Here is a 57,671-nt window from a genome sequence, read left to right as displayed (position 1 = left end):
TTTCGGCAACCTGGGCACGGATCTGGTTGATGCGCGACTCGATGTCGCCTTCAACGCCGGCACCGTCAACGATGATGGTGTTTTCCTTGGACAGGGTCACACGCTTGGCGCTACCCAGGTTTTCCAGGGTGGCGCTTTCCAGGCTCAGGCCGATCTCTTCGGAGATAACGGTACCGCCGGTCAGGACGGCGATGTCCTGCAGCATGGCCTTGCGACGATCGCCGAAGCCTGGCGCCTTGACGGCGGCGACTTTGACGATGCCACGCATGTTGTTCACAACCAGAGTCGCCAGGGCTTCGCCTTCAACGTCTTCAGCCACGATCAGCAGTGGGCGACCGGCTTTGGCAACAGCTTCCAGCACCGGCAGCATTTCGCGGATGTTGGAGATTTTCTTGTCGACCAGCAGGATCAGCGGGCTGTCCAGCTCGGCAACCATGGTGTCAGGCTTGTTGACGAAGTACGGAGACAGGTAGCCGCGGTCGAACTGCATGCCTTCTACAACCGACAGTTCGTTTTCCAGGCCCGAGCCTTCTTCAACGGTGATCACGCCTTCTTTACCGACTTTTTCCATGGCTTCGGCAATGATGTCGCCGATGGAGTTGTCGGAGTTGGCGGAGATGGTACCCACCTGAGCGATGGCCTTGGTGTCGGCGCATGGCTTGGACAGGTTCTTCAGCTCTTTGACGATGGCGATGGTCGCCTTGTCGATACCGCGCTTCAGGTCCATCGGGTTCATGCCGGCAGCAACGGCCTTGAGGCCTTCGTTGACGATCGACTGAGCCAGAACGGTGGCGGTGGTGGTGCCGTCGCCTGCGTCATCGTTGGCACGGGAGGCAACGTCTTTGACCAGCTGCGCGCCCATGTTTTCGAAACGGTCTTCCAGTTCGATTTCTTTGGCGACGGAAACGCCGTCCTTGGTGATGGTCGGAGCGCCGAAGCTCTTCTCGATGATCACGTTACGGCCTTTCGGGCCCAGGGTCGCTTTTACTGCGTCAGCCAGAACGTTGACACCAGTGAGCATTTTCTTGCGGGCGGAGTCGCCGAATTTAACTTCTTTAGCAGCCATGATCGATATTCCTTAAATACTTTGACGTAACGGGAAAATGAGCGGGAAATCAGCCTTCCAGTACAGCGAGAATTTCGTTCTCAGCCATTACCAGCAGGTCTTCGCCGTCGACTTTCACAGTGTTGCTACCGGAGTAAGGGCCGAAAACAACCTTGTCACCCACTTTCACGGCCAGCGCGCGTACTTCACCGTTCTCCAGGGTCTTGCCCGGACCCGCAGCGACGATCACACCGTGGTTGGCTTTTTCAGCAGCCGAACCTGGCAGAACGATGCCGCCAGCGGTTTTCTTTTCTTCTTCGCTGCGACGGATGACGACGCGGTCGTGCAGAGGACGAAGCTTGCTCATTGTCGATCTCTCCTAATTGTGTTTTTCATCGGCCGGTATCAATTCCGGCGGGTTAAATTCCGGCGGTGCCGGTCGCGGTTCGCTGGGCGAAACGCGGAAGTCTGTCTAGTGTCACCACCAGAAACCTTGCGGTGACCGTTACATAAGGGCGCCTGTGCTTATTACAAGGGCCCGCGAATGAAATTTTTTATGTCCAGGGAGCCGGTAAATGCAGCACGGCACCTGAAGGTGCCGTGTGGGTGGGGGTTATTTGCCGTCGCGGTGCTCGAACTCGCCTTCGATCACATCGCCTTCACGGCCCAGAGGCTGGCGCGGGGCCGGGCCACCACGAGGCTGCAGGTCGTCGGCGAACGCACGCTGGCGAATCGCGGCCTCTTCGGCGCGCTGGCGCATTTTGCCGGCCAGCAATTTGCGGGTGACCGGCAGCAGCATCACCAGACCGACTGCGTCGCTGATGAAACCCGGCAGGATCAACAGCCCACCGGCCAGGGCCATCATCAGGCCTTCCAGCATGGTCTGGGCGGGCAACTCGCCGCGGTTCAGGCTTTCCCGGGCACGTAATGCCGTAGCCAGTCCGGCGACGCGCAGCACTAGAACGCCAAGCATCGAGCCTAGAATGATCAACAGCAATGCCGGGAAAAACCCGATCGCACTGCTGACCTGAACGAAGACGAACAGCTCCAACACCGGGAACAGCAGAAAGAGCAATAAAAAAGGGCGCATCAAATGGTTCCTCAACGCAAGAATGCCTTGCCAGTCCACCTTAGATGACGTCGCCGTTTCGTGAATTCAAGCGTCGGACGCCGTTTTTTTCGGCCAGGCAGCGGCATGAGCCAATGAAACCAGGGCTTCGCGCACCTGTGTCGGCGTGTTGCAAGACGTTGCGAACGGCAGCCAGTGCAACGACTGACCAATGCGCAGGTGCATGCCCTCACTGTCGATCCCGGCCAACTGCGCGGGCTCGCCGGCAGGCAAATCGGCAAGTGCCACGTAATGCGCAATCGCCTTGGCATGGTCGCTGTTCATGTGCTCGACCATGCTGCGCTCGGCCGTGCCGGCGAAAGGGTTGGCCAGGGTCAGCTGATCAAGCCAATGGATCGCGCCGAACCCGCCTATATAGCGGTGACGCACCGGCTTGAGCACCCAGAAATCAAAATCGTGCGCCTTGTGGTAGTTGGCCGACTCGGGAAAGTAGCGGTAGTAGCGTTCGGCCGCTGCCTCGACGGCGGTGGCGTCCTGCAGTTTTTCGGCTTCGGCCAGGTAGGTCAGGCGCCCCACTGCCTGCACATCGTCCGCCTCGCGCTCGCCGACCAGCAGAGAACACTTGGGATCTTTTTGCAGGTTATGGGTGTGCTGGGCGATACGGCTGATCAGAATCAATGGCCGGCCCTGCTCGTCCAGGCAGTACGGCACCACCGATCCAAAGGGAAAGCCGGGCATGGCTTTGGACAATGTGGAGAGAGCCCCACGGTATTCCTTGAGCAACAGCTCTCGGGCGTTCCTGGCAACCTGTGCGCTCAACGTATGACTCCTCGGGTATTCAGCCGCCCACTGCGTATGGGAATGGATCTCAACACAAGGTAATCAATAAAGGCCGCGGTTGCCAGGGGCTCGATTACCAGGCCACGCCGAACCCAGCGGTGTAGCGGGTTTTGCTCAGGCTGCTCTGGGAGTCGCCGCTGATCACATCGCGCTCGGCCTTGAGGTTGAGCGATGCCCACTCGGTGACTTTGTAGCGCAGGCCCATTTCCGCATCCAACGAGTACTCGGCCGGTGCATCGATAGGCTTGCCCAGTTCGCCGTTGGTGAAGAACTCAACGGTCTTGCCCACCAGGTAGCGGTTGTAGTTCCACTTCATGGCCAGGGAATAGAAGTTGTCTTTGCCGCCGTCGGCATATTCATAGTCGGTTCGGTTGACCAGCGAGCCGAGGGAGAAAGCGCCCAGTTCATCGTCCCAGAACTGGTAGCCAGGGCCGGTACCCACGGTGCGCTGGCGAGCCAGGTCTTCAACCTTGTCGCGCTTGTAGGTCAGACGCCCTTGCCAGAACCAGTGCTCGGTGAGAAAACGGTCCAGGTCGTATTCCAGCGCCCAGTTGTCGGTGGTGGTCACATCGTCCTGAAATTCGCGGTTGTACTCGCCCTGCCCGGTATGGCGCCATTGACCATGACGCGCGGACGTCTTGAAATCGATATCGTAGTCGTTGGTGTCTTTCTCGGCGCGCTTGTAATCCAGGGCCAGGTCGACGTTGCCCTTCCATACCAGGTCCTCGATCACAGGCTTTGGCTTGATGATCTGCTGAATGCTCGCCAGCTCCACGGTCTTGGGTGCCTCGCCATTGGCCAGCACCACCTTGCCGTCTTCCGCCGCGTGGAGGGACTTGGCCTTCTCGCCGCTGTAGGCATCCTGCTTGACCAGCAGTTCCTGGTCGCTTTCCAGGGTTTTGACCTGCTTCCAGTCCACGGGCACAGCGCCGGCGTAAGCGGTCTGGATCAGCAACTTGCCGCCGTCGAACAGTTTGATTTTGCCGGTCAGGCGATCACCGTTTTTCAACCAGACGGTATCGGCAAGCAGAGGCGTTGAGGCACTGAGAACAGCAAGGCACAGCAGGGTTCTGGACAACATAAGCGGATTCGAGGCTCGGGCGTGGCGAAAAGAGGGCATTATCGTGTTAGATCACGTCTTAGCAAGCACTGACTCAAGGATCGCAGATGAGTTCAATTCTCACCGCCATATTCACAGACGTTTCTTACATTATTACTGACGTTTTAAACGGATAGCGCCACAGTGAATCCCACACTCGAGCCTGAACAAAGCCCTGCCGAGATACGCCGCACAGCGCTGTACCTGACGCTGGCACAAGTGCCCGAAGGCTGCGTGGTGAGCTACGGCGAGCTGGCGCACCTGGCCGGTTTAGGGCGCGCGGCTCGCTGGGTGGGCCGCACCTTGAGCCAGCTCCCCGAAGACACGCGCTTGCCCTGGCATCGTGTGCTGGGTGCCGGCGGTCGGATAAGCCTGCCGGTCGGCAGCGCCTCGGGCGACGAACAACGTGCGCGTTTGCGCAGCGAAGGCGTCAGTATCCTGAACAATCGCGTTGATATTCAGCGCCATGGCTGGCGCCCGGTAGAGCACAGCGGTTAGAGTGCGCGCTTTGTTTCCGTGAATCTGAGGCAGACTCCAGCCCATGCCCCGTAAAACCTGGCGCGCCGCGCTCGCTGCCTATGCCAGCCCCTCGACGTTAGTGCTGTTGTTGCTCGGCTTCGCTGCCGGCATGCCTTACATGTTGGTGTTCTCGACGCTTTCGGTGTGGTTGCGCGAAGCCGGTGTGGCCCGCGAAACCATCGGTTATGCCAGCCTGATCGGGTTGGCGTACGCCTTCAAATGGGTCTGGTCACCGCTGCTCGACCAATGGCGCCTGCCGCTGCTCGGCAAACTCGGGCGGCGTCGTTCCTGGCTGGTGCTGGCCCAGTCGCTGGTGATCCTGGGCTTGATCGGCATGGGCTTCTGCGATCCGCAGAAGCATTTGTCCTGGCTGATCGCCATTGCAGTGATCGTCGCCTTTGCCTCCGCTACCCAGGACATTGCGGTCGACGCCTATCGCCTGGAAATCGCCGACGACAGTCGCCAGGCTGCCTTGGCCGCCAGCTATATGTCCGGTTATCGGATCGCCGCGCTGCTGGCCACCGCTGGCGCACTGTTTTTCGCCGAAGGTTTCGGCTCCACCGGCTTCAACTACAAACACTCGGCGTGGACCGGCACCTATGTGCTGTTCGGCGTGCTGATGATTCCAGCCTTGCTGACCACCCTGCTCATGCGCGAGCCCAATGTGCCACTGCGCACCCAGTTGCAGGCCGGCCGCTACAGCTTCGTGCATCAACTGGTGTCGGTGTTCGTGCTGATCGTACTGCTGGTGTCGGTACCGGCGATGTTCACCCAGTTATACAACACCGATTTCGCCAGTGTGCTCTTCCAGGGCGTGAGCCTGTGGGACCTGCTGATGGAAGACCGCGCGTTCCTGCGGGCCATCCTCTATATCACGCTCACCAGCCTGTGCCTGTCGGCCATGGGCCGGCGTGGCCTGGCGCCGGTGCTGACACCGGTCAACGACTTTATCCTGCGCTATCGCTGGCAGGCGTTGCTGCTGCTGGGCCTGATCGCAACGTATCGCATGTCCGACACGGTCATGGGCGTGATGGCCAATGTGTTCTACATCGACCAAGGCTTTACCAAGGACCAGATTGCCGGGGTCAGCAAAATCTTCGGCCTGATCATGACGCTGCTCGGCGCCGGCATGGGCGGCCTGCTGATTGTGCGCTTCGGCATCCTGCCGATCCTGTTCATCGGTGGCGTAGCGTCGGCCGGCACCAACCTGCTGTTCGTGATGCTCGCCGACATGGGCCCGGACCTGCAGATGCTGATTTTCACCATCTCACTGGATAACTTCAGCTCGGGCCTGGCCACGTCGGCCTTCGTGGCCTACTTGTCGAGCCTGACCAACCTCAAGTTCTCCGCTACCCAATATGCGCTGCTCAGCTCGATCATGCTGTTGTTGCCGCGCCTGATCGGCGGGTATTCGGGGGTGATGGTGGAGAAGTTCGGCTACCACAACTTCTTCCTGATCACCTGCATGCTGGGGGTGCCGACGCTGCTGCTGATCGCGTTGCACTGGTATCAGGAGAATCGGCGGATTCGGTTGAGTCCGCCGGCTGAGGACTGACAATGTGGGAGGGGCGTTGCGACGATTCGACTTGCCTCCTCCCACATACCCCTCTGCATTCTGATGCCTGTACTCCGGCAGCCCGCGCCCGTACAATCCCAAGTCATTTCAAGTTCAAGCAACCGACAACGGCCTACCATGCGTACCAGTCAATATTTGCTCGCCACACAGAAAGAAACGCCTTCCGATGCGGTCGTGATCAGCCACCAACTGATGCTGCGCGCCGGCATGATCCGCAAACTGGCCTCGGGCCTGTACACCTGGTTGCCCATGGGCTTGAAGGTGATGCGCAAGGTCGAAGCCATCGTTCGTGAAGAAATGAACGCCGCCGGCTCCCTGGAAGTGTTGATGCCGAGCACTCAGCCGGCCGAACTGTGGCAGGAATCCGGACGTTGGGAAGAGTACGGCCCTGAGTTGCTGCGCTTCAAGGACCGTCATGGCCGCGATTTCTGCGCCGGCCCGACCCATGAAGAAGTGATCACCGACCTGATGCGCAACGAGCTGAGCAGCTATAAACAGTTGCCGCTGAACCTGTATCAGATCCAGACCAAATTCCGTGATGAAATCCGCCCACGCTTCGGCTTGATGCGCGGGCGTGAATTCATCATGAAGGACGCCTATTCGTTCCACGCTGACCAGGCGTCCCTGCAAGTCACCTACGACCGCATGCACCAGGCCTATTGCAACGTGTTCACGCGCCTGGGCCTGAAATTCCGCCCGGTTGAAGCGGATAACGGTTCCATCGGCGGCGCCGGCTCCCACGAATTCCACGTACTGGCCGAGTCCGGCGAAGACGATATCGTGTTCAGCAACGGCTCCGACTACGCGGCGAACATCGAGAAAGCCGAGGCCGTGCCACGGGAAACCTCGCGCCCTGCCCCGACCGAAGAACTGCGCCTGGTGGACACCCCGGACACCAAGACCATCGCGGCCCTGGTGGAAAAATTCAATCTGCCGATTGAAAAGACCATCAAGACGCTGATCGTGCACGCTGAAGAAGAAGGCAAGCTGATCGCGCTGGTGATCCGTGGCGACCACGAACTCAATGAAATCAAGGCCGCCCAGCAGCCGGGCGTTGCCAACCCACTGGTCATGGCCACCGATGCCGAGCTGCGCGACGCCATTGGCGCCGGCGCCGGTTCCCTCGGCCCGCTGAACCTGCCGCTGCCGATCATCATCGACCGCTCGGTCGAGCTGATGAGCGACTTCGGTATCGGCGCCAACATCGATGACAAGCACTATTTCGGCGTGAACTGGGAGCGTGACCTGCCGGTTCCCACCGTCGCCGACCTGCGCAACGTGGTGGCCGGCGACCCTAGTCCGGACGGCAAGGGCACCCTGGAAATCAAGCGCGGCATCGAAGTCGGGCATATCTTCCAGCTGGGCAACAAATACAGCAAAGCGATGAAGTGCGAAGTGCTGGGCGAGAACGGCAAGCCGATCACCCTGGAAATGGGGTGCTACGGTATTGGCGTGTCCCGCGTGGTGGCGGCTGCCATCGAGCAGAACAACGACGAGAAAGGCATCATCTGGAGTGACGCCCTGGCGCCGTTCCAAGTGGCGCTGGTACCGCTGCGCTATGAAACCGAGCAAGTACGCGAAGCCACCGACAAACTGTATGCCGAACTGACGGCCGCCGGTTTTGAAGTGTTGCTTGATGACCGGGACAAGAAAACCAGCCCTGGCATCAAGTTCGCCGACATGGAACTGATTGGCATCCCTCACCGGATCGTGGTCAGCGACCGCGGCCTGGCCGATGGCAATCTGGAATACAAGAGCCGGACCGAAGCCGAAGCCCAACCGTTGCCGGTGGCTGACGTGCTGTCTTTCCTTCAGGCGCGTATTCGTCGCTGAAAACCAGATCAAGAGAAGTCATGTTCAAGCGAAACACCAGAGCCCTGGGGGGCGCCGCCTTGTGCGGCGCCCTGCTGGTCAGCGGCTGCGCCAATCAGATGTCGCAACGCAGCGAGCACGAGGAGCGGGTCGAGCGCAAATTGCTCGATCACAGCCTGCAGATCGATGTAGGCGAGCCCAAAGTGCTGGAACTGCCGCAACGCCGGGTGCGCATTCACGAACAAAAGACCTTTGAGGTCACCGAGTTCGAAGTCACCCGTCGTTATGACCGCTATACGCCTTACCAACCCTGGCGCGAAGTGTATGAAATGCCACTGGGTGCGGTGGCGTTGGTAGCAGGTGCAGGCGCCAACGTGGCGAACATCTTCGCCCTCGGCAACCTGCCGACGAGCGTGACCCATGATTGGCTGATCTACGGCGTGGACGGGCTCAACCCATTCATGAACGTGCAGTCTCATGGTCGCGCGCAGCAGAATCTGGCCGGTATCGATGAAGTCCAGCGCGACAAGCGCCTGGAGTATTCGAGCCTGCCCTGGAGCGAACGTCCGGTCCAGGTCACTGCCGGCAAACAGACCCATGAGCTGACCACCGACCGCAACGGCGTGCTGCGCCTGAATTTGCTGGACAGCCCCTTTGCCGAGCAGGACCTGAACCACGTCACCACCTTGAAGATCAATGTGGAGGATGGTCAGGACGATGTGCACGTGGATTCGACATTGGCCATCAGCCACACCCTGCGTGGCAAGTTGCTCGAAGCCCACGGTTTGATCTACGACGACCTGGAAGACGACGAAGTCAGCCAGTGGGTGCACCGCGTCAAACGCTTGTCGGAGTTGGGCCTGGAAGAAGAAGCCAGCGAGTTGGAACAAAGCCTGATCGAACTGACCCGCAATGATCCTGAGTTGCAGCAGGAATTTTTGCAGGCGTTGACCAAGGATGCAGGGCGACTCGTAGCGGATCCAGGCGCACGCTGAGAGCGCAAAGGGTTGGAGATCAAATGCGGGAGGAGCCCCTTCCACATTTTGACTGGCGGTTTCTACCAGGCGAACTCTAACTGTTCGTTACCGCCACTCAGGTCCAGCAAGCGCACGCCAATCCCCAGCAAACGCACTGGTTTCCCACCGCGATTGAACGCCTGGGACAGTAGCTGCTGATAACTCTCCAGATCCCGCCCTGCCCCGGCCTGCTCCAAGGTGGTCTGGGTAAAGTCATGAAACTTCACCTTAACGAACGGCTTGCCCGCGCGATAACTGCTGTCGATGCGCGCCATGCGCCCGGCCAGAGTTTCCATCAGCTCAGGCAGCTTGGCCAGGCAACTTGAGAGATCCGGCAGGTCGGTATCGTAGGTATTTTCCACACTGATGGATTGTCGCCGGCTGTCATTCTGCACCGCGCGCTCATCAATCCCACGGGCCAGACTCCATAGTCGCTCGCCAAAACTGCCGAATTCACGCACCAGCGCCAGCTTGTTCCACTCTCGCAGTTGCAGACAGTCCTCGATACCCAGGCGTGCCAGCTTGTCGGCGGTGACCTTGCCCACCCCATGAAGCTTGCTCACACGCAGCTGGGAGACGAAATCTTCAATCTGGTCCGGGGTAATCACAAACAGGCCGTTAGGCTTCTTCCAGTCGCTGGCGATCTTGGCCAGGAACTTGTTCGGCGCCACGCCAGCAGACACGGTGATGTGCAGTTGGTTAGAAACCCGACGGCGGATGTCCTGGGCGATGCGCGTAGCACTGCCGCCAAAATGCGGGCTGTCGGAAACGTCCAGGTAAGCCTCATCCAGTGAAAGCGGTTCGATCAGATCGGTATAGTCGCGAAAGATCGTGTGAATTTCCTTCGACGCTTCTTTATAGGCATCCATGCGCGGCTTGACGATGGTCAGGTCCGGGCACAGCTTCAGGGCATGCCGTGACGACATTGCCGAACGCACACCGTAGGCCCGTGCTTCATAGTTGCACGTGGCGATCACCCCGCGCCGATCCGCCGAGCCGCCCACGGCCAGTGGCTTGCGGGCCAGGCTCGGGTCATCGCGCATCTCGATGGCGGCGTAGAAGCAATCACAGTCGACGTGGATGATTTTGCGCTGCGTCATAAATAGAAGGGGTAATCCAACGGGCGTTCAGTATCGCACTCACCCCCTGTATATAGCACCAGTAGTTTGAATCTTCCGTCTGAGCGGTAGGAATTTTCCTGATGAGATTTAATTTCTCAATCGAAACCAGCCGCGCAATAGAGCTGAAACCCTCGGCCTGCCTGGGCCCGTGCGGTCAAGGAAGCCGTTATCGAGCGCTAACCGATTGAACCCAAAGCGCTTTTCTTGCAATCACAGGTTGACACACTCGCGTTCCTCTGTAGAATGCCGACACACAGACGCGGGATGGAGCAGTCTGGTAGCTCGTCGGGCTCATAACCCGAAGGTCGTCGGTTCAAATCCGGCTCCCGCAACCAAACATCAAAAAAGGCTACTCGAAAGAGTGGCCTTTTTTGTGCCTGCCTGTTTTACATCTGTACGAAAATTGTAAGACAAAAAAATCTTTAGTCGCCGCGCACTTAGCGCTCCTGACCGGTATGCAGCCTCCGATTCACACTTATTTGACCCATCGGGCCATTAACGGTTGACACCTCGCCGCTGGACTGTAGAATGCCGCCCACAGACGCGGGATGGAGCAGTCTGGTAGCTCGTCGGGCTCATAACCCGAAGGTCGTCGGTTCAAATCCGGCTCCCGCAACCAAACATCAAAAAAGGCTGCTCGAAAGAGTGGCCTTTTTTGTATCTGAAGAAAAAGTTCTTCTGAAACAATGAGATGGCATATTTCATGAAACCGCACACGGTTTGTGGAGTCCATCTGATCACGCGCTATGCTTACTCCTCTACGACCAATGGCCGCAGTCGCCGCACCCGGTGATACGCGTTAATATTTGTAATTATTTTGTCCATAGGGATTGGTAACTTGGCTGGATACCTCCATCCTGTCGCGCACAATCCACGAGGTGATTGATGCGCGCCAACTCGTCTGAACCACAAGATTCCGTCACAGCAACCCAACCGATCGCCCCCACCCGTTTGCGCTGGCTCGATCTGTTGAGCAAATACCGACAGCCGATCGGCCTGGCAGTGACGTTGCTGCTGTTCGCCATCGCCCTGATCGCCTGCCGACATCTGTTGCTGGAACTGGATCTCTACGCTCTCCACGACTCGATCCTGGAAGTGCCCAAGCCAGCCTTGCTGGGAGCCTTCGCTGCGGCCGTCGCCGGCTTTGTGATCCTGCTGGGCTATGAGTTTTCCGGCGCCCGCTACGCAGGGGTAAACCTGCCCGCCAAGACCTTGGCCCTCGGCGGCTTTACCGCCTTCGCCATCGGCAATGCCATTGGCCTGTCGATGCTCTCGGGCGGATCGGTGCGCTACCGTCTCTATGCACGCCATGGCATCGGGGCCTCGGAAGTAGCCCGCATGACGGTGTTTGCCAGCCTGGCCTTGGGCACTGCCCTGCCGCCGCTGGCCGCGATCGCGACATTGAGCAACCTGCCGGCCGCCTCCAGCTATCTGCATCTGCCGCAAATACTGCTCGGCGGTATTGCCGGCGCGGTGCTGATACTGTCGGCCGCGCTGTGCATCGGTATCTATCGCCGTCGTTTGCCGGAACAGCCCTATCCGGACAACCTGCTGGTCAAGGTCGGCCGCCGCACCCTGCGCCTGCCGGGTCGTCGCCTGACCTTCCTGCAACTGGTCATTACCGCACTGGATGTTGCCGCCGCCGCCGCCGTCCTTTATATGCTGCTGCCGGAAGCGCCGCCCTTCGGCCCGTTCCTGCTGGTCTACCTGCTGGCCCTGGCCGCAGGTGTGCTCAGCCACGTACCGGGCGGTGTGGGAGTGTTCGAGGCGATCCTGCTCGCAGCCTTCGCCGACAAGCTCGGCGCCGCGCCACTGGCGGCGGCGTTGCTGCTCTATCGCATGATCTACGTGGTGCTGCCACTGCTGATCGCTTGCGTTTTCCTGCTGGTCAATGAGGCCCAGCGCCTGTTCCAGACCCAGCAGAGCCTGCGAGTGGCCTCGGGCCTGGCGGCCCCGGTGCTGGCCGTACTGGTTTTTTTGTCCGGCGTGGTCCTGCTGTTTTCCGGCGCCACGCCGGAGATCGATTCACGCCTGGAAAACATCGGCTTCCTGATTCCCCACCGCCTGATTGACGCCTCCCACTTCGGTGCCAGCCTGATCGGCGTGCTGTGCCTGCTGCTCGCCCAGGGCCTGCGTCGACGCCTGTCGGCCGCCTGGATGCTGACCATGGTGTTGCTGTTGGTGGGCGCCCTGCTTTCGCTGCTTAAAGGCTTCGACTGGGAAGAAGCCAGTCTGATGACCATGACCGCGGTGCTGCTGGCGATCTTCCGACGTTCGTTCTACCGCGCCAGTCGCCTGACCGAACTGCCGTTTTCGCCGCTGTACCTGGTGGCCAGCGTATGCGTGCTGGGCGCCTCGATCTGGCTGCTGTTGTTTGCCTACCAGGACGTCCCCTACAGCCACCAACTCTGGTGGCAGTTCACCCTCGACGCCAACGCCCCGCGTGGCCTGCGCTCCTTGCTCGGCGCCGCCGTGCTGTTGGTGATCGTGTCGCTGACCTGGCTGCTGCGTACTGCGCGCCCCGTGATCCATCTGCCCACGCCGGAAGAACTGGAGCGCGCTACCAGGATCCTGATGGCCTCGTCCCAACCCGACGGTGGCCTGGCGTTGACGGGAGACAAAGCCCTGCTCTTCCACCCCAATGACGAAGCGTTCCTGATGTACGCCCGCCGTGGGCGCAGCCTGGTGGCCCTGTACGACCCGATCGGGCCGACCCAACAACGCGCCGAGATGATCTGGCAGTTCCGCGACCTGTGCGACATCCACCATGCGCGCCCGGTGTTCTACCAGGTGCGGGCGGAGAATCTGCCGTACTACATGGACATCGGCCTGACCGCGATCAAGCTGGGCGAGGAAGCCCGCGTGGACCTCAAGCGCTTTGACCTGGAAGCCAAGGGCAAAGAGATGAAGGATTTGCGCTACACCTGGAACCGTGGCACCCGGGATGGCCTGTCCCTGGAGATCTGCGAGCCGGGCACGGCGCCGATGGATGAATTAAAAGTTATCTCGGACGCCTGGCTTACCGGTAAGAATGTGCGCGAAAAAGGCTTTTCCCTGGGGCGCTTCAGTGATGACTACCTCAAGCACTTTCGCATCGCGATCATTCGCTTCGAAGGGCGCCCGGTGGCCTTCGCCAACCTGCTCGAAACCTACAACCATGACCTGGCCAGTCTGGACCTGATGCGTGCGCACCCGGACGCGCCCAAGCTGACCATGGAGTTCATGATGGTCGGCCTGATTCAACACTATAAGAACCATGGCTACGCCCGCTTCAGCCTCGGCATGGTGCCGTTGTCGGGCCTGCAACCACGACGCGGCGCCCCATTGACCCAACGCCTGGGCTCGATGGTGTTCCGTCGCGGCGAGCAACTGTATAACTTTCAAGGTTTGCGCCGCTTCAAAGACAAATTCCAGCCTGACTGGGAACCTCGCTATATGGCCGTGCCCGCAGGACTCGATCCGCTGGTGGCACTGGCCGATACCGCCGCCCTCATCGCGGGCGGCTTGACTGGATTGGTGAAACGCTGATGATTCGACGCTCCTGGCGGTATGTATTGGCCTTAGTAGTGCTGCTCGCCCTGATCCTGGGTGGCGGCTTTTGGTACTGGAACCGCCCTGCCCCGCAGCCCACTCTGGAGCAATTGCCCCAGGCCGATGGCGCGGCGCTGACCCGTGTGACCCCGGCCGGCGCCGCCAAAGCCCGCGTGATCGTGGCCGTGCTGGCCGACGACGTGCTGGCCGACAGCCAACTGCTGGCCCTGAGCCAGGGCGGCAAGGCGCAGATCGTGCAAGTGGTGCTGCCCAAGGATGACTGCAAACTGCAGGAACAAGCCCTGCAAGAGGCCCTGGCGCAGCTCAAGGGCCCGGCCACCCTGGTCAGCGGCATCGGCCCTGGCGCAGCACTGGCCTGGCGCTGGCTGGCCACACAGAACGACGACAAGGCCAACGCCATCTCGGTCGGCTTTGCGCTTGTGCAGGAAGGGTGCAAGGATCCGTTGCCGAAAACCGCCGCCCACGGCAACTGGCTGGTGGCATGGAATGACAACCCTGACGATGAAAGCGCCAGCTTCGTACGTGATACGCCGCGCGCCACCACCAGCATCAGCGACTACGACATTCATTACCCGCAAGTGCTGAACAACGAACTGCGCAAGCAATTGGTCGGTTCGGACAACGGCGGGCTGGCGATCCCGGTGGTCGAAGTGCCGGCCGGCCAGGCCAAGGACACGGTAACGCTGTTCCTCTCCGGTGATGGCGGCTGGCGCGACCTGGACCGCGACGTAGCCAGCGAGATGGCCAAGATCGGCTACCCGGTGGTCGGCATCGACACCCTGCGCTACTACTGGCAGCACAAGACGCCGGAACAAAGCGCTAAAGACCTCACCGAACTGATGCAGCACTACCGGCAAAAGTGGGGCACCAAGCGCTTCGTGCTGACCGGCTACTCCTTCGGCGCCGACGTCCTGCCGGCCATTTACAATCGCCTGCCGGAGAACGAGCAACAGCGGGTCGATGCAATCATCCTGCTGGCCTTCGCCCGTACCGGCAGCTTTGAAATCGAAGTGGAAGGCTGGCTGGGTAACGCCGGTAAAGAAGCCGCCACCGGACCCGAAATGGCCAAGCTGCCGGCAGACAAGGTGGTGTGCATCTACGGTGCCGAAGAAGTCGACGAGAGCGGCTGCACCGACAAGACCGCCGTGGGTGAAGCCTTGAAGCTGCCGGGCGGGCATCACTTCGACGAAAATTATCCGGCGCTGGCCAAACGGTTGGTGGATATCATCGTCAAGCACCAGGCCAAAACCGAATAAAATCGGCCTTACAGGAATCAAAATGCGGGAGGAGGCTTGCCCCCTCCCACCTTTGTTTGGTCAGCGCGGCTCGATATGCGCGATCATCAGTTGCACGGTTTCATTGCCCCGGAACTCGTTCACATCCAGCTTGTAGGCCAGTTCCACCCAACGCACCGTCGGGTTCGGCCAGACCTCCCGATCCACCCCGAACGCGATGCCGTCGAGCTTCACCGAACCGCACTCACTCTTGAGCACCACTTTCAGGTGGCGCTCCCCCACCACACGTTGCTCCACCAACTGGAACACGCCATGAAATAACGGCTCGGGAAAGTGCTGCCCCCATGGGCCGGCATGTCGCAGAGCGCGGGCCAGTTCCAGGTGGAATTCCTCCACCGCCAGAGTGCCGTCGGACAGCAGGCGGCCCGTGAGGTCTTCTTCGCGCAATTGGCGACGCACTTCGGCATCGAAGGCTTGCGCGAACAGTGGGAAGTTTTCCTCAGGCAATGTCAGCCCCGCCGCCATCGCGTGCCCGCCGTATTTCGCGATCAGCGTGGGATGCTGGCTGGCAACCACGGCCAGGGCGTCGCGGATGTGAAAACCCGGCACAGAGCGCCCTGAGCCTTTGAGCAGGCCGTCCCCGGCGTCGGCAAAGGCGATGGTCGGCCGGAAGTAGCGCTCTTTCATGCGCGACGCCAGGATACCGATTACTCCTTGGTGCCACTGCGGGTCGAACAGGCACAGGCCATAGGGCATGGAGTCCACCGGCAAGTCCTTGAGCTGGGCCAGGGCCTCGCGCTGCATGCCTTGCTCGATGGATTTGCGGTCCTGGTTCATGCCGTCCAGTTGTGCGGCCATCTCGCGCGCCGCGGCAACATCTCGGGTGAGCAGGCATTCGATGCCCAGGCTCATATCATCCAGGCGCCCGGCGGCATTGAGCCGTGGTCCGAGAATAAAGCCGAGGTCGGTGGAGGTGATTCGCACCGCGTCGCGCTTGGCCACCTCCAGGATCGCCTTGATCCCCGGCCGCGCCCGTCCGGCGCGGATGCGCTCCAGCCCTTGATGCACCAGGATGCGGTTGTTGGCGTCCAGGGGCACCACGTCCGCGACGCTGCCCAGGGCAACCAGATCGAGCAGATCACCAATATTGGGCTGCGGTGTGTTCGCGTATCGGCCCAACTCGCGCAGGCGCGCGCGCAGGGCCATCAATACGTAGAAGATCACGCCGACACCGGCCAAGGCTTTACTGGGGAAGGTGCACCCCGGCTGGTTCGGGTTGACGATAGCATCCGCCGCCGGCAACTCTTCCCCCGGCAAGTGGTGATCGGTCACCAATACCTTCAGCCCGGCCGCCTTGGCCGCGGCCACGCCTTCGACGCTGGAGATACCGTTGTCCACGGTGATCAGCAATTGCGGCTCGCGCTGCAGGGCCACGGCGACGATTTCCGGCGTCAGGCCGTAGCCGTATTCGAAGCGATTGGGCACCAGGTAGTCGACATGGGCAGCGCCCAGCAGCCGCAGGCCCAGAGTGCCGACGGCGCTGGCCGTGGCGCCATCGGCGTCGAAGTCGCCCACGATCAGGATGCGCTGGCGCTGCTCCAGCGCCGTCACCAGCAGATCCACCGCCGCGTCGATGCCCTTGAGCTGCTGATAGGGAATCAACCGCGCCAAACTCTTGTCCAGCTCGGCCTCGGACTGCACCCCGCGCGCGGCGTAGAGGCGGGTCAACAGCGGGGGCAGTTCACCGAGAAACGGCAGGACGGCGGGCAATGGGCGGGGATCGATACGCATGGGGTGACGGGCGCTTCTCTTCTAATACAACGGTTAAACAGCAAGGCTGAAATCAACTGAACTCAATCGCGTTCGCCGACCAGCCATTGCAGTTGCACTTCATGCTGGCCGCGGTCGTCGGTGACGAAGATCGTACCTTCGCTGATCATCACGTCCCACTTGATCACGCGGGGCATGTCCTTGGCCAGGGTCTCGAGGACCTCATGCGGTACGGCTGCGATGTGCACATTCTTCAGGTTGTTGGCCACCGGCACCACCTTGCCTTCCCACACGCGCAGGCTACCGTACGCCAGCAGGCTGGTGCGCTCGGTGCGACGCGAGCACCAGGTCAGGCGGTCGGCATCGGGCTGGCCGACTTCGATCCAGTGCAATACACGGTCATCCAGGCTTTTCTCCCACAAGGCCGGTTCGTCTACATCTGACAGGCCACGGCCAAACGACAACTGCTCGTTGTACCAAAGCGCGTAGGCCAGGAGCCGCACGGTCATGCGTTCTTCAGTCTCCGACGGATGGCGAGCGATGGTCTGTTTGACACTCTCGTACACCGAGCGATCGAGGTCGGTGAGGTTAAGTTCGAATTTGTAGGTCGTGGACGGCTGGGCCATGAACGGGCTTCTAGAGACAAGGAAAGGCGGCCAGTCTAACCGATGGCGACGCCAATCCACGAATACTGCGCTGCATCCGCCTTATCCCTGGGCCCTCGCCTATGTTAAAAGGCATCACACACCTGTTCTGCGCAGCCAAGGATCCCCATGTCGTTTAATGCCAAACCGCTTGCCGGCCTGAAAGTCATCGAACTCGGCACCCTGATCGCAGGCCCGTTCGCCTCACGTATCTGCGCGGAATTCGGCGCCGAGGTGATCAAGGTCGAATCCCCGGACGGCGGCGATCCGCTGCGCAAATGGCGCAAGCTGTATGAAGGCACATCGCTTTGGTGGTTCGTGCAGGCGCGCAATAAGAAATCCCTGACGTTGAACCTCAAACACCCGGATGGCCTGGCCATTCTCAAGCAACTGCTGGCGGATGCCGACATTCTGATCGAAAACTTCCGTCCCGGCGTGTTGGAAAAACTTGGCCTGAGCTGGGAGACCCTGCACGCGCTCAACCCGAAACTGGTGATGGTGCGGCTGTCGGGTTTTGGCCAGACCGGGCCGATGAAGGACCAGCCAGGGTTCGGCGCGGTGGGCGAATCCATGGGCGGGCTGCGTTATATCACGGGCTTCGAAGACCGCCCGCCGGTACGCACCGGGATTTCCATCGGCGACTCTATCGCGGCGTTGTGGGCGGTAATCGGCGCGCTGATGGCGCTGCGGCATCGCGAGGTCAACGGCGGCCAGGGCCAGATGGTCGATGTGGCGCTGTATGAAGCCATTTTCGCCATGATGGAAAGCATGATTCCCGAGTTCGACGTGTTCGGCTTCATCCGCGAACGCACCGGCAACATCATGCCCGGCATCACGCCCTCCTCGATCCACACCAGCGCAGACGGCAAGCATGTACAGATCGGCGCCAATGGCGACGCAATCTTCAAGCGTTTCATGGCGACCATCGGTCGTGACGACCTGGCCAACGATCCCCAACTGGCCAGCAACGACGGTCGCGACAGTCGCCGCGATGAGCTATACGGCGTGATCGACCGCTGGGTCAACGCCCTGCCGCTGGATCAGGTCATAGCGCAACTGAACCAGGCCGAGGTGCCTGCCAGTCGCATCTACAGCGCCGAGGACATGCTGGGAGACCCGCAGTTTCTGGCCCGGGAAATGTTCCTCAAGGCACAACTGCCCGGCGGCAAGGATTTCAAAATGCCTGGCATAGTGCCCAAGCTGTCGGACACGCCCGGCAGCTGCGAGTGGGTCGGCCCGCAGCTGGGCGAGCACAACGGCGCAGTCCTGAGCGAGCTGGGGTACGACACGGCGGCGATTGCACGCCTGCGTGAGGAAGGCGCGATCTGATACGCCATCGGCACAGGCGAAGGCTTGCTCGGTTCGGCCTGGGCGCACAGAAGGCTGGCGGGGGCGTAGCGTCGCCCCCGCCCTGACAAATCGCAGGCAAAAAGAAACCCCGAAGAGTGGGGAGACACTTCGGGGTTAAACGTGGCCTACAACAAGACCAGTACAACAAGCCACAAACACCGGAGCACAATGTTTGCTCTTGCTGTTACGAAATCTGACCGGGCACGCTGTAGGAAGTTTCCATAAATAAACAATTCTTCATGCGCGCACGGCGCCGCGAGTCTGGGCGGCATTGCGCAGCGCGGCGATCACCGACGGTTCCAGCCGCCCTTCGGCGATTTTGATATCGCGCAACAGGCAATCCACCACATCCACCAGCCCGCGCTTGTCCATCAACTGTGCGCGATCGAATTCACGCTCGACCACGATCGCGTCAGCAGGGTTCCTGACAGTCACCAAGCACTCATCCTGCATACCCGCGGTGGTCAACGTCACCTGATAAGGGCTCAGTGCTTCTTCGAGCAATAGGCTGATAATTTCCATCTCGATCACCACTCAATAGTTCGCAAACATTCTTGTAAACGGGAGCTGCATCTTTCCTTAGTGACTGGTTGTGACGTAGGAAAGTTCGCTTTTTTGTTTATGTGGGGTCGCCGGGGGATGACGTCTCCAGCATGCGCTTGCAACATGACAGGCAAAAAACGGCGGCACATAAATGCTTACGCAATGGGCTGCTGTTTTGGGGTTTGCCGGGCGCCAAGGCTGAGGCTGACGCTGAATCCTATACTCGATAAGCGCTGGCCGCGCTGCGGTGCAGACACAAGCGCATGTCAAAAGGCCCATATTGCGAAGGATAAATAGCGATGGCGGAACACAATGAACCGCAGACGTCGACAGACAGAATGCACGCAGAGGTGTCTCGTATTTTTGCCTAGGTGTCACGGATGAATGCCGAGATATCACGCATGAATGCAGAGCAAAACAAACTTCACGCAGAATCGCTGAAGATAACGTGTGAGACGTTCTGGTACCCGGTGGCTATCGCGACAGGCTTCTATGCCGCTGTGGGCACAGTCATCGTGGTCGCGCAGAAACTATTCTCGTAACGCGAGACCGGGCCTGCCAGAAACGAAAACGCCGCTGACCCAAGGCAGGGAAAGCGGCGTTTTTGCATTCGCGATGGGCCTTACAAAGGCTTACCGCGATTGCCATGCTGGCTCACAAACGCCTGCACAACCTTCAGGTCATTGGCCAACACCGTGCAGCGCTCTTCGCGCTCGAACAGGTTTGTGAGATGCGCCGGCAGTTCAAGAGCCTTGCCGACCCCGGCCTGCTCCACCGCTTCCGGAAATTTGACCGGGTGGGCGGTGCCGAGGATCACCATCGGGATATCCAGGCTGCGACGGCATTCGCGGGCGGCCTTTACACCGATGGCGGTGTGCGGGTCGAGCAACTCGCCGGTGTGGGCGTAGACTTCGGCGATGGTTTCGCAGGTCTGCGCATCGTCCACGGCCAGGGAATCGAAGAGCTTGCGGGTTTCGGTCCAGCGCTCTTCATCAACGCTGAAACCACCGCCACTCTTGAATGTGTCCATCAAGCCGGCAATGGCCGCACCGTTGCGACCATGCATGTCGAACAGCAGACGCTCGAAGTTCGACGACACCATGATGTCCATGGACGGCGACAATGTGGCGTGCAGGGTTTCCTTGACATACTGGTTGCCGCTCATGAAGCGGTGCAGGATGTCGTTGCGGTTGGTGGCGACGATCAACTGGTTGATCGGCAGGCCCATGTTACGCGCCAGGTAGCCGGCGAAGATGTCGCCGAAGTTGCCGGTCGGCACCGAGAACGACACCGAACGCGCCGGGCCACCCAGCTGCAGGGCGGCGTGGAAGTAGTAGACGATCTGGGCCATGATCCGCGCCCAGTTGATCGAGTTCACCGCCACCAGACGCGTGCCCTTGAGGAAGCTCTGGTCGGCGAAGCTGTTCTTGACCATTTCCTGGCAGTCATCGAAATTGCCTTCGATGGCGATGTTGTGGATATTTTCGCCGAAGATAGTCGTCATCTGGCGACGCTGCACTTCCGACACGCGCTGGTGTGGATGCAGGATGAAGATGTCGACGTTTTCGCAGTGCTTGCAGCCTTCGATCGCCGCCGAGCCGGTATCACCGGACGTGGCGCCGATGATCACCACACGCTCGCCACGCTTGGCCAGCACGTAGTCCAACAGGCGACCCAGCAATTGCAGAGCAAAGTCCTTGAATGCCAGGGTCGGGCCGTGGAACAGCTCCAGCACCCATTCGTTGCCGTTCAACTGACGCAACGGTGCGATGGCGCTGTGGGAAAACACGCCGTAGGTCTCTTCCAGAATCTTCTTGAAATCGGCATCCGGGATGCTGCCGGTGACGAACGGGCGCATCACCCGAAACGCCAGCTCGTGGTACGGCAGGCCGGCCCACGAAGCAATGTCTTCCTGGGTAAAGCGCGGCAGGTTTTCCGGCACGTACAGGCCGCCGTCGGTGGCGAGCCCCGCCAGCAGGACGTCTTCGAAATTCAGGGCCGGTGCCTGGCCGCGGGTGCTGATGTAGCGCATAGGGGCAAACCTTCGGTTTGGGCTTCAAGCTTCAAGTGACAAGCTTCAAGTTAGAGCAGATCTGCTTCTACTTGAAGCTTGCAGCTTGGCGCTTGCAGCTGAATTAATTCAAATGTTCGACGCGAATCCGGACTACCGGCCCAACTACGCCCTGGAGAGCTTCAAGAGCCTGGATGGCATCGTTGATGTGTTGTTCCAGCACACGGTGGGTCAGCAGGATCATTGGCACCTGGCCATTTTGCTCCTCGACTTCCTTCTGCATGATCGATTCGATGTTGATGCCGCGCTCCGACAGGATGCTGGCCACCTGAGCCAATACGCCAGGGTGATCCTGAGCCTGGATGCGCAGGTAGTAGGCACTTTCGCAGGCTTCGATCGGCAGGATCGGATGGGCGGAGAGCGAGTCCGGCTGGAAGGCCAGGTGCGGCACGCGGTTTTCCGGGTCGCTGGTCATGGCGCGAACCACGTCCACCAGATCGGCGATCACCGACGAAGCAGTCGGCTCCATGCCGGCGCCGGCGCCGTAGAACAGGGTCGAGCCGGCGGCGTCGCCGTTGACCATCACAGCGTTCATCACGCCATTGACGTTGGCGATCAGGCGGTCGGCCGGGATCAGCGTCGGGTGCACACGCAACTCGATACCCGCCGGCGTGCTGCGGGCCACGCCCAGGTGCTTGATGCGATAGCCCAGGGCTTCGGCGTAGTTGACGTCGGCGGTGGTCAGCTTGGTGATGCCTTCGGTGTAGGCCTTGTCGAATTGCAGCGGGATACCAAAGGCGATGGACGCCAGGATGGTCAGCTTGTGCGCCGCGTCGATGCCTTCCACGTCAAACGTCGGGTCGGCTTCGGCGTAGCCCAGGGCCTGGGCCTCGGCGAGCACGTCTTCGAAGGTGCGGCCCTTCTCGCGCATTTCGGTGAGGATAAAGTTACCGGTGCCGTTGATGATACCGGCCACCCAGTTGATACGGTTGGCGGACAGGCCTTCACGGATCGCCTTGATCACCGGGATACCGCCGGCTACCGCGGCTTCGAACGCCACGATCACGCCCTTCTCGCGGGCTTTGGCAAAGATCTCGTTGCCATGCACGGCAATCAGCGCCTTGTTGGCGGTGACCACATGCTTGCCGTTCTCGATGGCCTTGAGCACCAGTTCGCGGGCCACGGTGTAGCCACCCACCAGTTCGATGACGATATCGATCTCGGGGTTGGTGGCCACGGCGAAGACATCGTGGGTAATCGCAATACCGGTCGTTTGGAACTGAGGCTTTGGCGAACGCGTGGCAATTTGTGCCACTTCAATTCCACGCCCTGCACGGCGCGAAATTTCTTCAGCGTTACGCTGAAGAACGTTGAAGGTACCGCCACCGACGGTCCCTAACCCACAGATGCCTACTTTGACCGGTTTCACTGAAGAACTCCCCATGAAACGGCCGACGCTAGGTCGGCCGTGGAAAACAGCCGCACAACCGCGGCTTTCAATTAATGGCCCGCCGACTTATCCGCGGGCCATGATCGTCAAAGGTTCGACGATGCTGGTTTATTTGGCACTCAGCGCCAGTTTGGCAACTTGTGGCGCCGGCTGGTAGCCCGGAATCACTTGGCCGTCTGCCAATACGATGGCCGGCGTGCCGTTCACACCGATGGACTGGCCGAGGGCGAACTGCTTGGAAACCGGATTGGCGCATTTAGCGGCCTTGATTTCCTTGCCGTCGACCATCTTGTCCATGGCGGCCTTCTTGTCGGCCGAACACCATACAGCCTGCAACTGCTCGTCACCCGGCGAACCCAGGCCCTGGCGCGGGAACGCTACATAGCGCACTTCCACGCCCAGCTTGTTCAGCGCAGGCACTTCGGCGTGCAGCTTGTGGCAATACGGGCAGGTGGTGTCGGTGAACACGGTGATGTGGGTCTTGGTTTCGCCAACCGCCGGGTACACCACGGTTTCAGCCACAGGAATGCCATTGATCAGCTTGGACACACCCAGGCGCTCGGCCTTCTCGGTCAGATTGACCGGCTTGCCGTCCTTGAGCTGGAACAGGTAGCCCTGGACGATGTACTGACCGTCGGCACTGGCATACAGCACGCGGCTGCCCTTGAGCTTGACCTCATACAGGCCGGCCATGGGGCTGGCGCTGATGCTTTCGATCGGGGTGTCGAGCTGCAGGTTGGCCAGGCTCTTGCGAATGGTCTGTTCGGCCGCGTCATCCGCGACGACAAAGGTGGAAACCAACGCAATCGCTGCGGCGGCAATAATCTGGGTCAAGCGCATGGAAACTCCTGAAGGCAGACGCAGGGACGGGAAGGAGCGCCGGTCTGGAAACACGGGCCTGTGCCGTCCCCTTTGCTAACCGGCAAAGCCTACCACAGTTGGGCCGCAGGGCAGCCCGTGGCGGGACAAATTGGCGGTTTTCACCCACGCGGATGGTGCTTGGCGTGCAGATCCTGCAACCGTGCGCGCGCTACATGGGTATAAATCTGGGTTGTGGATAAGTCGCTGTGTCCGAGCAGCATCTGCACCACGCGCAAATCCGCGCCATGGTTGAGCAAATGGGTGGCGAAAGCATGACGCAACGTGTGCGGCGACAGGGTCTTGCCGATCCCGGCGACCTTGGCCTGATGCTTGATGCGATGCCAGAAGGTCTGGCGCGTCATCTGCTCGCCGCGCTGGCTGGGGAACAGCACATCGCTGGGGCGCCCGCCGAGCAATTCGCTGCGACCATCGCGCATATAGCGCTCAACCCACACAATCGCCTCCTCTCCCATCGGCACCAGCCGCTCCTTGCTGCCCTTGCCCATTACCCGCAGTACGCCCTGGCGCAGGTTGACCTGCTCCAGGGTCAGGCTGATCAGTTCGGTCACCCGCAGGCCGCAGGCGTACAGCACTTCCAGCATGGCGCGATCGCGCTGGCCGATGGCTTCGCTGAGGTCGGGGGCATTGAGCAAAGCGTCGACGTCGGCTTCCGACAGGGATTTAGGCAGCGGCCGGCCCAACTGTGGCATCTCGATTTGCAGCGTCGGGTCGAGGCTGATGAGTTTTTCGCGTAGCAGATAGCGATAAAAGCCACGCACACCCGAGAGGAATCGGGCAGTGGAACGGGGTTTGTAGTTTTGCTCCAGGCGCCAGGCCAGATGATCGAGGATCAGCTCACGACCCGCATTAATCAGTTCGAGGTTTTTATCCTGCAACCAGCCGTTGAACAAGGCCAGGTCGCTGCGATAGGCCTGGCGCGTGTTATCCGACAAGCCTTTCTCCAGCCAAAGGGCGTCGAGGAAGCGGTCGATCAAAGGGTGGTCAATGGCAGGCATGGGAGCTCGAACAGGTAAATAGCGGAAGGGTAGATCCTAGCGCGGACCTTAAATCGCGGGCACAAAAAAGCAGCCCGTAGGCTGCTTTTTTCTGCATCGGAAGCTGGGCTTAAGCCAGTTTTTCCTTGATGCGAGCTGCTTTACCGGACAGGTCACGCAGGTAGTACAGCTTGGCTTTACGTACGTCACCGCGACGCTTAACGGCCATGCTGTCGATCTGCGGGCTGTAGGTCTGGAAAGTACGCTCTACGCCAACACCGTTGGAGATTTTACGAACAGTGAAAGCACTGTTCACACCACGGTTACGCTTGGCGATTACCACGCCTTCGAACGCTTGCAGACGCGAACGGTCGCCTTCCTTCACTTTCACCTGAACGACAATGGTGTCGCCCGGGGCAAAGGTAGGGATCTCTTTGGTCATCTGCTCTGCTTCGAGTGCAAGGATGATTTTGTTAGTCATGCTGTGCTCCTAAGGTAAGTCATTGGACCTACCATCGATACGTTGTTAACTATCGTCCCGCGCGAGGATGTATTCCTCGAGCAGCTTCTTCTCTTCTCCAGAAAGCGAGCGGCTTTCCAGAAGATCGGCGCGTCGTTCATAGGTCCGACCAAGGGACTGCTGTAAACGCCAACGCCGGATGTGTGCGTGATTGCCACTTAGCAATACGTCGGGAACACGCTGATCCGCATACACCTCCGGACGGGTGTAGTGCGGGCAATCCAGCAAACCATCCGTGAAGGAATCTTCCTCCGCAGAGTCCGCATGCCCTAAAGCTCCAGGCAGCAGTCGTGTAACCGCATCTATCAGGACCATCGCCGGCAGCTCGCCACCAGACAGGACATAGTCCCCAATCGACCACTCTTCATCGACATGAGCTTCAATAAAACGCTCGTCAATGCCTTCATAGCGACCGGCAATCAGGATCAGTGCGTCCTCATTCGCCAGTTCGCGTACCGCCGCCTGTTTCAGCTGACGGCCTTGAGGGGACAGGTAAATCACCTTCGCCTTCTCCCCGGCGGCTGCCTTGGCCCGAACCAACGCATCTTCCAGGGGCTTGATCTTCATCACCATGCCCGGGCCACCGCCAAATGGGCGATCGTCCACAGTGTGATGTCGATCCGTCGTGTAGTCTCGCGGGTTCCAACAGGTGAGCTGCAGCAGCCCCTGTTTCACCGCCCGACTGGTGATGCCGTACTCGCTGATGGCGGAAAACATCTCGGGAAACAAACTGATCACTTCAATGCGCAAATTAGCCACGCTTAGAAGTCCGCGTCCCATTCCACCTTCATCTCGCCCGCTGCCAGGTCGACGGCCAACACGCATTGCTCGGTATAGGGCAACAGGCGTTCGCGATCATCCAGGCTGCCAGCGCAAGGCTTGACCACCATTACATCATTGGCGCCGGTTTCCAGAAGATGATCGATTTTCCCGAGCAGTTGCCCCAGTTGATCAATAACCTTCAGACCTTCCAGCTGGTACCAGTAGTACTCGCCGTCGGTCAATTCAGGGAACAGGTTGCGCGGCACGCAGATCTCATAACCGGCCAGAAGACGAGCTTCTTCACGATCATCAAGACCCTTGAGCTTTGCGACCAGGAACTTATCGCTCCCGCGTCCACTGACCAGCTCGACCTGTTTCACGCTGCCTTCGCGCTTGAGCGTCCAGGTTTTGTACTGCAACAGGTTTTCAGTCGGATCAGTAAAGGAATACACCTTCACTTCGCCGCGAACGCCATGAACAGAGTAGATCTTGCCGATAACGATCAAATCATCAGCAACCGCTGGCGTCGCGTTCATATTGCTCAGGCTGCGGCCTTAGCCGAGTCCTTCAACAACTTGGCAACACGCTCAGAAGGCTGTGCACCAACGCTCAGCCAGTAGGCTACGCGCTCTTGGTTCACGGACAGGCGGACTTCTTGACCACGAGCGATCGGGTTGAAGAAGCCAACTTGTTCCTTGTGAGAGCCGTCACGTGGGTTGCGGCTGTCAGTTACGGTCAAGTGGTAAAACGGGCGCTTTTTGGAGCCGCCAAGGGCAAGACGGATTGTTAGCATGTGAACATCGTTCCTGTAGTCGGTGCTGCAAATCTAAATGCACAGCGGGCATAGGTGCCCGAAAGGCCGCATATTCTAAGGAATATCCCGACTTTTGCAAATGTCTTTTTCCGGCGCCTATGGCCGTGACACTCAGATCTGCTGGAGAGCCGTCGCTTAAAACGGCAGGTCAGCGCCCGCCAACGGCGGGTTTGCTGGAGATCCCACATCCCTGTGGGTCGGAGCAAGAGCAAGCCCTTGCTCGAATTCTTTACATCTTGGGCATGCCGCCGCCGGGCAACATACCGCCCATGCCGCGCATCATCTTGGCCATTCCACCCTTGGCGGAGAATTTCTTCATCATTTTCTGCATCTGCTTGTGTTGCTTGATCAAGCGGCCGATGTCCTGCACCTGGGTGCCGGAACCCATGGCGATCCGACGTTTGCGCGAACCGCTGATCAGCTCAGGGTCACGGCGCTCGGCCGGGGTCATGGAATTGATGATGGCTTCCATCTGCTTGAATTGCTTTTCGGCCGCGCCCTGGGCGTTGCCCATTTGGGCCAGGTTCACACCGCCGATGTTCGGCAGCTTGTCCATCAGGCCGCCGAGGCCGCCCATGTTCTTCATTTGCTGCAGCTGGTCGCGGAAGTCTTCGAGATCGAAGCCCTTGCCCTTCTTCAGCTTCTTGGCGAGCTTGTCGGCCTTGTCCTTGTCGAGAGTGGCTTCGGCCTGCTCGATCAAGCTGAGTACGTCGCCCATGCCGAGGATGCGCGAGGCGATACGCTCAGGGTGGAACGGTTCGAGCGCTTCGCTCTTTTCGCCCATACCGATGAACTTGATCGGCTTGCCGGTGATGGCGCGCACCGACAGCGCGGCACCGCCACGGGCGTCACCGTCGACCTTGGTCAGGATCACACCGGTCAGGGGCAGCGCGTCGCCGAAGGCCTTGGCGGTGTTGGCCGCATCCTGGCCGGTCATGGCATCGACCACGAACAGGGTCTCAACCGGATTGATCGCGGCATGCAGCGCCTTGATCTCGCCCATCATCTCTTCATCGATGTGCAGGCGACCGGCGGTATCGACGATGACCACGTCGATGAATTTCAGGCGTGCTTCTTTAATAGCCGCGTTGGCGATGTCGACCGGCTTCTGGCTCAGGTCCGACGGAAAAAAGGTCACCCCCACTTCGCCCGCAAGCATTTCCAACTGCTTGATGGCCGCCGGACGGTAGACGTCGGCCGACACGACCATTACCGATTTCTTCTTGCGCTCTTTGAGGAAGCGCGCCAGCTTGCCGGCGGTGGTGGTCTTGCCCGCACCCTGCAGACCGGCCATCAGCACGACGGCCGGTGGCACGGCGCTGAGGTTCAGGTCTTCGTTGGCCGCACCCATCAGGCTTTCGAGTTCGGCCTGGACGATCTTCACGAATGCCTGGCCCGGCGTCAGGCTGCGGGACACTTCAGTGCCGACCGCTCGCTCCTTGACCGAGTTGACGAAGTCCTTGACCACAGGCAAGGCAACGTCGGCTTCCAGCAGCGCCATGCGCACTTCGCGCAGGGTGTCTTTAATATTGTCCTCGGTCAGCTTGGCCTTGCCGGTAACGTGGCGCAGCGTCTGCGAGAGACGGTCAGTCAAGTTTTCAAACATGCGCGATCCTTTCAGGCCCTATTCAACGAAGTGCGTTGTAGACCGAGGTAATGGCGGCCCAGGCTGTGGTAAATCGCTGTTAAAAACAGCGCTCGGCGAGCCTGCGGCGTGGGCAGGTCGCGGATTATAGCGAAGACTGCGTCCATGCACACCCGCTGTCTGGCCCGGGAGTCTTTCGTGGAGCGCAGGTGTGTGCCAAACTCAGCGCCTTTCGGGCTTGCCTATCAGGATTTATGCTCCCTTTGCCACCCAGTTTGCTACCCAGTCTCGCCGCCGCCCTGCTGTACGCCGCTGCGACCCTCTACCAGGGCACTCGCCTGGCCCAATGCGCCAAGGCCGACAAGCGCCTGCTGGTCGGCCTGGGCGTCCTCGCCCTGCTGGCACACGCCGCGAGCCTGTTCACCCACCTGTTGACGCCGGTCGGCCTGGCCCTGGATTTTTTCAGCGCCGCCAGCCTGATCGCCGCCGCGGTGATTGCCCTGACGCTGCTCGCCTGCTCCCGCATCCCGGTGGAAAACCTGCTGGTCCTGTTATTCCCGCTGGGCATGCTCACCGTACTGCTGGCACAGTTCGCCCCTACCGGCACCGTGCAGGTCATCGACGAAGAGCCGGGCATGCTCGCCCACATCCTGCTGTCGATCCTCGCGTACGGCATGTTTACCATCGCGGTATTCCAGTCCCTGCTCCTGCTGCTGCAGGACCACCAGCTCAAGCACAAACACCCGCTGGGCCTGATCAAGAACTTCCCGCCGCTGCAGACCATGGAGAGCCTGCTGTTCGGCTTCCTGTGGGCCGGCTGGACCCTGCTGTCGCTGTCGTTGATATCCGGCTGGGTATTCGTCGAGAACCTGTTCGCCCAGCATCTGGTGCACAAAACCCTGCTGGCATGCCTGGCGTGGGTGGTGTTCAGCGTACTGCTGTGGGGCCGTAACCGCCTCGGCTGGCGCGGACACAAGGCGATCCGCTGGACCCTGGCCGGCTTCTGCCTGCTGATGCTGGCCTATTTCGGCAGCAAGCTGGTTCGCGAATACATCCTGCATATCTGACGGGCAGCGATCATGGACAATTTGCCCCTGGGGCCGATGCTCGCGGTAATCGCCCTGCTGGTGTTATGGGCCGGGCTGTTTACCGCCATTGAAGCCGCCCAGCAGCACTTGCTGGCGCTGCGCCCCGGCACGCGCCAGGGCGACAAGGCCGCTGCCCGGCTGAATTTCCCGCGCAACAGTCTGATCCTCTGCAATACGCTGTGCCGTGGCGTGGTGGTGATCCTGTGCACCTTGCCGGCGATCCATGCCTGGGCGGAAAACGGCCCCTGGCTGGGCTGGCTGGTGTCCTGCGCGACCCTGCTGGTGCTGGCCGACTACCTGCCCCGCGCCCTGGCCACCCGCTATCCCCAGGCTGTACTCGGCTTTGGCAATACGCTGTTGGGCGTGCCCCTGAAAATCGTTTATCCGTTGGCCTGGCTGCTCAATGGCATCAGCCTGCTGCTGCTGCGCCCTTTCGCGCGCAAGACCGGCACGGTGAAAAACAGCGATGAGCCGTTGCCCGATCACGACGACGAACCCGCGCCTGAGGCGGACGAAGGCCGCTCCCACGGCATGCCCGGCATACACGCGCTGGACAACATCACGGTCAATGACATCCTGGTGCCGCGCAGCGAGGTCGACGGCATTAACCTGGATGACACCGTCGAAGAGATCATCGAACAACTGCGTACATCCAAGCGCACGCGCCTGCCGGTGTTCCACAGCGATATCAACCAAGTGCAGGCTGTATTGAACACGCGCCAGATCCAGCACCTGCTGCCCGACGCCAGCCTGACCAAGGAAGCCTTGCTCGCGGCCTGCCACGAACCCTACTTCGTGCCGGAAAGCACGCCGCTGCAATTGCAGCTGCTGAACTTCCACAAGCAACAGCGCCGCCTGGGCATGGTGGTGGACGAATACGGTGAAGTGCTGGGGATTGTCACGCTGGAAGATATTCTCGAAGAAATCGTCGGCGAATTCGAAAGCGAGCAAGGCATGGACAACCCGCACATCCAGGCCCAGCCGGACGGTCGCTATATCATCGACGGCGCCGCTTCTATTCGTGAACTGAACAAGAGCCTGAGCTGGCACTTGCCCAGCGACGGCCCCAAGACCCTCAACGGTCTGGTGACCGAGGCGCTGGAAACCATTCCTGACTGCGCGGTATGCCTGAAAATCGGCCGCTATCGTCTGGAAATCCTCGAGACCGAGGATAACCGGGTGGCCAAGGTGCTGATCTGGCATACCAGCCGGGTACCGGTCGCCGCGTAAGCACCTGACAGCAAACAGCTGCGATGTGGGAGGATCTTGCCAGCTCCCACATTTAGATTTGCGGTGTGTCGGCTCTTGTTGTAATTCCAGACCCCTTCCTATAATCCCTGCGGCTTACCCAAGCTTCGCCCGACCGCGTGCAACCCTGATCCATGGGTGTTCGACCAATAATAATCCGCGTCCAAAACGCGCAACGACCGTCAGGGATACCACCATGAGCACCACCTATAACGAGGCCGCAACCGCCGCCCCGAGCAACTCGACCGCGCGGGTTGCGACCGCGAGCATCGTCGGCACCGCCATCGAGTTCTACGATTTCTATATCTACGCCACCGCCGCGGCATTGGTGATCGGCCCGGTGTTCTTCCCGCAGAGCTCCGGCACCGCGCAGATGCTGGCGTCGTTCCTCACCTTCGGTATCGCCTTTATCGCCCGCCCGCTGGGCTCTGCGCTGTTTGGCCATTTCGGCGACCGCATTGGCCGCAAGTCGACACTGGTGGCGTCGTTGTTGCTGATGGGCGTCTGTACCACGCTGATTGGTTTGCTGCCCGGCTACGACAGCATTGGCGCCTGGGCGCCGATCCTGTTGTGTGTGCTGCGTTTCGGCCAGGGCCTGGGCCTTGGCGGGGAATGGGGTGGCGCGGCGCTGCTGGCGACCGAGAATGCGCCCAAGGGCAAACGGGCCTGGTTCGGCATGTTCCCGCAACTGGGGCCTTCGATCGGCTTTCTGGCGGCCAATGGCTTGTTCCTGATCCTGGCCATGAGCCTGAACGACGAACAGTTCCGCAGTTGGGGCTGGCGCATTCCGTTCATCCTCAGCGCCGCGCTGGTGATGATCGGCCTGTATGCGCGTCTGAAGCTGCATGAAACCCCGGTGTTCGCCAAGGCGGTGGCCAAGGAAGCACCGGTGAAGGTGCCGCTGGTAGAACTGTTCAGCCAGCATTGGCTGCCGGTGTTGCTGGGCGCCGCGTCGATGGTGGTGTGTTATGCACTGTTCTATATCACCACGGCGTTTTCCCTGAGCTACGGCGTTTCAACCTTGGGCTACAGCCGCGAAACCTTCCTTGGCCTGCTGTGCTTTGCGGTGCTGTTCATGGGATTGGCCACGCCCATCGCCGCATTGGCCAGCGACCGTTACGGGCGTAAACCCGTGCTGATCGTCGGTGCGATCCTGGCGATTCTGTCCGGTTTCACCATGGAGCCGCTGCTGACCCATGGTTCCACCTGGGCCGTGGCGCTGTTCCTGGCGCTGGAACTGTTCCTGATGGGCGTGACCTTCGCCCCGATGGGTGCGCTGTTGCCGGAGCTGTTCCCGACCCGCGTGCGTTATACCGGAGCTTCGGCGGCGTATAACCTGGGCGGCATCGTTGGCGCATCGGCCGCGCCATTCTTCGCGACCAAGCTGGTGGCGATGGGCGGGCTGAGTTATGTGGGTGGGTATGTGTCGGCGGCAGCGTTGCTCAGCTTGATCGCCGTGCTGTGCCTGAAGGAGACGCGGGATAACGATTTGAACAGGGTGGCCTGAAACCTGATCGTTCCCGCGCTCCGCGTGGGAATGCAGCCCAGGACGCTCCGCGTCCCAGCGTGACGCAGAGCGTCACAAGAGACATTCCCACGCAGAGCGTGGGAACGATGTGCGTCAAGGTGGCGTGATGGGCCGCTATCGGGGGCAAGCCCCCTCCCACTTTGATTTGTGAATACAGTCAAATGTGGGAGGGGGCTTGCCCCCGATGCTTTTAGAGTTCTACGACAACCGCTTTAGAAGCACGGGTAGCCTTGGCCCGAGCCGCTTCAATCGACTCATCCCGCGCCAACGCCACGCCCATGCGGCGCTGGCCGTTCACTTCAGGCTTACCAAACAGACGCAACGCCGTGTCCGGCTCGCTCAACGCGGCGCCGAGGTTGGCGAACGCGGTCTGGGTCGACTGCCCTTCCACCAGGATCACCGCCGACGCCGAAGGCCCGAACTGGCGGATCAGCGGGATCGGCAGCCCGAGAATCGCGCGTGCATGCAGGGCGAACTGCGACAGGTCCTGGGAAATCAGGGTCACCAGGCCGGTGTCATGCGGGCGCGGCGACACTTCGCTGAACCACACCTGATCGCCTTTGATGAACAGCTCCACGCCGAACAGGCCACGCCCGCCCAAGGCCTCGGTCACGGCCTTGGCCACGCGCTCGGATTCGGCCAGGGCAATCGGGCTCATGGCCTGTGGCTGCCAGGATTCCTGATAGTCGCCCTTTTCCTGGCGATGGCCGACCGGCGCGCAGAACGTGGTGCCGCCGATGTGGCGCACGGTCAGCAGGGTGATTTCATAGTCGAAATCGATAAAGCCCTCAATGATCACCCGGCCCTTGCCGGCACGCCCGCCCTCCTGAGCGTAGTCCCAGGCCTTCTGCACGTCGTCGGCGCTGCGCAGCAGGCTCTGGCCCTTGCCCGACGAACTCATCACCGGCTTGACCACGCACGGGAAGCCCAGGTCATGGACGGCCTTGCTGTAGTCTTCGAAGGTGTCGGCGAAGTGGTACGGCGAGGTCGGCAGGTCCAGTTCTTCCGCGGCCAGGCGACGGATGCCTTCACGGTTCATGGTCAGCGACGTGGCGCGCGCGGTCGGGATCACGGTGAAGCCTTCGGCCTCCAGTTCCACCAGGGTGGCGGTGGCGATGGCTTCGATTTCCGGCACGATGAAGTGCGGTTTTTCCGCTTCGATCACCGCACGCAGGGCGGCGCCGTCGAGCATGTTGATCACATGGCTGCGATGGGCCACCTGCATGGCCGGCGCATTGGCGTAACGATCCACGGCAATCACTTCAACGCCCAGGCGTTGCAGTTCGATTACCACTTCCTTGCCCAGCTCACCGCAGCCACACAGCAAAACGCGGGTCGCGGTCGGCGACAATGGAGTTCCGATTCGGGTCATCTCAGGTCCTCAGGGGAGCGGATCATGGGGAGAAAGGCCGGCATTTTACATGAACTGTAAAAATTGGCCTCAGTTGGCGACAGCCCGTTTGCGCAGGCGCCAGGCCATGATCAGCCACACCGCCGTGACCCCGGCGAATTTCGACACGAGCGCGGTGCCTGCCACCATCGGGGTCAGCGCGCCGATCAGGCCGAAGAAGATAAACGTATCGAGGGGAATGCTCAGCGCCGAACTTATCCACAGGCGGTCGTGCAACGGGCGCTTGGTGATGCTGAACACCAGCCAGTCGATGCACTCGGACACCGCGAACGCCGTGGCGCTGGCCAGGGCGATGGACGGGTCGGAGGTGATATACGACAGCACCAGCGCCGCCAGCATGGCAATGATCGCACCGTGGCCGAAGCGGGTTTGCACCATGTCGCGCAGGATAAACACCAGGCCACCCCAGGCGGACCAGATCACATCCAGGTGCGGGGCGGTGGAGAAGGCGAAGTTGATCAGCACGACGCTGCTGATGTAGGCGATCAGGAAGAGCATGGCGGGATGGGCCCTGTGTATAAGGGGCACAGGGTACTTCACATTAAGACATATGTCGTCTGGGGGGCCTTATCGGGGGCAATGGTTCAGGCGCCGGATTTACCAGAAGCCATAAACACCCACCCACTCGCCAAGGCCCGCTCATGGCACAACCCCAACACTACCCGACGCTCGGCATTATCCATGCGACTCCAGCGTGTGATTTCATCCACGGTGCGCTGGCAGCCGGTACAGATGTCATCATCATCCAGCGCGCAAATGCTCACGCAGGGCGATGCAACAGGTCGTTCAACTGCACTCATTCTTCCTGCTCAGCCAGATCACGGGCATAACGCTGCGAATTGTGTACATAGTGCGCGGCACTGGCCTCGAGCATCCTCTTCTGCGCCTCGGTCAATTCACGCACCACTTTGCCCGGCGAGCCCATCACCAGTGAACCATCGGGGATCTCCTTGCCTTCGCCAATCAGCGAATTGGCGCCGATAATGCAATGCTTGCCGATCTTCGCGCCGTTGAGCACCACGGCATTGATGCCGATCAGGCTGTAATCGCCAACGGTGCAGCCATGCAACATCGCGTTATGGCCGATGGTAACGCCGGTACCCAGGGTCAGCGGGTAGCCCATGTCGGTGTGCATCACGCTGCCGTCCTGCACGTTGCTGTTCCTGCCGATCAGGATCAGTTCGTTGTCGCCGCGCAATACCGCGTTGAACCAGACGTTGGCGCCCTCCTCCAGCTTGACCTTGCCCACCAGCGTGGCATTGGGCGCGACCCAACTGCTGGGATGCGTCTCGACGTGGGCTTCGCCCAGGCGGTATTTCATGGTTATTCCTCACGGCGGGCCATTCGTTCGATGGCTTAGCGATTAATAAAGCTCTTGGGTGGATTGTGCAGGCTGATCTGCGCGTCGTCATAGAGCACGTTGATCAGCTCGACGATCATGATTGCCGTCAACCCCCAGATTTTGTACTCGCCATAACGATAGCTGGGCACATACCAACTACGGCCTTGGTAGTCGATCCTGTGGGTATGTTCGCGCGGGTCCTGTCGGAAAAAATCCAAGGGTACGCTGAAGACAGCGGCAATCTCGGCATCGTTGGCCAGGTACTCGACGTAGTCGGGGATGACACCGACATAAGGCGTGACACGAATGCCATGCAGTGAGATCAGTGGACTCAGGGGGCCGATAATTTCCACCAGGCCCGGTGCCAGGCCGATTTCTTCCTCAGCTTCGCGCAGGGCGGTGAAGATCAGGTCCGGGTCTTCGGGGTCACGGCGCCCACCGGGAAAGGCCACTTCGCCACCGTGGGTCGACAGGCCGCTGGCGCGCAGGGTCAGGATCAGCTCAGGTTCGTCACTGCGGGTGATCGGCACCAGCACCGCCGCTTCAGGGAAACGCCCGTCAGTCTCCAGCGTATGCGGCGTGTGATTGCTTACCCGGCGAAGTAGCTCGTCCAGCATGAGTCATCTCGATCTGTTGGCTACCTGGCATCATGCACCAAAGCGCGCGGGCGCCCAAGCCCAAACCGGAGCGGTGTCGCTAAACGACAACTTGCAGGAACGCCTGGCCCCAAGCCAAGATGGACGCACTCTCCAGGAACCCCAGCATGAAATTCTGCAGCCAGTGCGGTAAACCGGTGACCCAACGCATTCCCGATGGCGACGCGCGCCTTCGCTATGTGTGCGATCACTGCTCGACCATTCATTATCAGAACCCCAATATCGTCGCCGGCACCGTGCCGGTGTGGGGCGACCACGTGCTGTTGTGCCGCCGCGCCATCGAGCCGCGCCTGGGTTACTGGACCCTGCCGGCCGGCTTCATGGAAAACGGCGAAACGGTGGAACAGGCCGCCATGCGCGAAACCCTGGAAGAAGCCTGTGCCCGCGTGCGCAACTTGAGCCTCTACACGTTGATCAACGTGCCGCACATCAGCCAGGTGCATATTTTCTACCGCGCCGAGCTGATCGACCTCGACTTCGCCGCAGGTGCCGAGAGCCTGGAAGTGAAGCTGTTCGCCGAAGCCGACATCCCTTGGTCCGAGCTGGCTTTCCGCACGGTCGGGCGTACCTTAGAATGCTTCTTCGCTGACCGCAGGCAACAGGCCTACCCGGTACGCAGCGAATCGGTGCCGCCACTCGCCAAGCCCGCCCAATAACAAACCGGCAGACGGCCTTCAAAGGGAAATCGTTTCAATGCGTTGGTTGCTTGCTTTGCTCTGCCTGTCGTTCGCCGCGTTGTCGTCAGCCTCCACCCTGGAAACCCTGGGCGGCAAGCCGGTCGAGAAAGTCCTGGTACTCAAGTCCGCCCATCAGTTGCAACTGATCAACGACGGCAAGCCGCTCAAGACCTATCGCATCTCCCTGGGCAAGAACCCCAAAGGCCCCAAGCTGATCGAAGGCGATCGCCGCACACCCGAAGGCCTGTATTGGATCGACTGGCGCAAGACCAGTGAGCGCTTCAACCTGGCCATGCACATCTCCTACCCTAATATCAGCGATGCCGCACGCGCACGCCGCGAAGGCGTCAAGCCCGGCAGCATGATCATGATCCACGGCACCCCCGACACCGAGGACTACCCGGAACAGTGGTTCCACACCCTGGACTGGACCGACGGCTGCATCGGTATGCGCAATGTGGACATGCGCGAAGTCTGGAACCTGGTCAAGGATGGCACGCTGATCGAGATCCGGCCGTAATCGTCGACCACTCGTAAAATAATTCGAAAAAAAAACCTCCCCCGACAATGCCCGCCGGTGAATACCAGTTCACCGCGCCGGCTACGCCGTTATGCACGCGCGGAAGACCTCTCTAATACCACTTGAAACCAGGCACCTGAACAGAGCCCTGACAGCCCTGTACGCACTGTTCTGGTGGCATTGACATGGTATTTAAGTGGTATTAGTTTTCGGCCATTACCGGGCGACAACACTCCAATAACGCATCGGAAACCTGACAGATGAATCCCATCCTGGCCCTGCGCCCCGACGACAAACAATCCACGCCGCTGTATCTGCAATTGGCGCGTAAGCTGGAAGCCGCGATCCATGCCGGCGAGTGGAAATCCGAACAGGCGTTGCCCTCGGAACGGGCACTCAGTGACCAGTTGAACATCTCGCGGGTCACGGCCCGCAAGGCACTCGAGGTGCTGTTTGCCCAAGGCCTGATCCGCCGCAGCCAAGGCTCCGGGACCTTTATCACGCCACGCCTGGAACAGCCGCTGTCGCGCCTCTCGGGGTTCAGCGAGATGTTGCGTCTCAAGGGCTTTGTGCCCAGCTCCCAATGGCTGGAGCGCGACATCACCCAGCCAACCCACGAAGAGCTGATCCGCCTGGCCTTGTCGCCCACCGACAAAGTGGCGCGCCTCAAGCGGCTGCGCAAGGCTGACGACACGGTGATGGCAATTGAAATGACCACAATGCCTGCCTCGGTTCTTCCACAGCCGCAAGCCATCGGCAACTCGCTCTACGAGTACCTGGAAAGCATCGGCAAACCCATCATGCGCGCGCTGCAGCACATTCAGGCGATCAACGCCTCGGACGAATTCGCCGCGCTGGTGGGCATCGCTCCAGGCACCGCCATGTTGCTGATGACCCGCGTGGGTTACACCGCCGACAACACACCGATAGAAATCACCGACACCTACTGCCGCAACGACTACTACGACTTCGTAGCGGAGCTGCGCAGATACGACTTTGCCGCCGAGCTGCGGCCTTAGAGAACTGCCATGTCCGAAGACAATATCCTCACGCCCGACGGTTGGATTCGTGGCCGCCTGGCGCATGCACATGGCAAGGTGACCGCCATTGAAGGCACGCCCTGCGACCCGGCCGACAACGATCTGCCCTACCTGCTACCGGGCTTTATCGACCTGCATGTGCACGGCGGTGGCGGCAAGGACATCATGCAAGGCACCTGCGCCTTCCAGACGATCACCCGCACCCATGTGCGCTTCGGCACCACGTCGCTGCTGGCCACCACCATGACCGCGCCGGTGGACGAGATCTCCCGCGTACTGGGCCAGCTCGGCACTTTCTGCGAGCAGCGCCCCGCCGGCTGCGCACGTGTACTCGGCGTGCACCTGGAAGGGCCCTACATCAATCCGGGAAAACTCGGCGCCCAACCTAATTTCGCCCACACCGCCTTGATGGAGGAAGTCGAGGCCTATCTGCGCCTGGCGCCGATCCGAGTGATCACCATCGCACCGGAAATCGCCGGCCACGATGCGTTGATCCGCGCCCTCAGCGAACGCGGCGTACGCATGCAGATCGGCCATACCCTGGGCAGCTATGAAGAAGGCGTCGCCGCCCTCGCCGCTGGTGCCACCAGTTTCACCCACTTGTACAACGCTATGAGCCCGCTGCATCACCGCGAGCCCGGGATCGTCGGCGCCGCACTGGCCCATGCCAAGTACGCCGAGCTGATCCCGGACCTGCTTCATGTGCACCCAGGCGCCATCCGTGTGGCGTTGCGCTCGATCCCATGCCTGTACTGCGTCACCGACTCCACCGCCGCCGCCGGCATGCCCGACGGCGAATACAAGCTGGGCAGCCACACCGTGACCAAATGCCTGGGCGGCGTGCGCCTGGCCGACGGCACCCTGGCGGGCAGCACGCTGACCATGGACCAGGCGCTGCGCAACCTGGTGAAGATCGGCCTGCCCATCAGCGAAGCCTCTCAACGCCTGTCGCAATTTCCGGCGGACTACCTGGGCCTGGAAGAACGCGGCCGCCTGCAACCCGGCAGCTATGCCGACTGCGTGCGCCTGGACCGCTCCCTGCACCTCACTGACGTAATGGTCGAAGGAGACACCGTTGACTTCAAAAATGCTTGAAGAGGCCCTCGCCTCCGCTGACGCGGTCGCCGCGCAACTGCAACGCCTGGGCCCGCCGCTGGAAGAAATCGCCGGCCGCTTGCGCCGCCAGCCGCCGCAGGTGGCGATGACCATCGCCCGTGGCAGTTCGGACCACGCCGCCAGCTACTTCGCCTACCTGGCCATGCAGCATGTGGGGATTCCGGTGGCGTCGTTGCCGATGTCGGTGGTCACGTTGCTGCAAGCGCCGTTGAAGGTCAGCGGCCAGGTAGCGTTCGGGTTCTCGCAGTCCGGCCAAAGTCCGGACCTGGTGGACAGCCTGCGCCTGCTGCGCAAGCGCGGTGCGTTGAGCATCTCGTTGGTCAACGCTGAAGCGTCACCGCTGCAAGCCGCGTGCGAATGCCACGTACCGCTGTGCGCCGGGCCGGAGCTGAGCGTGGCCGCCACCAAAAGTTTTATCGCCACCCTCAGTGCCAGCGCCCTATTGGTGGGGCACTGGAACCAGGAAGCAGACTTGCTGCAAGCCTGCCAGGCGTTGCCCGAGGGCCTGCGCGACGCCGCCGGACAGGATTGGCACCAAGCCGTCGAGGCCCTGCGCGACAGTCAGCGCTTGATGGTGATCGGCCGTGGTGCCGGTTTTGCCGTCGCCCAGGAAGCCGCGCTCAAACTCAAGGAAACCTCGGCAATCCAGGCCGAAGCTTTCAGCAGCGCCGAAGTGCGCCACGGGCCGATGGCGTTGATCGACGAAAATTACCCATTGCTGGTGTTCGCCCCGCGCGGCGCCGAACAGGCCGGCCTGCTGACGCTGGCCGCCGACATGCGCCAACGCGGCGCCCGTGTATTGCTGGCCGCGCCGGACGATATCGCCGAACGCGACCTGACCCTGAGCCGCGCCGAACACCCGAGCCTGGACCCGATCCTGGCGATCCAGAGCTTCTACGTGATGGCCGCCGGCCTGGCCGTGGCGCGCGGCATGGACCCGGACCAGCCGCGCCACCTGAGCAAAGTCACTCGCACTCACTGAGTCGATTGCCGTGTTTTCCTGATGAGTACCGTGCCCATGTCCAACAACAATAAAGAACTCACACTCAGCGCGCCCCTGAGCGGCCCCGTGCTGACCCTGGGCCAGGTCCCCGACGAGGTGTTCGCGAGCCACGCCATGGGCGACGGCATTGCCATCGACCCGTTGAACGACTGCCTGCATGCGCCCTGTGACGGGGTGATCATTCATGTCGCGCGCACCGGCCACGCGCTGACGATCCGCGCCGACAACGGTGCCGAACTGCTCATGCATGTGGGCATCGATACCGTGGAACTGAACGGCGAAGGCTTTGCGTTGCTGGTCAAGGACGGCGCGCGAGTGACAAACGGCCAGGCGCTGGTGCAGTTTGATCTGGATCGCCTTGCGCGCCGGTGCAAAAGTTTGGTCAGCCTGATCATCCTGACCAATGGCGAACAGTTCGAGCTGCAGCCTCTGGCGCGTAAAACGGTCAAGGTCGGCGAGCCGCTGATGCGGGTACTCGCTCGCTCGACCGTCGGTGATGAAACCGCTGTGGATAACGTGAGCGCTGAAGCCAGCGCCAGCGTGCGTATCACCCATCGGGGCGGTCTGCATGCGCGCCCTGCGGCGCTGATCCGCAAAACCGCACTGGGTTTCAGCAGCCAGGCACGCTTGCATTACGGCGATAAATCGGCGCCGTGCGACAGCCTGGTCGGCTTGATGGGCTTGGGGATCGGCGAGGGTGATGAAGTGCGGGTCAGCTGCCGTGGTACGGACGGCGAAGCGGCGTTGCAGGCATTGATTGCCGCCTTGTCAGTCCCGGTCACAGCACAACACGTCGCACCTGTAGCGGCGCCACCACGTCGGGCCAGCAACGAAGCCAACGTGCTGCAGGGCGTGTGCGCCGCGCCCGGCCTGGCGTGCGGGCCGTTGTTCCGCCTCGCCGGCATCGAACTGCCGGCGGATATCGGCACACACGCGGTCGACGACCAACGGCAACGCCTGGACGCCGCCCTGGAGCAAGTGCGCAGTGAAATCCGCACCACCCTGGACCACGCTCGCCAGCGCCAGCATGTCGAGGAAGAAGAGATCTTCGCCGCCCACCTCGCCCTGCTGGAAGACCCTGCCCTGATCGAAGCCGCCACCGCCGCCATCGAACACGGCAGCGCCGCCACTCATGCCTGGCGCGATGCCACCCAGGCCCAATGCACGGTGTTGCTCGCACTGGGTAAACCCTTGTTTGCCGAACGTGCCAACGACCTGCGCGACCTGCAGCAACGCGTGCTGCGCGCATTGCTGGGCGAGGCCTGGCACGTCGAATTGCCGGCCGGTTCGATTGTCAGCGCGCACGAGTTGACGCCTTCGGACTTGTTGCAACTGAGTGCGCAGCAAGCGGTGGGCATCTGCATGGCAGCAGGCGGGGCCACGTCCCATGTCGCGATCCTGGCGCGCGCTAAAGGCCTTCCCTGTGTGGTCGCGCTGGGCGCCGACGTGCTCGACGTGCCCCAGGGCCAGCGCGTGGTGCTCGACGCCGCCAACGGCCGCCTGGAACTGGCGCCCAGCGAGGCGCGCCACGCCCAGGTGCACCAGATTCGCGACGCGCAGCAACTGCGGCGTCAACAGCAACAGGCCCAGGCTCGACAGCCCGCGCGCACCCTCGACGATGTGAGCATTGAGGTGGCCGCCAATGTGGCCTCCAGTGCCGAAACCCAGGTGGCGTTTGAAAACGGTGCCGATGGCGTCGGCCTGCTGCGCACCGAGTTCCTGTTCGTCGACCGCCGCACCGCGCCGGATGAACAGGAGCAGCGCCAAGCCTATCAAGCGGTATTGGATGCCATGGGCGACAAGTCGGTGATCATCCGCACCATCGACGTGGGTGGCGACAAGCAGCTCGATTACCTGCCACTGCCCGTCGAGGCCAACCCGGTGCTGGGCCTGCGCGGCATTCGCATGGCCCAGGTCCGGCCGGAACTGCTCGACCAGCAACTGCGTGCGCTGCTGCAAGTGCGCCCGTTGGCGCGTTGTCGGATCCTGTTGCCGATGGTCAGTGAGGTGGACGAGCTGCTGCAGGTCCGCCAGCGCCTGGATGAGCTGTGCGCGGAGCTGGAACTGACCCAGCGCCCTGAACTCGGGGTGATGATCGAAGTGCCCGCCGCCGCGCTGATGGCCGAGCAACTGGCCGAGCATGCGGATTTCCTCTCGATCGGCACCAATGACCTGTCCCAGTACACCCTGGCCATGGACCGCGACCACGCCGGCCTCGCCGCACGGGTCGATGCCTTGCACCCGGCACTGCTGCGGCTGATCGCCCAGACCTGCGCCGGCGCGGCAAAACACGAGCGTTGGGTCGGTGTGTGCGGTGCCCTCGCCTCCGATCCGCTGGCCACGCCGGTACTGGTTGGCCTGGGCGTACGCGAACTGTCGGTGAGCCCGCTGCAGATCGGCGAAATCAAGGACCGCGTCCGCCACCTGGACGCGGCGCAATGCCGGCAATTGAGCCAAGGGCTGCTCGACCTGAGCAGCGCCAAAGCCGTTCGCCACGCCTGTCAACACCACTGGCCGCTGAGCTGACAACAACAAGAAAAAAGGAGACACGCCATGTATCAATACTTCATTGAAGGCCTGCAACGCCTGGGCCGGGCACTGATGCTGCCGATCGCAATCCTGCCGATCGCCGGCCTCTTGCTGCGCCTGGGCGACACCGACCTGCTGAACATCGCGGTGATGCACGACGCCGGCCAGGCGATCTTCGCCAACCTGGCGCTGATCTTCGCCATCGGCATCGCCGTGGGCTTTGCCCGCGACAACAACGGCACCGCCGGATTGGCCGGGGCCATCGGTTATCTGGTGATGATCTCCACCCTCAAGGTGATGGACAGCACCATCAATATGGGCATGCTTGCGGGTATCGCCAGCGGCTTGATGGCCGGCGCGTTGTACAACCGCTTCAAGGACATCAAGTTGCCGGAATACCTGGCGTTCTTCGGCGGGCGACGGTTTGTACCTATAGTCACCGGGTTTTCGGCCGTGGGCCTGGGCGTGGTGTTCGGCCTGATCTGGCCGCCGATCCAGCACGGCATCAACAGCTTCGGGGTGCTGCTGATGGAAAGCGGCAGCCTCGGCGCATTTGTGTTCGGTGTGTTCAACCGCCTGCTGATCGTCACCGGCCTGCACCACATCCTCAACAATATGGCCTGGTTCGTGTTCGGCAGCTTTACCGACCCGGCCACCGGCGCGGTGGTGACGGGCGACCTGACCCGCTATTTTGCCGGCGACCCCAAGGGCGGCCAGTTCATGACCGGCATGTTCCCGGTGATGCTGTTCGGCCTGCCCGCCGCGTGCCTGGCGATGTACCGCAGTGCCTTGCCGGAGCGGCGCAAGGTGATGGGCGGGATTTTCCTGTCGATGGCGCTGACCTCATTTTTGACCGGCGTGACCGAGCCGATCGAATTCGCCTTTATGTTTCTGGCGCCGTTTTTGTACCTGATCCATGCCGTGCTGACCGGCCTGTCGATGGCGATCACCAACATGCTGAACATCCACCTGGGCTTTACCTTCTCCGGTGGCTTTATCGACATGGTGCTGGGCTGGGGCAAGTCCACCAACGGCTGGCTGGTGGTGCCGGTGGGGCTGGCGTATGCGGCGATCTACTACTCGGTATTCAGCTATTGCATCCGCCGCTTCAACCTGAAGACGCCGGGCCGTGAAGATATCCAGGTGGCGCAGGCTGAAACGATGAGCGACAACCAACGCGCCACGGCGTACATCCGTGCATTGGGCGGCGCGGACAACCTGCTGAGCGTCGGCGCCTGCACCACGCGTCTACGCCTGGACATGGTCGACCGTAACAAGGCGGTGGATGCCGACCTCAAAGCGCTGGGCGCCATGGCCATGGTGCGGCCCGGCAATGGTGGGAGTTTGCAGGTCGTGGTCGGGCCGATGGCCGACAGCATCGCCGATGAAATTCGCCTCGCTATGCCGTCCTTTGTTGGCAGCACGCCGGCAGCGGCAGCGCCTGTGGATAAACCGCTGACGGTGGATGTGCAGGAAGCCGAAAAGTGGCTGAGCGCCCTGGGTGGCCGAGAGAATGTGCGGCAGTTGGAAGCCGTGGCGATGACGCGATTGCGGGTGGCGCTGAGGGACGATTCGGTGTTGTCCGAAGCTGATCTCACTGCCCTGGGTTGCCAGGGTGTCAGCCGACTGGAAAACGGGGTTTGGCACCTGTTGATGGGTGACAAGGCACCGGGATTGGGCGAGGCGTTGGAGCGGTTGGTCGGTGCTCAGCAGATCAGGACGGGGGCTTAAAGCTTCATTGTGAGGAATCTGCGAAAACTGAAGACATCTCTGAATAAAAAACCCGGCCTGAGCCGGGTTTTTTAATCGCGAAAAGCGCTTACACAGACGCCGCGCGTTGTTGCGCTTCGTAATGGCGAGTCTGAAAAGGCATCAACGCCTGAGCCTTCAAACCCAGCCCCTCACTCAGCCCCCAGGAAGCCGCCAGTTCATCACGGCGGCTGCGCAGCGCGACGGTGCCCTGTGGCTTCACGTCTTGCTTGGTGGCTGAAACTGAAAACAGCTCAAGAGCCTTCAACGCCTCCTTTACCCGGCTATCGGTCACACACGAAAACCGTGTGAAGCGTTCAAGCAAATAACCTGCGCGACGAAGCTCCAATTCGCTTGAGTGAGCGTCCAGAAAACTCTCCACTTCACCCACAATATTCATGTCCGAGTACCACACTGCTTTCGCTGCACTTACCAGCGTCTCGTCATCCGCCTGATTCAAAGGACTTTTGACCAGCGTGTCCAAGGCGGACGAGAGGACGGGACCGTTAAAAGGCTTCGCCATCTGTAGTCTCCAGATAATCGTGCAAGATATTGCTCAGAATGGATCTAGGCTGCTCTTTGTTGCCAACATACATATCAATCGCCTGCAACGCCAGCCCATGGAGCTCAGTGGTCAGGATGAAACCGGTCCTCAGCAACGCCATGATGTCGCTTATATCTTGATCAGTGGCCCTGCCCAATTTTGAGATTGCTATATCAATCGGTGCAGCTATATGCAGATGCAGTACGGACTCCAAAGGAAACTCTTCCAGAGGTAGACTTCGTTCCCAGTAATCTTCATGAAGTGGGCCGAAGCCAGTGTGGTATTGAAGGTCATAGTTCAGTTCCATCACGCGCCCAGACTGCTCGTCGAAAAATTGCTCGGGAAATTCTGCCAACAGTGTCTGAAGGCGCAGTTTGTTCCGAAAACTCACGCAATAAATCTCCGCATCAACGTCCGAAGAAATACGATGGTGCGTGTACAAGTGCACAGCACAACCTCCAAAGACAATCACCTTGACCGCGCCAGGCTTAGCGCCCTCAAGTATCAATTCCGCTTCGATGGATTTGAACATTGAAATCAACGCCTGCCCAAGAGGCGTGCGAGTATTTAGGCGCGGAACGACGACATCCGGAAACTTCATTATTGAATCTCAAGCCGATACGACGTTGCTGAACGGGCATTGAATTCAAATCCCGATCGCCGTTTTTCAGCGACCGTGGGAGGCTATTGAGGCAGGTTCCGAGAGACAACCTGAAAGACTTGTCGGAAATGTCCGAAGCGACTATTCCAACGCAGTCACAGCATAGGTATCCGCAAATTTTGAAGGCTGACACATAACTCTGTGGTGAGCAGGCTTGCCCTGCGCTGGGCTGCGAAGCAGCCCCCAAATCAAGCGCCTCGGTGTGCCAGATAAAACCACATTGTCTGGAGTGGGGCCGCTTCGCAGCCCAGCGCAGGGCAAGCCTGCTTACCACAAGAACCTCATTTCTCAGCTTATGTTCACCGAAGCTGTGTAGATACCCCATGGCCGTCACCGGCAAGCCCGCCGACCTGACAGTTCCCATGCGCCCCTGCGCCTGATCCCGCTACTTATTTACGGCCTGCCGCCCACCACGGTTCTCCATGCTGAGGGCTCTACCCCTCGCATGGAGCGCGTACCCGTGAGCACGACCAGCCCGTCCTTTGACGACATCAAAGGCTACCTCAACCAGATCGGCCATCATTTGCTCAAGGCTCAGGCACCGTTGCTGCCGCAGGCCGAGCCGTCGCAGGAACTGCGTTACCTGGAGCGCCTGAACGGTATCCTCAAGCCCTATCACCAAGCGTTCATCGCCAAGGGTCGCAGCCACTACCAAGCCTTGCACAACCTCGACCTGCAAAGCGCCGGCGGGCAAACCCTGCTTGCCGAGCTCAAGGCCACGTTGAATAAGCAACTGCTGGAAATGGACCTGCGGGAGCAGGTCGATGGCAAGCCACGCAAGTCTTTCATGGTCTTTGAGGCGGGTTTTACTGCCCTGGATAACGAAGCCAGGCTCGGCGTGCAGGATCGGCTGCTGCACCCGCAGGAAGGTGAAATCCTCGGCAAAGTGCCGCTGGGCCCGACCCTGCGCCCCGGGCTGTACGCGTTGCAGTTCACCTACCAGCAGGCAACGGTGGAGCTGGCCGGCGCGTTCGTCGTCACGCAGCTCAACAGCCCCGTAGTGACTGCGCTGACCACGACGCAAGGCGTGGGCCAGGTGATGCTGTTCACCCCGCTGCGCGGGATCGAGTCATTCGACTCGCTGGCCGACCTGAATAAGCATTTACTCAAGAGCCTCGACCACCGCAGCGGCCGCGAGGAGTTCATGAACCTGCTGCCGGCCCGTTACCAGGCGCTGACGGCCGCCGGCATCTGGCCGTTGATGCTGTCGCCCATCGTCGATAAACCGCTGTTCGAACACACGTTCCAGGCGCTGGTCGACAAGCGCAGCGCGGATGTCGAGCGAGCCCTGAGCCTGGCCGACAACCCCACGCAGGACGCTGCGCAACTGATCGACGACTTGGACCGCGCCATCGCCGCCGCCCTGCCCGACCTCGATGCGCGCCTGGAGCTGCGCGCCCAGGCCTTGCTCGAACGCTGCCTGCGCTACAGCGCCCCGGCCTGGTACCGCAGCGCCAGCGAGGCACGTCGTGCGACGTTGGCGCAGCACCTGGCCGAGTACGACCAGGCGCGCCACACCCTGTTGAGCCTGCTCGGCCCCGCCGCCACCCCGCACACCCTGGCACGCCATGAGTGGCTTGAGCGTTTGAGCGATGATTTGGCTATCCACGACCTGGAGCCGGAACACCTGCAAGTCAGCACGCGCCGTTTCGTTACAGGCGTGGGGCATTACGAGCAGACCCATACGTTGACTGAGCTGGCATTGCGCGGCCTGCATGACGGCGACGAACAGTTCGGCTCGGACTTCCTCAGCCAGACCACGCTCACCTGCGATGACGCGCCATTGCCCGAGCGCTACGCTGACCTGACCCCGACATGGCTCGTCGACCAGTTGAAAACCCTGCACCCGCGTGTCGCCTTCGCCCCTGTACAGCACGAGCTGCATCACCGGGAAGAAGTGCGGCACGCTATCGAACGTCTGCTCGAACAGCGGATCAACGCCCTTGCCTACATCGCCGTGCTGCAAGGCCACCTCGGTGAAGATGATTTCCAACTGATCCAGCGCCTGCGCCAAGGTCCCGACACCCCGGAGAGCACCACGGTGCTCAGCGCCAACACGCTCTCACTCCACGGCGCCCAGCTTCAAGACATGTGGGCACTGCGCCAGAAAAATCCGCAGGGCCACGTCACCCGCGTGCTGTTGTGCACGCCAGGCGCGCCTCGCGAGCAACAGTTCCAGGTGTTTGATTCCGACAGGGCCTGCCAGCAGCACATCCTGGGGTGGGCCATGGACAATGGCGTGAAGGCCGCGCCCGGTACGCTGACCGACTACCTGATCAGCCGAGTGCCCTTGCGCTTTCAAAAAGCCATGAAGCAAGTGCTCACCGGCCTGAGCTTCAAGCCCCATGCACAGGAATACGCCGAAATCACCTTCAGCCCGGCCGACAGCCAGCGCCAGTGCCTGACATCCATGGCCGAACACGTGCTCACCACGCGCACGGATGACTACGACTTCGGCACACCGGCCTGGTATCGCTCAACCACCGAGGCTATCAGGCGAAAACTCCTGACGCTGGCCGAGGATGCCGAGGGCGCCTTGCGCGCCTACACCGACGAACCGTTGTCCCTGTCGACGTTTCCCAGCTTCACCACGTACCTGCACGAACAGGCCAAGCGGCAACTGAACCAATTGCTGGGGCGTTCCGGTAACGATGTCGATCCGGATACGGTATGGGCCTACTCGCCACCTTCGCTGGTGGGCACCTGGACGCCGCCACCCTTGACATACACCCAGTTGTTCCGCGATGGCTATGCCGATGGCATCGGTTTTCTCGATGAAAAATTCTCGCGCTCGGCGACGTTCAAGGGACCCGAAGGCATCGACTTGAGCACCTTGACCGCGCAAACAGTAGCGCGCTCGGTCACGGGGGTATGGATCGGCCAACGGTATATCGACAAAGTCCGCGCTGAACTACTGAGCCCAGACAGCCAGGGTTATGCCTACCGGCGCAACGCAACCCTGGCGATCACCCAGCTGCACATGCACAGCGCCGCGCTGGAATCGCGATTGCAAGGGCACATCGCCGCAGTGGACTTGGACTGGTTGGAAAAAAGCATCGCCAGCCTGGGCGATACATCGGCCCGCACCCGTGGCAACTACGCCATCCACCGCCTGATGGTGGACGGTGAATGGGTAATCGATACCCTGTTGTTCAGCCATGCCGACAACCCCGTCCTGCTTTACACGCCCCAGGCTCCGGATGGCATTCAGTTTCGCGAAGCGCGGCAGTTCAATTACCTGTTGAAAAAGCAGCCAGGCATGATCGAGTACCTTTGCAGTCGCATGGCCCGACAGTCCCAGGTTCGTATGCGAAGCTTCCTGGAAAACGCACGCAAAGCGCTGCCTGAACACCTGAATAAAACCGATATCAGCCCTGCGCGCTACGACTCCACCCGTCGCGTAACCCCACTGCTCGACCTGCGCCAAGCCTTGTACAACATGAAATTGCAGCGCCGGATCGATGACGTCCGAGGTTCGACATCGGACCGCACGCAGATGATCGGCGCGATCGTCTGGAGCTGTGTGGAGTGGATAGCGGCCGTTGCCACCGCCCCCTTCCCGCTCGTGAGTCTGGCTACCGGCCTGTTGCTGGCCTTCAAGGACGCCATGCTCGCCCTGCACGCTTATCACCAGGGCGACAACGCTGGCGCCTTTGAGCACTTCATGGGCTACTTGTTCAACAGCGCCGGCGGCCTGCTGACCGACCTGCGCCCGGCGTTGCGCGCACTGCCACGATTTAGCCGTCCGTCGCGCCTACCGGCCGCCAGCCCCGAACATGCCCGGGCCATGAACCGCCTGCAGACCCTGGAAAGCGCCCGGCCGGCGCTCTCGAACATGCAGCCGGTGCTCTTCTACGGCCAGCCACATTGGGCGCCCAAAACACCGGATGTATTGGGGCGTTACCTGTTGTACCGACTGGACCCGACCAGCGGGCAACTGCGGTCGACCACCCGCCTGGCAACGCCGACCGCCGACGGTGGATGGGTGCGCAGTGGCGTGTCGGGCGGCGCGCCCAAGTTTGAAAAACTCCCGAACTCGCCCGAGACACTCAAGCCTTATGAAATGCCTGCCAAACACTGGCGTGATCTTGAACGGGTAATGGACCCGCAGCTCAAGGCCGACCTGATGGCACAAAGCGAGTGGGCGACCAATAGCCCGTTGCACGCTCTGCCGACAGTCATCGACGAACTGCGCCCGATCCGCACGCTCTACCTGCAGCAGGTTGAACGGCTGACCCGCGATGCCAAGGCTTTTTTCGATGCGCTGGAGCCGATTGTCCCGCGTGTCGACGTGCTCCTGTTCGAGGCCAGTGCCAGCGCCGAACACATCATCCAGCAGTTGTTCAAAGAACGTTCAGGCTGGATCATCGGCCAGGTTGCCGCCTCCATCGCCAGTAAGCAGTTCCTGATCGACAACATGGATGCGCTGGTCCGACAAGGCCTCAAGCGCCTGTACGTGGAATACCTGCCGGCCGATGTGTTCCGCCTCAAGCTGGATAAGTTCAACGCCGGTAAATCCTGGCGGCATATCGAAAAACACTTGGCGGCCGTCGACAAGGCCTTGGGTTTCAGCCAGGGCGCTCAATACTCGTACCTGGCCCTGGCGCGCAAGGCGCGTGAAAAAGGAGTGAAGCTATTGCCGCTGGATGCCTCGACGTCATACCAATTGGAAGACGCCCTGCAATTGGGTGAGACCGCGCCCACCACCCCGCGCAGCAACAACTTGCGCAATTTCTACTCGCATCGCCTGCTCGAAGCCGACGTCGCCGCCGCGCCCGATGAACGCTGGGTGGCCCTGGTGGATCAGACCCGCATGAGCACGTTCGAACAGGTGCCCGGGCTTGCGGACCTGCATAAAACCATCGCGTTGCGCATTCAAGACGTCTCCGCCGGCCAACCGGTGGGTATCTGGGCGGACGCCGCCGGAGCCATACCGGGGGATGCCTTGGCCAAGGGCGACTATAAGCTCACGCTGCAGACCGCCTACAAGGCCGCCGAAGCGCCGCCCGCCTCCGCTGCTAGCCCTCGTGCGGCGACGCAGCATTTCAGTGAGTTCGATTCAGTAGCCGAGCATCATGCAACCCTGGCCGAGTTGTCGATGCACCCCCGCGGCCTGGACACCCGCTACGGGCCCTCCAGCCCACTTCACGTCGAGGCGTTCAATGCCTTCCAGAAAACCCGCTCACGCCTGAAGGAAGCCGCCGAGCACTTCTTCACCGACTATGCGCCCGCACCGCGCCCCATATTGCCGACGGTACCGGCCGAGGTAACGCTGGAATCGTTTCTCAAGCAAGTGGCGGACGGGCCTTTCTCCGGGTTGGTGATCGGTGAAGCGCACAATGCACAGTCAAGCAAAGCGCTGCTCAGGACCCATATGAAAAGCATCAAGGAAGCAGGCTTCCAGACACTCTACGTCGAACACCTGCTGACGGATTTGCACCAGGCCGAGCTGGACATATTCCATCGCACTCAACGCTTTCCGGAACGTCTCAAGTCTTATTTGAAAGCTCAAGACGGCGGCCATATGCCTAGGTATAGGGGCCTTGATACCTACTCGAACACCATCCAGGCTGCGGCCAAGCACGGTATTCGCGTACGGGCACTGGACTGCACCGCCAGCTATCACCTGCGCGGCTTGCGCGGCAATGGCAAATCCCGGACACAGATGTTCAACTACTTCGCCTCGCGAGTTATTCAAGACGACCAGGCCCGCCACGGTCCTCATAAGTGGGTGGCCTTCGTCGGCAGCTCGCATACCAATACTTACCAGAGCGTTCCCGGCCTGGTGCAACTGCAGGATGCAGTCAGCCTGCATGTGCAAGACACCGCATCTGGCTTGGGCAAACGCATTCATCCTGGTTTCTGGGAGGCCAAGCAAGAAGGCATGCCCGGACGCTGGAAGGCGGTGCGCAGCGACTTCAAGCTGGAGGTCGAGGTCGCCACCAGGGAGGCGCCTGCGCCTTTTGTCCCGGTTGACCGGTCACGCCTGAACCAACGCGGTCACTTCCTGATCGAGCGCCCTTCGGCCGCCGAGACCCATTTGCTGCATCACTCCAACACGGGAGAGATTATTTCCACACCCATCCAGGTGGACGATAACGGGCTGTTTTTCATCAACCGCTGGGGCTTCGATGCACGGCGCTTTGAAGACCAAGACATTCTGATCGAAACGCTCAAGGCCGAGGTGCACCTGACACCCGCGCCCTGAAACGCAGTCAACAAAAAACCCGCTGGCCAGACGGCCCAGCGGGTTTCCCGTGGTTGCAGCGGGCGGCTCAAAAGTCCGCCAGCTGCCATACCTCATACGCCGGCGTTTCGTACGGGTGGCTGAGTTTGAGCGCGGCCACCACCGCTCCGATCAGTTCATCCGCCACCACCAGCTCAACTTTCCATTCCTCGACCACTTCAACCCGGCCCACTTGCCCGATAAACGGCTGGCTGCCGTCCAACGCGCGAAACTGGCCCTGGCCCAGCACTTGCCAGGCGCAGCTGTCGTAGTCACCGATGCGCCCGCCGCCGGCTTCGAAGACGGCGGCTTTCACCGTCTCCACATGGCTGTCGGGCACGAAGAAGCTGAGCTTGTACACCGCCTTAGTTCACCCACACGCGCGCGTTGCGGAACATGCGCATCCAGGCGCCGTCTTCGTCCCACTCTTCCGGGCGCCACGAGTTCTGCACGGCACGGAACACACGCTCCGGGTGCGGCATCATGATGGTCACGCGACCGTCGCGGCTGGTGAGGCCGGTGATCCCGCGCGGCGAGCCGTTAGGGTTGGCCGGGTAGGTCTCGGTGACTTTACCGTGGTTGTCGACGAATCGCAGAGCCACGGTGCCGGACAGGTCGGCTTCGAGCAACGCTTCTTCGCTGGCGAACTCGGCATGGCCTTCGCCGTGGGCGATGGCGATCGGCATGCGCGAACCGGCCATGCCTTGCAGGAAGATCGAGTTGGACTCCTGCACCTGCACCATGGCCACGCGGGCTTCGAACTGCTCGGAGCGGTTGCGCACAAAGTGCGGCCAGAACTCGCTGCCCGGGATCAGTTCGCTGAGGTTGGACATCATCTGGCAACCGTTGCACACACCCAGGGTGAAGCTGTCGTTGCGCTCGAAGAACCCCTGGAACGCATCGCGGGCACGGCTGTTGAACAGCGCCGACTTGGCCCAGCCTTCGCCGGCACCCAGCACGTCGCCGTAGGAGAAACCACCGCAGGCCACCAGGCCCTTGAACTCGTTGAGGTCGACGCGACCGGCGAGGATATCGCTCATGTGCACGTCGATCGCATTGAAACCGGCGCGGTCGAACGCAGCCGCCATTTCCACCTGACCGTTGACGCCCTGCTCACGCAGCACGGCCACCTGTGGGCGAATGCCCTTCTTGATGTACGGCGCGGCGATGTCCTGGTTGACGTCGAAGCTGAGCTTGGTGCTCAGGCCCGGATTGTCTTCTTCCAGGATCACGTCGAATTCCTGCTCGGCGCAGTCGGCGTTGTCGCGCAGGCGTTGGATCTGGTAGCTAGTCTCGGCCCACTGGCGTTGCAGCAGACGGCGCTGGCCGGTGAACACGGTGTCGCCGTTGAACGAGATGTTGATTTCGCCGTTGTTGATCGGCTGACCGATCACCGCCACGCAATCGGCCAGGCCGGCGGCGCTGAACTGAGCCAGCACATCCGGGGTCGCGTCCTGGCGTACCTGGATCACCGCACCTAACTCTTCGTTGAACAGGATGCCGTTGATCTCGGACGCATCCTCGGCAACGCTGTCGAGCACGATGTTCAGGCCGCAGTGACCGGCGAAGGCCATCTCGACCACACTGGTCAGCAGGCCGCCGTCGGAACGGTCATGGTAGGCCAGCAGGTGGCCGTCGGCGTTGAGGCCCTGGATCACGGCGAAGAAGGCTTTGAGGTCTTCGGCGTCGTCGACGTCCGGGGCCTGCTTGCCGAGTTTGCCGTGGGTCTGCGCCAGGATCGAGGCGCCCATGCGGTTCTGGCCACGGCCCAGGTCGATCAGCACCAGGTCGGTGGTGCCCTTGTCCATGCGCAGTTGCGGGGTCAGGGTCTGGCGGATATCGGTGACCGGCGCGAAACCGGTGACGATCAGCGACAGCGGCGAGGTGACGCTCTTGTCGGTGCCGTCTTCGTTCCAGCGGGTGGCCATGGACATCGAGTCCTTGCCCACCGGAATGGTGATGCCCAGCTCCGGGCACAGCTCCATGCCGACCGCTTTTACGGTGTCGTACAGGCGCGCGTCTTCACCGGGGTGACCGGCGGCGGACATCCAGTTGGCCGACAATTTGATGTCGGACAGCTTGCCGATGCGCGACGCGGCGATGTTGGTGAGGGTTTCACCGATGGCCATGCGGCCCGACGCCGGAGCGTCCAGCAGGGCCAGCGGGGTACGTTCGCCCATGGCCATGGCTTCACCGGTGTAGACGTCGAAACTGGTGGCGGTGACGGCCACGTCAGCCACCGGGACCTGCCACGGGCCGACCATTTGGTCACGGGCCACCAGGCCGGTGATGGTGCGGTCGCCGATGGTGATCAGGAAGCTTTTGCTCGCCACGGCCGGGTGATGCAGCACGCGTTCGATACTGTCGGCCAGGTCCAGGGCGCTTGGGTCGAAATCATCGCCCAACTCGGTTTCACGTACCGCCGAACGGTGCATGCGCGGGGCTTTGCCCAGCAGCACTTCGAGCGGCATGTCCACCGGGCTGTTGCCGAAGTGGCTGTCGGTGACGGTCAACTGCGGCTCGGCAGTGGCTTCGCCGACCACGGCAAACGGGCAGCGCTCGCGCTCGCAGATGGCCTGGAAGCGCGCAAAGTCGTCAGGGCCGACCGCCAGTACGTAGCGTTCCTGGGATTCGTTGCTCCAGATTTCGTGCGGGGCCATGCCCGGCTCGTCGTTTGGAATGTTGCGCAGTTCGAAGCGGCCACCGCGGTCGCCGTCGTTGACCAGTTCCGGGAAGGCGTTGGACAGGCCGCCCGCGCCGACGTCGTGGATGAAGCTGATCGGGTTCTTGTCACCCAACTGCCAGCAACGGTCGATGACTTCCTGGCAGCGGCGCTCCATCTCAGGGTTTTCGCGCTGTACCGAAGCGAAGTCCAGGTCCGCCGAGCTGGTGCCGGTGGCCATGGAGGAAGCCGCGCCGCCGCCCAGGCCGATCAGCATTGCCGGGCCGCCGAGCACGATCAGCTTGGAGCCGACCAGAATCTCGCCTTTCTTGACGTGTTCTTCACGGATGTTGCCCATGCCGCCGGCCAACATGATCGGCTTGTGGTAACCGCGCACCTCGTCGCCACGCGGGGTGGTGATGGACTGTTCGAAGGTACGGAAGTAACCGGTGAGCGCCGGACGGCCGAATTCGTTGTTGAACGCCGCGCCGCCGAGCGGGCCTTCGATCATGATGTCCAGCGCGGTGACGATGCGCTCAGGCTTGCCGTACGGCACTTCCCAAGGCTGTTCGAAACCCGGGATCTGGAGGTTGGACACGGTGAAACCGGTGAGGCCCGCCTTGGGCTTGGCGCCACGGCCGGTGGCACCTTCGTCACGGATTTCGCCGCCCGAACCGGTAGCTGCGCCAGGGAACGGGGCAATCGCGGTCGGGTGGTTGTGGGTCTCGACCTTCATCAGGATGTGCACCGGCTCCTGCACCGCGCCGTACTGGCGGGTTTCCGGGTCCGGGAAGAAACGGCCGGCAACGCTGCCGACGATCACCGAGGCGTTGTCCTTATAAGCCGACAGAACGCCTTCGCTGTGCATCACGTAGGTGTTCTTGATCATGCCGAACAGGCTTTTTTCCTGGCTTTCGCCGTCGATGTCCCAACTGGCGTTGAAGATCTTGTGACGGCAATGCTCGGAGTTGGCCTGGGCGAACATCATCAGTTCGATGTCGTGCGGGTTGCGCTTGAGGCCGTTGAAGGCGTTGACCAGGTAGTCGATCTCGTCTTCGGCCAGGGCCAGGCCCAGTTCGGTGTTGGCCTTCTCGAGGGCGGCGCGGCCACCGCCGAGCACGTCGATCGCGGTCAGCGGCTTGGGCTCGGCGTGGCTGAACAGGCCGGCGGCCTGTTCCAGCTGGCCGACGATGATCTGGGTCATGCGGTCGTGCAGGCTGCTGGCGATCAGCTCGGCTTCGGCGTCGCTGAACTGCCCGGCGACGTAGAAGGCGATACCGCGTTCCAGGCGCTGGATGCTCGACAGGCCACAGTTACGGGCGATATCGCTGGCCTTGCTCGACCAGGGCGAGATGGTGCCGAACCGTGGCAGAACCAGGAACAAGCGGCCGGTGGGCTCTTGAACGGGAACGCTGGGACCGTACTTCAGAAGGCGTGCCAGCACTTGCTGTTCGTCGGCGGTCAAGACGCCGGTTACGTCGGCGAAGTGAGCAAATTCAGCATACAGGCCTGTAACAGCTGGAACCTTCTGGCTCAGTTGCTCAAGGAGTTTGCTGTGGCGAAAGGCAGAAAGGGCAGGAGCGCCGCGCAGGATCAACATCTTCGGGACAGCCTCGGGAAGGGGTGTGCTTTGAGGCCGTGCATTCTAGCGTAAACCGCCGCCAACGGCACCCGAAACGGCACCGCTGGCCGCTGCCGAACGTCAGTTGGCCAACATTGCAGGCCGCCGACGCGTTATCGCCGCTATTGGGCGCAGTTATTTTAACCGTCACAATCGCCCGCCAATGCCCATTTCTGCGGGCTGCAGCACAGTTTCAGCGGCGCTAGCAGACAAGTCCGCCGCTGTCGAGATATGGCGCCGTGGGCCGTTTGCGTATACTGCGCAGATGTTCTCCCCAACTGCTTTGCGCCCGCGATGCGCCAGATGGCTCATCGCAACCGGACTCTTCCTGATGCTCAGCGCCTGTGTTGATAAGCCCAGCACGCTCGAGCGAATCAAGGAGGATGGCGTATTGCGGGTGATTACCCGAAACAGCCCGGCGACTTATTTCCAGGACCGCAACGGTGAAACCGGTTTCGAATACGAACTGGTCAAGCGTTTTGCCGATGACCTGGGGGTGAAGCTGGAAATCGAGACCGCCGACAACCTTGACGACCTGTTCGGCCAGTTGGGCAAACCCAACGGCCCGGTGCTCGCCGCCGCCGGCCTGGTCAGCAGCCAGGAGCGCCAGCAGCAGGTACGTTTCTCCCACCCGTACCTGGAAGTGACCCCGCAGGTTATCTACCGTAACGGCCAGTCGCGCCCGACCAATGCGGCGGACTTGGTGGGCAAGAAGATCATGGTGCTCAAGGGCAGCACCCACGCCGAACAACTGGCCGAGCTTAAAAAGCAGAATCCCGCCATCGAATACGAAGAATCCGACGCCGTCGAGGTGGTCGACCTGCTGCGCATGGTCGACGAAGGGCAAATCGACCTGACCCTGGTGGACTCCAACGAAGTGGCGATGAACCAGGTGTACTTTCCCAATGTGCGCGTCGCGTTCGACCTGGGCGATGCCAGCAACCAGAGCTGGGCCGTGGCCGCCGGTGACGACAACAGCCTGCTCAACGAAATCAACGGTTACCTCGACAAGGTGCAAAAGAATGGCACCCTGCAACGGCTCAAAGACCGCTACTACGGGCATGTCGATGTGCTCGGCTACGTCGGCGCCTACACCTTTGCCCAGCATTTGCAGCAGCGCCTGCCCAAGTACGAAAAGCACTTCCGGGCCTACGCCAAGGAAGAAAAGGTCGACTGGCGCCTATTGGCCGCCATCGGCTACCAGGAGTCACTCTGGCAGCCGGCGGTCACCTCCAAGACCGGCGTGCGCGGCCTGATGATGCTGACCCAGAACACCGCCCAGGCAATGGGCGTGTCCAACCGGCTGGACGCCAAGCAAAGCATCATGGGCGGCGCCAAGTACCTGGCCAGGATCAAAAACGAACTGGACGACAGCATCGCCGAGCCGGATCGCACCTGGTTCGCCCTCGCGGCCTACAACGTGGGCACCGGCCACCTGGACGACGCGCGGCTGCTGGCAAAAAAAGAAGGCTTGAACCCGAACAAGTGGCTGGACGTGAAAAAAATGCTGCCGCGCCTGTCGCAGAAGCAGTGGTACAGCAAAACCCGCTACGGCTACGCACGCGGCGGTGAACCGGTGCACTTCGTGGCGAACATCCGGCGTTACTACGACATCCTCACCTGGGTGACCCAGCCGCAGCTGGAAGGCAACCAGGTGGTCGAAGGCAACCTGCATGTGCCGGGTGTGGACAAGACCAAGCCGCCGGAAGAAACCCCGCCGTTATGATCGTTCCTCACGCTCCGCGTGGGAATGCATCCGGTGACGCTCTGCGTCACGACGTTAAGAGCGGACGCAGAGCGCCCAGAGCGGCGTTCCCACGCGGAGTGGGAACGATCATCGAGGGCAAGCCCTCTCCCACAT

46 protein-coding genes and 2 tRNA genes (1 of these 48 running past the window's edge) are annotated in these 57,671 nt (G+C 61.3%); 21 read left to right on the top strand and 27 right to left on the bottom strand.

Features of this window, described 5'->3' with window-relative positions; translation table 11 throughout:
* From groL to G7025_RS10930, 5 genes are all read right to left on the bottom strand, one after another.
* Positions 1-1,066, bottom strand: partial view of a chaperonin GroEL gene (gene groL, locus G7025_RS10950; RefSeq protein WP_181078947.1) — the 5' portion only. The gene continues 581 nt to the left of window position 1, outside the view; 1,066 of the gene's 1,647 nt are visible here — the first part of the coding sequence; its start codon is at positions 1,064-1,066; the stop codon falls past the left edge of the window.
* 49 nt (positions 1,067-1,115) lie between these two features.
* On the bottom strand, positions 1,116-1,412 hold the full coding sequence (locus G7025_RS10945) for a co-chaperone GroES (protein WP_017846112.1): 297 nt from the start codon (positions 1,410-1,412) through the stop codon (positions 1,116-1,118).
* A gap of 246 nt (positions 1,413-1,658) precedes the next feature.
* Positions 1,659-2,135: an FxsA family protein gene (locus G7025_RS10940; protein ID WP_181078945.1), complete on the bottom strand. Its 477-nt coding sequence runs from the start codon at positions 2,133-2,135 to the stop codon at positions 1,659-1,661.
* A 66-nt stretch (positions 2,136-2,201) separates the two neighbouring features.
* Positions 2,202-2,933: a HugZ family pyridoxamine 5'-phosphate oxidase gene (locus G7025_RS10935; protein WP_181078943.1), complete on the bottom strand. Its 732-nt coding sequence runs from the start codon at positions 2,931-2,933 to the stop codon at positions 2,202-2,204.
* A 94-nt stretch (positions 2,934-3,027) separates the two neighbouring features.
* Positions 3,028-4,035 (bottom strand): DUF481 domain-containing protein, encoded by a 1,008-nt coding sequence (locus G7025_RS10930; RefSeq protein WP_181078941.1) that lies wholly within the window; start codon positions 4,033-4,035, stop codon positions 3,028-3,030.
* A gap of 162 nt (positions 4,036-4,197) precedes the next feature.
* Between G7025_RS10930 and G7025_RS10925 the strand changes: the two genes are divergently transcribed.
* The 4 genes from G7025_RS10925 (at position 4,198) to G7025_RS10910 (ending at position 8,955) form a co-directional block, all read left to right on the top strand.
* Positions 4,198-4,551 carry an MGMT family protein gene (locus tag G7025_RS10925; protein ID WP_181078939.1) on the top strand — a complete coding sequence of 118 codons (354 nt, stop codon included), beginning with the start codon at positions 4,198-4,200 and terminating at the stop codon, positions 4,549-4,551.
* A 43-nt stretch (positions 4,552-4,594) separates the two neighbouring features.
* A complete protein-coding gene (locus tag G7025_RS10920) occupies positions 4,595-6,127 on the top strand; it encodes an AmpG family muropeptide MFS transporter (protein ID WP_181078937.1) in 1,533 nt (510 codons plus the stop codon).
* A gap of 138 nt (positions 6,128-6,265) precedes the next feature.
* Complete coding sequence (locus tag G7025_RS10915) at positions 6,266-7,981, top strand: proline--tRNA ligase (RefSeq protein WP_181078935.1); 1,716 nt, start codon at positions 6,266-6,268, stop codon at positions 7,979-7,981.
* A gap of 20 nt (positions 7,982-8,001) precedes the next feature.
* A complete protein-coding gene (locus G7025_RS10910) occupies positions 8,002-8,955 on the top strand; it encodes a hypothetical protein (protein ID WP_181078933.1) in 954 nt (317 codons plus the stop codon).
* A gap of 62 nt (positions 8,956-9,017) precedes the next feature.
* Here G7025_RS10910 and dinB read toward each other — a convergent pair whose 3' ends face one another.
* Positions 9,018-10,076, bottom strand: a complete 1,059-nt coding sequence (dinB, locus tag G7025_RS10905; RefSeq protein WP_181078931.1) for a DNA polymerase IV — start codon at positions 10,074-10,076, stop codon at positions 9,018-9,020.
* 279 nt (positions 10,077-10,355) lie between these two features.
* Here dinB and G7025_RS10900 point away from each other — a divergent pair.
* The 4 genes from G7025_RS10900 (at position 10,356) to G7025_RS10885 (ending at position 14,905) form a co-directional block, all read left to right on the top strand.
* A tRNA-Met gene (locus G7025_RS10900) sits at positions 10,356-10,432 on the top strand.
* Between the two features lie 207 nt (positions 10,433-10,639).
* A tRNA-Met gene (locus tag G7025_RS10895) sits at positions 10,640-10,716 on the top strand.
* 266 nt (positions 10,717-10,982) lie between these two features.
* Positions 10,983-13,625, top strand: coding sequence for a bifunctional lysylphosphatidylglycerol flippase/synthetase MprF (gene mprF / locus G7025_RS10890; RefSeq protein ID WP_181078929.1), 2,643 nt, complete (start codon positions 10,983-10,985; stop codon positions 13,623-13,625).
* Positions 13,625-14,905, top strand: a complete 1,281-nt coding sequence (locus G7025_RS10885) for a virulence factor family protein (protein WP_181078927.1) — start codon at positions 13,625-13,627, stop codon at positions 14,903-14,905. Before mprF ends, G7025_RS10885 begins: the two co-directional genes overlap by 1 nt.
* A 60-nt stretch (positions 14,906-14,965) precedes the next feature.
* Here the strand turns inward: G7025_RS10885 and recJ are convergent, their stop codons facing one another.
* Both recJ and G7025_RS10875 read right to left on the bottom strand, forming a co-directional pair.
* Positions 14,966-16,675, bottom strand: coding sequence for a single-stranded-DNA-specific exonuclease RecJ (gene recJ, locus G7025_RS10880; protein ID WP_181078925.1), 1,710 nt, complete (start codon positions 16,673-16,675; stop codon positions 14,966-14,968).
* Positions 16,676-16,737: 62 nt separating this feature from the next.
* Positions 16,738-17,280: a YaeQ family protein gene (locus G7025_RS10875; RefSeq protein WP_181078923.1), complete on the bottom strand. Its 543-nt coding sequence runs from the start codon at positions 17,278-17,280 to the stop codon at positions 16,738-16,740.
* Positions 17,281-17,427: 147 nt separating this feature from the next.
* Here G7025_RS10875 and G7025_RS10870 point away from each other — a divergent pair, with 147 nt between their 5' ends.
* Positions 17,428-18,627, top strand: coding sequence for a CaiB/BaiF CoA transferase family protein (locus G7025_RS10870; protein ID WP_181078921.1), 1,200 nt, complete (start codon positions 17,428-17,430; stop codon positions 18,625-18,627).
* 258 nt (positions 18,628-18,885) lie between these two features.
* Here G7025_RS10870 and G7025_RS10865 read toward each other — a convergent pair whose 3' ends face one another.
* The 10 genes from G7025_RS10865 to ffh form a co-directional block, all read right to left on the bottom strand.
* Complete coding sequence (locus G7025_RS10865) at positions 18,886-19,170, bottom strand: DUF3509 domain-containing protein (protein ID WP_181078919.1); 285 nt, start codon at positions 19,168-19,170, stop codon at positions 18,886-18,888.
* A gap of 643 nt (positions 19,171-19,813) precedes the next feature.
* The gene (gene thrC / locus G7025_RS10860; protein WP_181078917.1) at positions 19,814-21,223 is read right to left on the bottom strand and encodes a threonine synthase; all 1,410 of its coding nucleotides are present in this window, start codon (positions 21,221-21,223) and stop codon (positions 19,814-19,816) included.
* A 103-nt stretch (positions 21,224-21,326) separates the two neighbouring features.
* On the bottom strand, positions 21,327-22,631 hold the full coding sequence (locus tag G7025_RS10855) for a homoserine dehydrogenase (RefSeq protein ID WP_181078915.1): 1,305 nt from the start codon (positions 22,629-22,631) through the stop codon (positions 21,327-21,329).
* Positions 22,632-22,760: 129 nt separating this feature from the next.
* Complete coding sequence (locus tag G7025_RS10850) at positions 22,761-23,492, bottom strand: thioredoxin fold domain-containing protein (protein WP_181078913.1); 732 nt, start codon at positions 23,490-23,492, stop codon at positions 22,761-22,763.
* Between the two features lie 140 nt (positions 23,493-23,632).
* Positions 23,633-24,529 carry a site-specific tyrosine recombinase XerD gene (xerD, locus tag G7025_RS10845; RefSeq protein WP_181078911.1) on the bottom strand — a complete coding sequence of 299 codons (897 nt, stop codon included), beginning with the start codon at positions 24,527-24,529 and terminating at the stop codon, positions 23,633-23,635.
* 109 nt (positions 24,530-24,638) lie between these two features.
* Complete coding sequence (rplS, locus tag G7025_RS10840; RefSeq protein WP_003175895.1) at positions 24,639-24,989, bottom strand: 50S ribosomal protein L19; 351 nt, start codon at positions 24,987-24,989, stop codon at positions 24,639-24,641.
* A 45-nt stretch (positions 24,990-25,034) separates the two neighbouring features.
* The gene (gene trmD / locus G7025_RS10835) at positions 25,035-25,808 is read right to left on the bottom strand and encodes a tRNA (guanosine(37)-N1)-methyltransferase TrmD (protein ID WP_181078909.1); all 774 of its coding nucleotides are present in this window, start codon (positions 25,806-25,808) and stop codon (positions 25,035-25,037) included.
* On the bottom strand, positions 25,790-26,326 hold the full coding sequence (gene rimM, locus G7025_RS10830; RefSeq protein WP_003175898.1) for a ribosome maturation factor RimM: 537 nt from the start codon (positions 26,324-26,326) through the stop codon (positions 25,790-25,792). The genes trmD and rimM overlap by 19 nt, the downstream gene beginning before the upstream one ends.
* Before the next feature lie 5 nt (positions 26,327-26,331).
* On the bottom strand, positions 26,332-26,583 hold the full coding sequence (gene rpsP, locus G7025_RS10825; protein ID WP_003238923.1) for a 30S ribosomal protein S16: 252 nt from the start codon (positions 26,581-26,583) through the stop codon (positions 26,332-26,334).
* 250 nt (positions 26,584-26,833) lie between these two features.
* Positions 26,834-28,210: a signal recognition particle protein gene (gene ffh, locus G7025_RS10820; protein WP_003175900.1), complete on the bottom strand. Its 1,377-nt coding sequence runs from the start codon at positions 28,208-28,210 to the stop codon at positions 26,834-26,836.
* Between the two features lie 233 nt (positions 28,211-28,443).
* Here ffh and G7025_RS10815 point away from each other — a divergent pair, with 233 nt between their 5' ends.
* The 3 genes from G7025_RS10815 to G7025_RS10805 all read left to right on the top strand — a co-directional run bounded on the left by G7025_RS10815 (position 28,444) and on the right by G7025_RS10805 (position 32,032).
* Positions 28,444-29,256 carry a cytochrome C assembly family protein gene (locus tag G7025_RS10815; protein ID WP_370694737.1) on the top strand — a complete coding sequence of 271 codons (813 nt, stop codon included), beginning with the start codon at positions 28,444-28,446 and terminating at the stop codon, positions 29,254-29,256.
* Between the two features lie 12 nt (positions 29,257-29,268).
* Positions 29,269-30,507 carry a transporter associated domain-containing protein gene (locus tag G7025_RS10810; RefSeq protein WP_181078905.1) on the top strand — a complete coding sequence of 413 codons (1,239 nt, stop codon included), beginning with the start codon at positions 29,269-29,271 and terminating at the stop codon, positions 30,505-30,507.
* 214 nt (positions 30,508-30,721) lie between these two features.
* Entirely contained in the window at positions 30,722-32,032 is a 1,311-nt protein-coding gene (locus G7025_RS10805) for an MFS transporter (protein ID WP_181078903.1), read from the top strand.
* Between the two features lie 211 nt (positions 32,033-32,243).
* Here the strand turns inward: G7025_RS10805 and purT are convergent, their stop codons facing one another.
* From purT to G7025_RS10780, 5 genes are all read right to left on the bottom strand, one after another.
* Complete coding sequence (purT, locus tag G7025_RS10800; protein ID WP_181078901.1) at positions 32,244-33,425, bottom strand: formate-dependent phosphoribosylglycinamide formyltransferase; 1,182 nt, start codon at positions 33,423-33,425, stop codon at positions 32,244-32,246.
* A 69-nt stretch (positions 33,426-33,494) separates the two neighbouring features.
* Positions 33,495-33,962 carry a VUT family protein gene (locus tag G7025_RS10795; protein ID WP_181078899.1) on the bottom strand — a complete coding sequence of 156 codons (468 nt, stop codon included), beginning with the start codon at positions 33,960-33,962 and terminating at the stop codon, positions 33,495-33,497.
* 86 nt (positions 33,963-34,048) lie between these two features.
* Entirely contained in the window at positions 34,049-34,264 is a 216-nt protein-coding gene (locus G7025_RS10790; RefSeq protein WP_181078897.1) for a DUF1289 domain-containing protein, read from the bottom strand.
* On the bottom strand, positions 34,261-34,785 hold the full coding sequence (locus G7025_RS10785; RefSeq protein ID WP_181078895.1) for a gamma carbonic anhydrase family protein: 525 nt from the start codon (positions 34,783-34,785) through the stop codon (positions 34,261-34,263). Before G7025_RS10785 ends, G7025_RS10790 begins: the two co-directional genes overlap by 4 nt.
* Positions 34,786-34,820: 35 nt before the next feature.
* Positions 34,821-35,423 (bottom strand): CoA pyrophosphatase, encoded by a 603-nt coding sequence (locus G7025_RS10780; RefSeq protein WP_181078893.1) that lies wholly within the window; start codon positions 35,421-35,423, stop codon positions 34,821-34,823.
* Between the two features lie 146 nt (positions 35,424-35,569).
* Between G7025_RS10780 and G7025_RS10775 the strand changes: the two genes are divergently transcribed.
* From G7025_RS10775 to nagE, 7 genes are all read left to right on the top strand, one after another.
* Positions 35,570-36,118 (top strand): NUDIX hydrolase, encoded by a 549-nt coding sequence (locus G7025_RS10775; RefSeq protein WP_181078891.1) that lies wholly within the window; start codon positions 35,570-35,572, stop codon positions 36,116-36,118.
* A gap of 37 nt (positions 36,119-36,155) precedes the next feature.
* Complete coding sequence (locus G7025_RS10770; protein WP_181078890.1) at positions 36,156-36,659, top strand: L,D-transpeptidase family protein; 504 nt, start codon at positions 36,156-36,158, stop codon at positions 36,657-36,659.
* Between the two features lie 260 nt (positions 36,660-36,919).
* Positions 36,920-37,678 (top strand): GntR family transcriptional regulator, encoded by a 759-nt coding sequence (locus G7025_RS10765; RefSeq protein ID WP_181078888.1) that lies wholly within the window; start codon positions 36,920-36,922, stop codon positions 37,676-37,678.
* Between the two features lie 9 nt (positions 37,679-37,687).
* On the top strand, positions 37,688-38,794 hold the full coding sequence (nagA, locus tag G7025_RS10760) for an N-acetylglucosamine-6-phosphate deacetylase (RefSeq protein WP_181078886.1): 1,107 nt from the start codon (positions 37,688-37,690) through the stop codon (positions 38,792-38,794).
* Positions 38,775-39,797, top strand: a complete 1,023-nt coding sequence (locus G7025_RS10755) for an SIS domain-containing protein (protein WP_181078884.1) — start codon at positions 38,775-38,777, stop codon at positions 39,795-39,797. The genes nagA and G7025_RS10755 overlap by 20 nt, the downstream gene beginning before the upstream one ends.
* Positions 39,798-39,833: 36 nt before the next feature.
* A complete protein-coding gene (ptsP, locus tag G7025_RS10750) occupies positions 39,834-42,344 on the top strand; it encodes a phosphoenolpyruvate--protein phosphotransferase (RefSeq protein WP_181078882.1) in 2,511 nt (836 codons plus the stop codon).
* A gap of 27 nt (positions 42,345-42,371) precedes the next feature.
* Positions 42,372-44,078, top strand: a complete 1,707-nt coding sequence (gene nagE / locus G7025_RS10745) for an N-acetylglucosamine-specific PTS transporter subunit IIBC (RefSeq protein ID WP_181078881.1) — start codon at positions 42,372-42,374, stop codon at positions 44,076-44,078.
* An 88-nt stretch (positions 44,079-44,166) separates the two neighbouring features.
* Here the strand turns inward: nagE and G7025_RS10740 are convergent, their stop codons facing one another.
* Both G7025_RS10740 and G7025_RS10735 read right to left on the bottom strand, forming a co-directional pair.
* The gene (locus G7025_RS10740) at positions 44,167-44,619 is read right to left on the bottom strand and encodes a hypothetical protein (protein ID WP_181078879.1); all 453 of its coding nucleotides are present in this window, start codon (positions 44,617-44,619) and stop codon (positions 44,167-44,169) included.
* On the bottom strand, positions 44,603-45,241 hold the full coding sequence (locus tag G7025_RS10735) for a DUF6036 family nucleotidyltransferase (protein WP_181078878.1): 639 nt from the start codon (positions 45,239-45,241) through the stop codon (positions 44,603-44,605). The genes G7025_RS10740 and G7025_RS10735 overlap by 17 nt, the downstream gene beginning before the upstream one ends.
* A 520-nt stretch (positions 45,242-45,761) precedes the next feature.
* Between G7025_RS10735 and G7025_RS10730 the strand changes: the two genes are divergently transcribed.
* On the top strand, positions 45,762-51,509 hold the full coding sequence (locus G7025_RS10730) for a membrane-targeted effector domain-containing toxin (RefSeq protein ID WP_181078876.1): 5,748 nt from the start codon (positions 45,762-45,764) through the stop codon (positions 51,507-51,509).
* Between the two features lie 67 nt (positions 51,510-51,576).
* Here G7025_RS10730 and G7025_RS10725 read toward each other — a convergent pair whose 3' ends face one another.
* Entirely contained in the window at positions 51,577-51,888 is a 312-nt protein-coding gene (locus G7025_RS10725; RefSeq protein ID WP_181078874.1) for an NGG1p interacting factor NIF3, read from the bottom strand.
* 4 nt (positions 51,889-51,892) lie between these two features.
* On the bottom strand, positions 51,893-55,789 hold the full coding sequence (purL, locus tag G7025_RS10720; RefSeq protein ID WP_181078872.1) for a phosphoribosylformylglycinamidine synthase: 3,897 nt from the start codon (positions 55,787-55,789) through the stop codon (positions 51,893-51,895).
* A 286-nt stretch (positions 55,790-56,075) separates the two neighbouring features.
* Here purL and mltF point away from each other — a divergent pair, with 286 nt between their 5' ends.
* Positions 56,076-57,536, top strand: a complete 1,461-nt coding sequence (gene mltF, locus G7025_RS10715; protein WP_181078870.1) for a membrane-bound lytic murein transglycosylase MltF — start codon at positions 56,076-56,078, stop codon at positions 57,534-57,536.
* Positions 57,537-57,671: the final 135 nt, after the last annotated feature.

This window comes from Pseudomonas lurida, from assembly GCF_013522705.1.
Taxonomy (GTDB): Bacteria; Pseudomonadota; Gammaproteobacteria; order Pseudomonadales; family Pseudomonadaceae; genus Aquipseudomonas; species Aquipseudomonas quebecensis.
This window is presented reverse-complemented; position numbering and strand designations above follow the sequence as displayed.

Bases quoted from the DNA above. Each gene is read 5' to 3' on its own strand.
- mltF (WP_181078870.1), top strand. From the start codon at position 56,076: ATGTTCTCCCCAACTGCTTTGCGCCCGCGATGCGCCAGATGGCTCATC.
- G7025_RS10885 (WP_181078927.1), top strand. From the start codon at position 13,625: ATGATTCGACGCTCCTGGCGGTATGTATTGGCCTTAGTAGTGCTGCTC.
- mprF (WP_181078929.1), top strand. From the start codon at position 10,983: ATGCGCGCCAACTCGTCTGAACCACAAGATTCCGTCACAGCAACCCAA.
- purT (WP_181078901.1), bottom strand. From the start codon at position 33,425: ATGACCCGAATCGGAACTCCATTGTCGCCGACCGCGACCCGCGTTTTG.
- thrC (WP_181078917.1), bottom strand. From the start codon at position 21,223: ATGCGCTACATCAGCACCCGCGGCCAGGCACCGGCCCTGAATTTCGAA.
- nagA (WP_181078886.1), top strand. From the start codon at position 37,688: ATGTCCGAAGACAATATCCTCACGCCCGACGGTTGGATTCGTGGCCGC.
- purL (WP_181078872.1), bottom strand. From the start codon at position 55,789: ATGTTGATCCTGCGCGGCGCTCCTGCCCTTTCTGCCTTTCGCCACAGC.
- G7025_RS10850 (WP_181078913.1), bottom strand. From the start codon at position 23,492: ATGCGCTTGACCCAGATTATTGCCGCCGCAGCGATTGCGTTGGTTTCC.
- ptsP (WP_181078882.1), top strand. From the start codon at position 39,834: ATGTCCAACAACAATAAAGAACTCACACTCAGCGCGCCCCTGAGCGGC.
- G7025_RS10910 (WP_181078933.1), top strand. From the start codon at position 8,002: ATGTTCAAGCGAAACACCAGAGCCCTGGGGGGCGCCGCCTTGTGCGGC.
- G7025_RS10780 (WP_181078893.1), bottom strand. From the start codon at position 35,423: ATGCTGGACGAGCTACTTCGCCGGGTAAGCAATCACACGCCGCATACG.
- G7025_RS10915 (WP_181078935.1), top strand. From the start codon at position 6,266: ATGCGTACCAGTCAATATTTGCTCGCCACACAGAAAGAAACGCCTTCC.
- G7025_RS10765 (WP_181078888.1), top strand. From the start codon at position 36,920: ATGAATCCCATCCTGGCCCTGCGCCCCGACGACAAACAATCCACGCCG.
- G7025_RS10795 (WP_181078899.1), bottom strand. From the start codon at position 33,962: ATGCTCTTCCTGATCGCCTACATCAGCAGCGTCGTGCTGATCAACTTC.
- G7025_RS10740 (WP_181078879.1), bottom strand. From the start codon at position 44,619: ATGGCGAAGCCTTTTAACGGTCCCGTCCTCTCGTCCGCCTTGGACACG.
- G7025_RS10870 (WP_181078921.1), top strand. From the start codon at position 17,428: ATGTCGTTTAATGCCAAACCGCTTGCCGGCCTGAAAGTCATCGAACTC.
- G7025_RS10930 (WP_181078941.1), bottom strand. From the start codon at position 4,035: ATGTTGTCCAGAACCCTGCTGTGCCTTGCTGTTCTCAGTGCCTCAACG.
- G7025_RS10815 (WP_370694737.1), top strand. From the start codon at position 28,444: ATGCTCCCTTTGCCACCCAGTTTGCTACCCAGTCTCGCCGCCGCCCTG.
- G7025_RS10920 (WP_181078937.1), top strand. From the start codon at position 4,595: ATGCCCCGTAAAACCTGGCGCGCCGCGCTCGCTGCCTATGCCAGCCCC.
- G7025_RS10810 (WP_181078905.1), top strand. From the start codon at position 29,269: ATGGACAATTTGCCCCTGGGGCCGATGCTCGCGGTAATCGCCCTGCTG.
- recJ (WP_181078925.1), bottom strand. From the start codon at position 16,675: ATGCGTATCGATCCCCGCCCATTGCCCGCCGTCCTGCCGTTTCTCGGT.
- G7025_RS10945 (WP_017846112.1), bottom strand. From the start codon at position 1,412: ATGAGCAAGCTTCGTCCTCTGCACGACCGCGTCGTCATCCGTCGCAGC.
- G7025_RS10770 (WP_181078890.1), top strand. From the start codon at position 36,156: ATGCGTTGGTTGCTTGCTTTGCTCTGCCTGTCGTTCGCCGCGTTGTCG.
- G7025_RS10790 (WP_181078897.1), bottom strand. From the start codon at position 34,264: ATGAGTGCAGTTGAACGACCTGTTGCATCGCCCTGCGTGAGCATTTGC.
- rplS (WP_003175895.1), bottom strand. From the start codon at position 24,989: ATGACTAACAAAATCATCCTTGCACTCGAAGCAGAGCAGATGACCAAA.
- G7025_RS10940 (WP_181078945.1), bottom strand. From the start codon at position 2,135: ATGCGCCCTTTTTTATTGCTCTTTCTGCTGTTCCCGGTGTTGGAGCTG.
- xerD (WP_181078911.1), bottom strand. From the start codon at position 24,529: ATGCCTGCCATTGACCACCCTTTGATCGACCGCTTCCTCGACGCCCTT.
- ffh (WP_003175900.1), bottom strand. From the start codon at position 28,210: ATGTTTGAAAACTTGACTGACCGTCTCTCGCAGACGCTGCGCCACGTT.
- G7025_RS10775 (WP_181078891.1), top strand. From the start codon at position 35,570: ATGAAATTCTGCAGCCAGTGCGGTAAACCGGTGACCCAACGCATTCCC.
- G7025_RS10875 (WP_181078923.1), bottom strand. From the start codon at position 17,280: ATGGCCCAGCCGTCCACGACCTACAAATTCGAACTTAACCTCACCGAC.
- G7025_RS10735 (WP_181078878.1), bottom strand. From the start codon at position 45,241: ATGAAGTTTCCGGATGTCGTCGTTCCGCGCCTAAATACTCGCACGCCT.
- G7025_RS10785 (WP_181078895.1), bottom strand. From the start codon at position 34,785: ATGAAATACCGCCTGGGCGAAGCCCACGTCGAGACGCATCCCAGCAGT.
- dinB (WP_181078931.1), bottom strand. From the start codon at position 10,076: ATGACGCAGCGCAAAATCATCCACGTCGACTGTGATTGCTTCTACGCC.
- rimM (WP_003175898.1), bottom strand. From the start codon at position 26,326: ATGAACGCGACGCCAGCGGTTGCTGATGATTTGATCGTTATCGGCAAG.
- nagE (WP_181078881.1), top strand. From the start codon at position 42,372: ATGTATCAATACTTCATTGAAGGCCTGCAACGCCTGGGCCGGGCACTG.
- G7025_RS10805 (WP_181078903.1), top strand. From the start codon at position 30,722: ATGAGCACCACCTATAACGAGGCCGCAACCGCCGCCCCGAGCAACTCG.
- trmD (WP_181078909.1), bottom strand. From the start codon at position 25,808: ATGGGACGCGGACTTCTAAGCGTGGCTAATTTGCGCATTGAAGTGATC.
- rpsP (WP_003238923.1), bottom strand. From the start codon at position 26,583: ATGCTAACAATCCGTCTTGCCCTTGGCGGCTCCAAAAAGCGCCCGTTT.
- G7025_RS10865 (WP_181078919.1), bottom strand. From the start codon at position 19,170: ATGGAAATTATCAGCCTATTGCTCGAAGAAGCACTGAGCCCTTATCAG.